Here is a 57,671-nt window from a genome sequence, read left to right on the forward strand (position 1 = left end):
ACTTAAACTTATAGTTATAGTTATAGTTAACGATACCTTTCTCTAATTCTTTAGCTCCGATATCTATAGCCGCATAGTTCATTTCCGAGATAACTATGAGAATTATACGCAGCGAAGAGTAATGGCAAACCATCATTGAAGATCAGCAAAACATTGGCTTAACAACATTTAATACCGTATAATCCGAAACCTTTAATAGGGAAGTGTCCTATTGTTATTCAAATAGTTAAGTATGGAAAATCTGCAAGTGCCAAATCAGAATCAATCGAGTCATAATAGTACTCAGCAATCCACTACACCGTTTTCTCCAGAAGTACTCTTGCTTTCTCAGCAACTTGCCGAAAATAATAACTCAGATGAAGATATTGACTTAGCAGAATTATGGCGTGCTATATGGTCAGGGAAATATATTATCATCGTTATTTCATTTATATTTGCTGTTTCATCTATAGCTTTTGCCTTATCAAAACCTGATATTTATAAAGCATCAATTTTATTAGCGCCAGCCTCATCAGATTCTGCCGGTGGAATGGGGGCTCTTGCTGGACAGTTTGGTGGCTTAGCTAGTCTTGCTGGAATTAGCTTAGGTGGCGGTGGTACTGATAAAACGGCTTTAGCTCTTGAAATTATAAAGTCACGTGCATTCCTTGAAACCTTTATTATTAAACACGAATTGTTAGTGCCATTAATGGCAAGTGAAAATTGGGATAGAGCAACAGATTCTCTCCTCATTAATAAAGAACTTTATGATAGTAAAAATAAAAAATGGTTAAGAGAAGCCTCATACCCCAAAAAGTCTGAACCGTCTTCTTGGGAAGCCTATCAAGAACTTTTAAAATTACTTTCCATTACACAAGATAAAGCAACTTCGCTAGTAACAATCGATGTTGCATTCTATTCACCTGAAGTAGCAAAACAATGGCTAATTTGGTTAGTTGAAGACGTTAATGACTTTATGCGTGAAAAAGATGAAAAAGAAGCTCAATCTTCTATTGATTATTTAACGAAACAACTTGAGAACACAGAAGTAAGTGCCATGGAAACTGTTTTTTATCAATTGATTGAAGAGCAAACAAAAAATATGATGCTAACTAAGGTTTCAGCAGAATATGTTTTAAAAACGATTGACCCTGCTCAAGTACCAGAAAAAAAGTCTGGCCCTAAGCGTGCATTAATTGTAGTACTAGGTACAATGCTGGGTGGTATATTGTCGGTACTTATCGTATTAATCAGACACTTTACTAAGAATAATAAATCGACTAAACCAAAGGACGAAAATTTAGCGTAAGCTAATATGAAATTATGATGGAAGTATTTATCTCTGCACTTACCGCTTTTTGCTTTGCCTTTATCGCAATTAAGTTCTTTAAACCGGTAGCAATAGAAGTTGGCTTAGTTGACAAACCAAGCGAACGAAAATTGCATGCCGGACATATTCCGCTTATTGGCGGAATTTCAATCTTTATAGCGGTACTTATGGCTAGTCTTTTATGGCTTCCTAATACTTTAGAACTTCGTATGTACCTCATTGCCTCAGCAATGATGGTTTTCATTGGTGCGGTAGACGACAAATTTGACTTGAAAGTACGTATTAGAATTATTGGCCAGCTTATTGTTGCTAGTCTAATGATTTATGGTGTAGGTGGTTATATTTCAAACTTAGGTAACTTGTTTGGTTTAGGTGATGTAACACTAGGCCCTGTAGGTATTATATTTACCTATGTAGGTATTATTGTTGTTATCAATGCTTTTAATATGGTTGACGGTATTGATGGGTTGATCGGTAGTTTAAGCATTAATACTTTTACTGCTATCGCTATTCTATTTATCATGAGTGGACAAAACGATTACGTGAGTTACCCGTTAATACTTGCTACGGCGACTATTCCCTATTTAATTTTTAATTTAGGTTTAGCGTCCAAAGCAAGAAAAATATTTATGGGTGACGCAGGAAGCATGTTCATTGGCTTGAGTGTTATTTGGTTGCTTACTATGGGGACTCAAAATGAAAACGCCTCATTTAGGCCTGTAACCGCACTGTGGATTTGCGCCGTACCATTAATGGATATGTTAGCAATAGTGGTTCGACGTTATAAAAATGGTAAATCACCTTTTAAGCCAGACAGAGATCACCTTCATCATATACTTCAACGTGTTGGTTATAGCTCTCGTCAAACTTTGCTTATTATCTCTATATTTGCAGTAGTAATGTCGATAATTGGTTTAGCGGGTGAATATTTTGCTACAACAGATGTAATTATGCTGACAGGGTTTATTTTTGTCTTTGCATGTTATGTATTCGTTATTCGAAAAATAACAAAATTTGAAAAAGTTAAATAGGCAAACCTATTGGTATGAAAGAAGGTTTTAATAATTAAGCCCTTATTGATAAGGGCTTTTTTAATAGGTTGATGTTGATTGAGACCATCAATATGTGTCTCAATGATGACCGTCTTGTCTCAGGGTGTTAAAATAACTGAGTTTTGATGTTGAAAATAATCAACATCATTAATTTATGAGTAGAGATTTATGTTTAAGATTTTAATTACAGGTGGTGCTGGTTTTATTGGCTCAGCCGTTATTCGAAACATCATTAATAATACCAATGATAGTGTGATCAATTTAGATAAACTAACCTATGCGGGTAATTTAGAATCATTGTCAGACATATCTGACTCTGCAAGATATGTCTTTGAACAAGTTGATATTTGTAATAGAGCTGAACTTGATAGAGTTTTTTCTGAACATCAGCCCGATGCAGTTATGCATTTAGCTGCAGAATCTCATGTCGATCGTTCTATTGATGGTCCTGCTGCATTTATTGAAACCAATATTGTAGGTACTTACACCTTATTAGAAGCAACACGACAGTATTGGTTAGGATTAGATGATGATTGCAAACCTAATTTCCGCTTTCACCACATCTCAACTGATGAAGTTTATGGTGATTTAGGCGGAACGGATGATTTATTCACTGAAGAAACATCATATGATCCAAGCTCACCATATTCTGCTTCTAAAGCCTCAAGTGATCACTTAGTTCGGGCGTGGCTCCGTACTTATGGTCTACCTACGATTATTACCAACTGTTCAAACAATTACGGCCCTTACCACTTCCCAGAAAAGCTAATTCCATTAGTCATTTTAAATGCCTTAGAAGGGAAGCCTTTACCTATTTACGGTAAAGGTGATCAAATTCGCGATTGGCTTTACGTTGAAGATCATGCGCGAGCATTAGTTAAAGTGGTTACTGAAGGAATTGTTGGTGAAACCTATAATATAGGTGGTCATAACGAAAAGAAAAATATTGAAGTCGTTGAAACTATTTGTGACATATTAAATGAACTGGTGCCACAAAAAAGTGACTATAAAGAACTAATTTCTTTTGTTAAAGATCGTCCAGGTCATGACATTCGTTATGCCATTGATGCAAGTAAAATAGAAAAGGAATTAAACTGGACACCAAAAGAAACATTTGAAACTGGTTTAAGAAAAACGGTTGAATGGTACTTAGCTAATGCTAAATGGTGTAAACGAGTTCAAGACGGCTCTTATCAACGAGAGCGCTTAGGAGCATAGATAAAATGAAAGGAATAGTTTTAGCTGGAGGGTCAGGTACACGCCTATATCCAATTACTCAAGGTGTATCAAAGCAGTTATTACCTATTTATGATAAGCCAATGATTTTTTATCCTATATCAGTATTAATGCTTGCGGGAATCAGGGATATATTAATTATATCAACTCCTGATGATATTGGTGGATATCAACGTTTATTAAAAGATGGTTCTCAGTTTGGTATTAATATTAGCTACGAAATACAGCCAAGCCCAGATGGTTTAGCACAAGCTTTTATTATTGGTGAAAAATTCATTGGTGATGATAATGTTTGCCTAGTATTGGGAGATAACATTTTCTATGGACAAGGGTTTTCTCCTAAGTTACTTAATGCAGCACAAAAGCAATTAGGCGCTACAGTATTTGGATATCAAGTAAAAGATCCTGAACGTTTTGGAGTAGTCGATTTTGACGATAATATGACTGTACTTTCAATTGAAGAAAAACCAAATAAGCCCAAGTCAAATTATGCCGTCACTGGCCTTTATTTTTATGACAATAATGTAATTGAAATTGCAAAATCTATCACACCTTCTGAGCGAGGGGAATTAGAAATCACGTGTATAAATAATGCTTACCTTGAAAGAAAAGAATTAAGTGTAGAAATATTGGGCCGTGGCTTTGCTTGGTTAGATACAGGGACTCATGAATCGCTGCTAGAAGCCGGGCAGTTTGTTCAAACGATTGAGCACAGGCAAGGTTTTAAAATCGCTTGTTTAGAAGAAATTGCTTTTAATAATAATTGGTTGTCAGGCGAAGAGTTAACAGAACTGGCTAAACCAATGATGAAAAATAGTTATGGTAAGTATTTAATGAGCTTAGTAAAATGACAATTAAATTAAATCAGCCGATTAAACCAAATTTAGAAAAGCTAACTAAATACTTAGAACAAGTTAATGATAGCGGATGGTATACTAATTTTGGTCCCCTACATCAACAACTAACTCAAAGATTAGAGGCTTACTTAGGGGTTGAAAATTTATTGCTAGTTTCTAATGGCACATTGGCATTGCAGGTTGCATATAAAGCCCTTAACGTCAAAAGTGCTTTAACAACCCCTTTTAGTTTTGTTGCTACCGCCAGTTCATTAATTTGGCAGGGTATAGAAACTTCCTTTAGTGACATTGATAAAAAATCTTATAACCTATGTCCTAAACAAGTACAGAAAGTATTAGATAATGATTCGAATGTCGACACGATTGTAGCAACCCATGTTTATGGTAACCCTTGTGATATTAATCGTTTTGATGATATTGGAAAAAAATATAATATAAATATCATTTATGATGCTTCTCATGCTTTTGCTGTCAATGTTGACGGTAAATCCGTGCTTAGTTTTGGTGATGCTAGTACGCTAAGCTTTCACGCGACTAAAGTATTTCATACCGTTGAAGGTGGAGCTATCGTCTTTAAACGTAAAGCTGATTTTGAACGAGCCAAACGCTTAATTAATTTTGGTATAGATGATAATGGCAATATCACTGAAGCAGGAATTAATGCAAAATTAAATGAGTATCAATGCGCCGTTGGTTTAAGCCTTTTGGACGAAATAGATAATATAGTTGAGCATAGAGCTGCACTTTTTGAGTATTATCGTGACGAATTAAAGCATTACGTAGACATGCCATTATGGTTTGACTCTTCAAGTTTTAATGGTGCTTATATGGCCATTTCTTTAAAGAATAAAGACATAAAAGAGTTACTGGTCAATGAACTCAAAATACACAATATACAAAGTCGTAGTTATTTCTCTCCATCTTTAGAAAGTATTTTTAACAAATCGAAAGATTATGGTGTTGAAAATAGCAGGCAGATAGTTGAAAGTGTACTTTGTTTACCATTGCATTTTTATATGACAATTTCTGATGTTGATGCAGTTGTTAAAGTAGTTAAAAAAGTGGTGGGGGAAATATGAAAGTATTAGTTGTTCCTTGTGGAACAGAAATTGGACTTGAAATTGCTAGATCGTTAAAAGGTGTTAAGAACATAGAGTTAATTGGATTAAACTCTCTTATCGATTACTCCTCTACTGTGTATAAAGAATTTTATTCAGATGCCCCTTTCATTGATGAACCTGAATTTTTAGATTACTTAAAATCATTTATCTCCAAGCATTCGGTGACTCATGTTTTTCCTGCGCATGATTCTGCAGCTTTGCTATTGTCTGAAAACGCGGAGTGCTTTGGGGAAAATGTAAAGGTTATTACATCTAGTGCTGAAACTAATCGTATTTGTCGTTCAAAAAAATTAACATATGATTGTTTAAATAATGTTGTAGCAACACCTTATATTTATAATAGTATTAAAGATGTTGAAAATGTGAATTTTCCATTGTTCCTAAAACCGGACGTAGGTCAAGGAAGTAAAGGAGCTCGTATAATTAAAGAAATTTCAGAGCTTTCTCATGCAGACTTTCAAGAAAATATTATTACGGAGTACTTACCTGGTAATGAATACACGGTTGATTGTTTTACAGATCACAAGGGTGAATTATTATATGCAGGACCTAGAATCAGAAGTAGGGTTTTAAATGGCATTTCTGTAAGTACTTCCACCATTAAGGATGTTGATGGGCTATTTTTAAATTTTGCTAAAAATATCAGTAAAAAATTATCCTTTAAAGGTATGTGGTTCTTTCAAGTTAAAGAAAATAATGCGGGTGTACTCGTTTTAATGGAAGCTGCAACCAGAATAGCGGGCTCTATGTCAACTAATAGGGTTAGAGGTGTTAACTTTGCGGAGCTATCACTATATGTTCATAATGCTACATCGGTTGAGTTAGCTATCAATACTTTTCAAGTTAAGCAAGAAAGAGCTTTATCTAATAAATATAAATTAAATATAGAATATAAGCATGTGTATGTTGATTTTGATGATTGCTTGATAATTGATGATAAGGTAAATGAAGAGCTAGTCGCTTTTTTATATAAGGCAATTAATAACAATTGTTCAATTTATTTAGTTACTCGTCATGAATATAATTTATCGGTATCACTGAAAAAATATCGATTGACTGGTTTATTTGATGAAATTTTTCATATCACTGATAAATCACCAAAATCTGCAATAATGACTCACACCGATGCTATTTTTATTGATGACTCTTTTAGAGAAAGAGAAGATGTTATATCTAAAGGGATCCCATCATTTTCAGTGGATTGTGTAGAAGCTCTTTTATAACCATGGTATTTGAAGTAGGACACAAATGAGAGTAGTCCTAACTTATGGAACATTTGATCTGTTTCATGTTGGCCATATTCGGTTGTTAAAGCTTCTATCTCTGCTTGGAAATAAATTCATTGTTGGTGTTTTATCACATGAATTCAATATTTTAAAAGGTGTGGAGTCCTTTTTTTCATACGAGGAAAGAGTCGAGAACCTCAAAAGTTGTAAGCATGTATCGAAGGTCTTCCCTGAGTATAATTAGGAACAAAAAGAGATGATTGGAAAGAGGGGGTGATGATCTCGCCGATAGTTGTGAAGTTGTGTATTTACCTCGCACAAAAGACGTCTCTACCACATATATTAAGAGTGCTTTAGCAAACATAGATCATAACGAATGAGACTGAATTGAAAATTCTCTACATGATGTTATTAGTATAGTAAAAAGTCTCTCGTTAAAATAAGTTAGCTAACATGAAAATTTGACTTGTTAAGGGAAATCTCCTTAGTTGAATGTTAGTTTAAATAAGAATGGATTAATATGAATAAAAAAAATCTTGAGCTACTAAATTCTTCAGATGTAAAAGAACGATTACTTAAGCTAACTACAATTATTATTGATGTCTTAGAAGCAAACAAAATCGACTATACCATCTTTTATGGAAGCTTATTAGGGGCAGTTAGGCATAAAGGTTTTATTCCATGGGACGATGATATTGATATCATCGTTGATGCTAAGGATATCAAAAAACTGAGAGCTGTGTTTAAATCAAAAAAGGCCAAATATTATGATTCATACCATAAATCTTATTTTGATTGGGTTGTTAGAATTGCAGATCCAACGACAATAGTAAAAATAAATGATGATTGTCTGCAGGCTAATCATGAAGATTTTGACGTTAATGAATTAGGTTTATGCCTTGATATATATCCTATATATCACCTACCTAAGTCTGAAAGTTTAAAGGAAATTGTTCTTTTTATACATAAAGTAAGCTCTAAGATCCGTGGCCGTTCTATTTCTAGACGAAGTATGTTTGGGAAATTTATAGTTAACTTTCTTGATATAAATCTTGCTCGAGTGAAAGGGGATACCGTTTTTACTAAGGCAGATTATAATACGTTTTATTCGTTCAAAGAAATTAGTGATAAAGTCCCTGCTAAATTTGAACACTTAGATGTTCAAATTCCAAAAGAGAGTAAACAAATTTTATCAACTAGATATGGTGATTGGGAAAGGATTCCATCAGAAGAAGAAAAAGAGTCATGGATACACTATGAAGAGACTTATGCTATTACAGAAAAGTTAAAAGACTAGGTAATGGCGAGTTTAAAAACAAACACCATTACTTCGTATCTCTCGCAAGGATACGCGGCAATAATTGGCATTGCGGTGATGCCCTTTTTATTTTCTACATTAGGCAGTGATGCTTTTGGACTCATAGGTTTTTTTACCGTAGCTCAAGTCATTATTAATTTGCTCGGTTCTGGTTTTAATCCTACTTTATCAAGAGAAATAGCGAAAGAAAAAATACAGTATCAAAATACTTACCTTATATCCGTAATCAAGTCCTTTGAGTTAATTTTTTTCTGTTTCCTCTTACTTATTCTTATTGTTGCATTATTTGCAAATAATTGGTTTGCAATTGAGTGGTTTGAATCTGACCTACCTGTTGAATTACTTTCGAGTATTGTATTACTTATTTTTATTGTTTGTGCTGTACGGTTTCAATCGGTGCTTTATCTCTCTGCACTTAGGGGCTCTGAAGACTTTTTATGGATAAACAGCGTAAGCATTATTATAAATACTTTACGCTTTCCCATCAGTTTGCTTCTCGTTATCTATTATCCAAGTTTAAAACTTTACTTCGGTTTTCACCTTATTATAGCAATGGTTGAACTACTTGTTATGCGATATCGAATAGGAAAGTTATTGGGGATTAATTTTTGGTTACCAGATCATTTTAGTTTTTATAATGTTAAGAAGTTAGGTCGTTTTGCCAAAGCGGTTGCGATTACTGCTGTTATTTCGGTTGTTATTGCACAAGCTGACAAAGTGTTAATGTCAAAATTATTAACCTTATCTGAATATGGGTATTTTACCGTATGTATTATGTTAGCGAACGGTATTTTACTATTAGGGTTTCCTATAGGCACAGTGTTAATTCCTAGGTTAACAGCGTTATACGCTGATGGTAAACTAGATGAATTTAGACAGATATATATAAAATTCACAAAATTCGTTTGTATTTTTATTGTTCCGGGTGCAATTGTATTAGCAGGCTTTTCGCAAAATATTATTTACTTATTCACAGGAAGTACAGAAGCAGCAAACTGGGGAAAGGATATTTTAAGTTATTACACGCTCGGTAATGCGTTTTTAATTGTGGCTGGTTTTCAATATTATCAGCAAGTTGCCAAAGGCGACTTAAAATATCATGTAAGGTATAGCATGGCCCTACTGCTCTGTTCATTACCATTAATCATGTTTTTTGGTAGCGAGTACGGAGTAATCGCCGTAGCTATTATATGGTTGTTTTTTCGAGTTTTTGCTTTTATATTTTGGGTTCCATATATACATGCTAAAATGAAAACGATAAAATATTCACACTGGTTGTTTCAAGCAGTACTTCCGTCCCTATTAGTGTCTATAATCGCTTATGCGTTACTAAAAGAATACGATGAAAATATTATCGAAAATAAAGTAACACTGCTAGTTCAACTTGTTGGATTTTATATGACAATATTGGTCATTACATTTTTCAGTTATAAGTTAGTATTGAATAAAAAATTTAAATTAGGTAATAGATAAGTTGCAATTAAGATCTGAACAAGAAATCATTAATAGCTGGAAATATATTGATAAAGTTTATATTTCCGTTGTATGTATGACATATAATCAAGAGCAATACATCAAAACGGCAATCAACTCATTTCTACAACAAGAATGTGATTATAAATTTGAAATAATAATCCATGATGATGCTTCAACAGATACAACGACAGAAATAATTAAAGAGTATGCAGAAAACTATCCATCGATAATTCGAGTAATTCAACAAGTAGATAATAAATACTCTCAAAAACCAACATTGCCTACCTTGATAGCACTTAACAATACAAAGGCCGAGTATATTGCTCTTTGCGAAGGCGACGATTACTGGATCAGCACAAATAAATTACAGTGCCAATATTTGGCAATGCAAGAACATAAATCCCTATGTATTAGTTTTCACTCATCACAAAATATTTATCCTAATGGAAGCTTTCAAGTCGGTGTATCATTAGGTGATTTAAATAAAATTTGTTTGTTATCTACTGTAATTCGTGGCGGTGGTGCTTACATGCCAACAGCGTCATTAATGTTTAAAAAAGAATTGTTGGAGAGTTTTAATCAGGTACTTGCTAATGCACCAGTAGGTGATTTTTACATGCAAGTATTAGGTTCAGCGGCTAATGGGGCACTATATATATCAGGGCTGGAATCTGCTTATAGAAAAGGTAATGAGGGATCTTGGAGCGAATCTATGAGCCATTCAACAGAGAAAAAAATCCTTAAGCTGCTTGGACAGCATAAATCTTCGATTAAAGAGCTAGCTGACTTTATACCAGCGGAACACAAGCGAGATTTGGAGTATGCTCTAATGCATGAGTATTATGTAGGAGCGCGTATAGCTCTTTTTTCGAAAAATTATGTATTATTTCAATCTTTAATTTCAAAGTGTAAAAACTCAGAAGAAAAATTTGGCATTGTATACAGTTTTTTTTGTAATTTTCGCAATTACCCTCGGTTATTGTTAAAAGCTTATCTACTATTTACTAGACGTTAGTACTTAGGTTTAATGTGAGGGATGTATTTTGCTTTTGCAAGTTGTTTTTTTTGCTATTGGTTTGGCAGTTTTTGCTCCACTATTTTTTTTCAAAAGCTTTCTATTAAGGCTACCTATACTAATATATGCTTATCCTATTTGGATAATGGCAGGGCTTTACCTAGGGCTCCCTGCAACGAGGATAATTGGTAATGTAGGAATGAGCTACTACTCTGACTATATACGAATTGGTTTTTATTCTAGCTTAGGCTCATATATTGCCTTCATTATTATGATTTGGAATATTCGTAACAATGAATTTACCTTCTTTCGGGTGCCTTTTTCTTTTCTCTTAAGAACGATTTGCCTTTTTCTATTTATTTTATCATTATTTGTAGCTTATCCAGGTGCATTTGGGTTCACTGAAGGTCGCTTTGGATCTGCTGGTAGTTTGGTAATAGTCTTATTTGCTTTGACCACACTTTCACGTAATTTTAAATATAAAGTCGATGCTATAAACATCATTATGTTTATTATCATTTTATTTATGTTATCGAAAGGGGAAAGAGTCGATTTTATCCTGGCATTATTAGCCTTATTTATGATTAATAAGAAACAGACAGTGTTCTCTATCACACGTTTAGTTTTTGTCGTCACTATCTTTATGTTTGTTGGGGTTTATGGCGGACTATCGCGTGCAGGTGGAGATATTACTTTTGAAAAACTGTTACTCTCGGTTTCTTTTGCAATCACAAATTTTGGAACTGCGGTGGATGTTGTGCATGTATACTTATCTTCTGTTTGGTTCTTTTACAATAAACCTTTAGACCTTATGCCACTGGTTAACCTTATTCTTTCATATATCCCTATGTCTCCCATGGGCGGCGCCAGCTCTGAGTTCAATTTTTCTTTGGTAACAAAGAAACATATCCACAATGTTGGAGGAGGACTGTTTTACTCGGTTGGTATGATGGTATCTGGTCCAATTGGAGTAATTACCTTAGGTTTTTTATATGGTTACCTATTTAAAAAACTCTTTTTGCTTAAATCTTATTTTTCAGTAGTATTTATTGCTTTTTTTGTACAACAATTTAGGATCCAATGGTATGGGGCTAATTACTTTGGCAACGTTCTTTTTGTTTTGTTTAGTATTGGTGTTTGCTTAGTTATATTTAAAAAATATAAAATAATAAAACCGCGAAAGTCATCGATTAAATTAAAGGGGGATTGATGGGAAGATTTATTTTTAAATATTTTAACTTTATATTACTGATATTAGCAAAGGTATTGTCTGTATTACCTAGCTCATTATTGAATACACTGTTTTCCATTGCATCATCAATGCCGACTTTAATCGGTGTGGGTATAAGGTATGTTTTATTAAAGTCAATATCCCCAAAAATAGGGGATAATGTTTATATTGCTCGTTGGGTAGTGATTAAAAGTCCTAGTAAACTTGAGATAGGCAATAATGTTAGTATTCATGAGTTTAGCTATATTGATGCCAAAGGTGGTATATCGATAGGAGATGATACCTCTTTAGCGCACAATTGTTCCCTGATCAGTTTTGAACACTCTTGGGGAGAAATTGATAAACCTATAAAGTATAATAAACTACTACTTTCTCCAATTCATATTGCACAAGACGTTTGGGTGGGTTGTGGTGCCCGTATTTTGTCTGGAGTATCAATCCCATCTCGAAGTATTATTGCAGCGGGTAGTGTTGTAACATCAAAAAGTGTAGAAAAGTCTCCAGGTATTATTTATGCAGGTGTACCTGCTAAGAAAATAAAAAAAATATGTTAAAAAATGTACTTTTTTGCCATGACCATCTACTTTCAGAATTTGAAGGTAAATATTACTCAGCGGGCAAGCTGGATTATTCTAAATTTAAATTTTATTTGGACATTTTCAAAAACCTAACTCTCGTTACTCGTGGGAAACCAGTCAGCAAGCTTGATCTAGGAGTATCCATTGTTAATGGACCTAGTTTAGATGTTGAAACGTTGCCTAATTTGGCTAGTGTTACCGGTTTAATTCACCGAGGGAAAATAAGAGAACGGCTTGCACAGTCAATCTTATTACATGATGCTGTAATTGTTCGTTTGCCCAGTGAAATTGGTCTTATGGCGTTAGATATAGCACAAAAAACCAATAAGCCGGTGTTGGTTGAGGTCGTTGCTAATGCTTATGATTGCTTAAAATATCGAGGCGATTTATTAGCAAAAATATATGCACCATTTTTAGAGTGGCGTATGCGTAAGGCTTGCCTCAATTCAGACGTTATTACATATGTAACTAGTAAATATTTACAGAAAAAATATCCTTCAAATGGAATGCAAGCGGCAATTTCTGACGCTGGTATTAATGAAGTCTTACCTGCTCGGAAATTTCCTACGTCTGATACATTTACAATAGGTGTTATTGGTAACCCTGATGTAAAACTTAAGGGAATAAAAATTGCTTTAGATGCTGTATCCCAAGCAAGAAAAATATCGGGTTTAAATATTCTTTTGAAAGTTTTGGGTGGAGAAGGAAAAAATTTCATACTGGACAATGGTAACTTACCGTCATGGTGCTCTTTTACTAATGTCTTAATCGGAGAAAGTAAAGTCAATGTTTGGTTAGATGATTTAGACATTTATGTTCAACCTAGCTTTACGGAAGGTCTTCCGCGTGCTTTGGTTGAGGCTATGAGCAGAGGGTTACCCTGTTTTGGGTCTGATGTTGGAGGAATTCCTGAATTATTATCGAAAAAATATGTATTTAAACCTGGTAATTCTGGATCACTTTCAAGTTCTTTATTAATGACAATACAGGATGAGAATAACTATCAGGTCCAATCAATCAGTTGTCTACAGAAGGCAAAGGAATACGATAAGAAATCGATACTAATTAAACGAATTTCTTTTTACAAACAATTTGCATTAAATCATGCTCCTTAATAGATCAATTTATAAGGTTTAATTTTTATGGCGACTATCGCTATCAGTGCTAACACCAGTTGGTATTTATATAACTTTAGAAAAAACACAATAACGGCTTTGTTACAACAGGGCTACCAAGTTATCGCAATAGCACCTGAAGATGAGTATTCAGCTAAATTATCTGCATTAGGTTGTAAGTTTATTGATATTAAAATCGATCAAGGTGGTACAAACCCTGTCCGTGATATCAAAACCTTTTTCGATTTTTATCATATTTATAAAACCACAAATATTGATGTTGTTTTAAACTTTACACCTAAAAATAATATTTACAGTACCTTAGCGGCTCATTTTAATAACACTAAAGCTATTAATAATATTGCTGGATTAGGTATTTTGTTTATCAATGAAAGTATTACTTCTAAAATAGCAAAGTTTTTGTATAAGATTAGCCAGTCTAAAGCCTCTAAATTATTTTTTCAGAATGAAGAGGACCGCCAGCTTTTTTTAGAAAACAAAATAACCACAATGGTGCCAACTGATAGGTTACCTGGTTCAGGTGTTGATTTGTCACGTTTCACACTCTCTCCTGCACCGGATGATAACAAAGTTAGATTCTTGCTTATTGCACGTATGTTATATGACAAAGGCATTCAACAATATGTTGATGCGGCGCGTAACTTAAAACAAAAACATGGCACAAATGTAGAGTTATGTTTATTAGGCTTTTTAGATGTCAATAATCCTTCGGCCGTATCTACTGTTGATATGAATTCCTGGGTCGAGGAGGGGATCATTAACTACCTTGGTGTATCTGATAATGTAGAACAAGAAATAGCAAAAGTTGATTGTATGGTGTTGCCTTCTTATTATCGTGAGGGCGTGCCAAAATCGTTACTCGAAGCGGGATCAATGGGCAAGCCTATTGTCACAACTGACAGTGTTGGGTGCCGTGAAACTGTAGATGACGGAATTAATGGCTATCTTTGTGAACCCCGCTCAAGTGAAAGTTTGACTGAAAAATTATCGTTGATCATTGAGATGTCTCATGAACAACGACTTGAAATGGGCCTAAAGAGCCGAGAAAAGATTCAAAAAGAATTTGATGAAAAAATAGTGATCAATAAGTATTTAGCTGCTGTTGATGTATGTATTCAAAATAAAATGGAAATGTTATGAAAATAGCTATTGCAGGAACAGGTTACGTAGGATTATCAAATGCTATGTTATTAGCACAACACAATGAAGTGGTTGCGGTTGATATTATTGAAGAAAAAATTAAGTTGTTAAACGATAAGAAGTCGCCAATTTCTGATGTTGAAATTGAAGATTTTTTATTAAACAAAGACTTAAACTTTACCGCGACTTTGGATAAAGAATTCGGATATAAAAATGCTGATTTTGTAATCATAGCAACACCAACAGATTATGACGTTGAAACTAATTATTTCAATACGTCATCAGTTGAAGCTGTTATTAAAGATGTTTTAGCCATTAACCCAAATGCAGTTATGATTATAAAATCGACTGTGCCGGTTGGTTATACACAAAGTGTAAGAGAAAAGTTTAATTGTCAAAATATAATATTCTCTCCTGAGTTTCTTCGCGAAGGTAAGGCGCTGTATGACAATTTGCACCCGTCAAGAATCATTGTTGGTGAGAATAGTGAACGCGCAAAAGTTTTTGCTAATTTACTCGCTCAAGGTGCTATAAAAGAAGATATTGATATTCTGTTCACGGATTCAACAGAAGCTGAAGCTGTTAAACTGTTTTCAAATACTTACCTAGCTATGCGTGTTGCCTATTTTAATGAGTTAGACAGCTACGCAGAAGCACATGGCTTAGATTCTAAACAAGTGATTGAAGGTGTTAGTTTAGACCCACGCATTGGTAACCATTATAATAACCCTTCTTTTGGTTACGGTGGTTATTGTTTGCCCAAAGATACCAAGCAACTACGTGCTAATTATAAAGATGTACCTAACTGTATTATCAGCGCTATTGTTGATTCTAACAGCACCCGCAAAGATTTTATTGCTGACTCTATTATTAAGCGTAACCCGAAGGTAGTGGGTGTATATCGCCTTATTATGAAGAGTGGTTCTGATAATTTTAGGTCGTCTTCTATTCAAGGTATTATGAAACGCATAAAAGCTAAAGGTATTGAAGTTGTTATTTTTGAACCTGAATTAACCGAAGCTGAATTCTTTCACTCAAAAGTTATTACTGATTTAAATGAGTTTGCTGCAATTTCTGATGTTATTGTTTCTAATAGAATGTGTACAGAATTAGACTTTGTTGCTGACAAAGTTTACACACGTGACCTTTTTGGTAATGATTAGTTTGCTTCGGATTAAGGGATAATTATGAAGTATTTAGTAACCGGTGCAGCTGGATTTATAGGCTTTCACCTAACAAAACGATTATGCGCGCAAGGGCATGATGTTGTTGGTATTGATAATTTAAATGATTATTACGATGTTAACCTTAAGCTCGCCCGTTTAGCGGAATTAGATAAGTTTACTGTTAAAAATACCACAAATGATAATGGTGTTTTTCGATTTATAAAGTTAGACCTCACCGAACGTGAAGGGATAGCGACATTATTTACCGATGAAAAGTTTGATCGTGTTGTTCACTTAGCGGCACAAGCGGGTGTTAGGTATTCAATCGAGAATCCTATGGCTTATGCTGACTCTAATTTAATTGGTCACTTAACCATTCTTGAAGGTTGTAGAAATAATAATATTAAACATTTGATCTATGCTTCTTCTAGTTCGGTTTATGGTTTGAACAATAAAACGCCATTTTCAACCAGCGACTCAGTTGACCACCCAGTATCGCTTTATGCAGCAACCAAAAAATCTAATGAATTGATGGCTCATAGTTATTCACATCTTTATGACGTGCCAACTACAGGGTTAAGATTTTTCACCGTTTACGGATCATGGGGACGACCTGATATGGCGCCCTATATATTCACTAAGAAAATTTTAGATGGCGATACGATTGATATTAACAATAATGGTGATATGTGGCGTGACTTTACCCATGTAGACGATATTGTTGAAGGTATTGTTCGCATTGCTGATGTTGTTCCAGTGCGTGATCCTACTTGGAAAGTGGAAAGTGGTTCTGCTGCTTCTAGTTCTGCACCTTATGCTATTTATAACATAGGCCATGGTTCACCTATTAATTTGATGGGTTTTGTTAAGGCCATTGAAGATGAACTGGGCATTGAAGCTACGAAAAACTTTCGTGAAATGCAAGCGGGTGATGTTTATCAAACCTATGCAGAAGTTGATGACTTATTTGACGCTGCAGGTTACAAATCGAAAGTAACTGTTGAGAAAGGTGTTGCTGAATTCGTTAAGTGGTATCGAGCATTTTACAATAAGTAGAAAATAGATTTTTAGAATATTATTTTCATGAAGAAACGATGTCATTTGGTGTTGAGTTGACTGATGATTTTCGAGCTCATTCGGCTGAATTGATCGGCTAGTGTAACTTTACCGTCATGCTGAATTTATTTCAGTATCAGGGTTTTGTGCTTTTATTAGCTTCATTAAGTCCTATTATCTATCACTACTTCTTTATCACAATCAACTTATAGAATTTTTTATGTTGTATACCTTCCTGTTTGATGAGCAAGTGGCCTATATCGTCAACAGCCCACTGGCAAGAAATATCCGTTGAGGTAAATGCTGACACTGCGTTATCAAAAGCGGCGAGATTATAACTGTAAGTTTGTGAAGTCTTGAACGGTGATGGGCTTATTAGCACAACTTCTGATTCTGGTGTACTGGCATTATTAAAGCTGCAGTTATATCGAGTAGTCACTTTAAAAGGAAGTATTTGAGTTGATGGCTTATGTGTAGATTCAAATACTATCATGCTGTGTTTTTTATCGTCACTGATAAATTGAGTGAGCATTTGCTTCACATTTTCAATTTCACAATCTTCATGATGGTTGGCGATGTTAAGCTGCGACACGATTGCAGAAATTTCTTTTTTTTGTGAAATCGTCTTGACTCTTAACAAAGCACTATCAATTTTAAAAAGTAGTTGGTTGTGGTCTCGCGCAATTGTTATCTGGTGTGCATCACCGCACAGTTTTAGTAGCGTTGAAGCGGTTTTAATACCAAGAGAGACAAGAAACTCTTCATCAACTCCCCCTTGTGATAAAGGTAACACTTCAACGCCTAAACAAACGCTACTTAGAGCGTAGAGACCAAGGTTGTTTTTTTGAGTCACGTGAAGATAAAATTCATGCGTACCTAATATTGTTTGTCCATTGGCTTGGTAGTTGTGTTTGGCTACAGTGAGTGTGTTATTAAATGCAGCCGTAAAATTGTTCACATCGATGTTTCTTAATCTGATTTTTTCTGAAAAGTTAAAGTCGTATAATGCTAGGTTGTTATCATCTACATCAATATAGTGAAGACTATGCTTAGGAAAAACAATCGAGTTTTTTTGCCTTTTTTCTTCATTTAGCTGGTCAGAAATAATATTGGCTTGGTCGGTGGTTTCTTTTTGCTTGATAGAAAAACTCATCCGTTTTTCATCGGCCATGATGTTGATAAAAATTAAGGCGTTGCTCTGTTGTGTCGCCATTAATTCACACTGTTTAATAAAACCAATAAATTTACTCGCGTCAACGAACAACTGTTTATTATCTGAGGAGGCTGGATTAATGCAGTTAATATGTAAGTCTACGGAGCCTTGAATGCCTGTTGATGAAAGGGTGCTTGTGGTAAGCCTTAATACTTTATTTTCGCAATCAATGGTTAATAGTATAAAGCCACTATTGATTTGATCAACCTGACGATTTTCAGCCGTGTTTGGCACGGCAATCGTTGAGAATTTTTGAAGCTGAGTAGGTAAGTTTGAAGGTAAGGTTATGAGCATTGTTTATTTCACCATTGAGCGTGTAAATACACTTTCTGTAAAAGTCAGGTAGGCTAAAATTAAGTCGATTATTTCCGGTAATATTAACCACAGAGCCCAATTGAGACGGTAAGGTCGTAGCGCTGCCGTTGCCGATTTTGATGTACCTTCAGTTATTCGACATGGACGGCCTGTTTTATCTATCACGTCTTTCCAAGAGTTGAGCTGAACACTGTCCTTTCCTGACATTGTTATTGGATAGTGTTTATCGATGTCTATGGCATTTAAGGCGTTTAAGTGTCGCTTTAACTCTCTGATATTATTAATTGGCATGTTTATTTTTAATTTGTGTTGTAATTGACGTAATGCGGTTACTTCAATGCTCGTAAAGTCATTTATCCGCCAGTCGAGATGCTGACTAAGTTTTAACCAAGGGATGTATTGATTCGTTAAAAGTGTTAACGGTGATGGAAGTTCCGATGTTTTTTCGATGAACACCATCATCCATGGCGCCAATTGCGTATCATTGAGACCTTGAGAAGCTAAGGATAGCTGCTGAGTAAAACGGCTAAAGCATAGATTATTGTCTGGCGTTAGCATGTTTGTTGATAGATGAGGTTTAACCTTTGCCTTATAAAAGTTTGGTACTTTATTGTATTTTGTTATGACCCATCGAAGTGTTTCGTTTTTTAACAGCCAAACACATTTTTTTGTTTGTTTTGATGGTGTGCTTAATTTTTTGGCAAGATTAAACCCGTACTTTAAGTTAGCGCTAACGCAGTGTAGTAATTCTGGTTTCGATACAGTGTATTCCGTTTTTGATTGTTGAAAAATAACATAATCTACTAAGTGTAAATAATTACCTAAGGTGGTTGCAGGGCCTGCATGCCCAACCAGTAAAGCAATTGCATCTAGCACCGGAAAAGTTAAATCAAAGGTAGTGCCTAGTGCACTAAAAAAGGCTTTAATATGTGTTAACTTTTCCTTGGAAAATAACGGATGTTCAAATGCGCCCGGCAAATAGCTTATCAGTCCCGTAAGTAGTGAAAAAGTGAGTAGGGCATTGTTCGCTCCACAATGACGAAGTAAATGTGTTACCCAGGTATCATCTAAGGTTTCTTTTCTTAAAAAAGTGATGAATTGTTGCTCGAGTGTGTGATACGGCCATTCGTCAAAAAGTAATGCCTCTTTTCCTGTGATATTTAATCTCTGTTGGTATAGCGTGATCAACTGTCTCAATACATCATCGCTCAACATGCATAATGGAAACTTCCGAACGCTTTGCAAAGACTTTCGTTTTTTATCTGGTGTGATGTTAATGAGCCCACACTCAAAATCAATATCCCCAACCTTTAAACTCAGTACATCATCTTCACGAAAGCACCCGTAATAGCAAAGCTGCATAAACAAGGTGATTTGCTGTTCAAAAATCCCTTTTCCTGTTTTAAATTTCTCACAAATTAGGTCGAATTGACGAGGACTTAAGTAGTTAGTGCGTACCCGACCATCGCGATGTGTTAAATTGATTTGTTCAATATCGATAGTCGGTAACTCATTAAATCGATTGATGAAGTGCAAAAAGCGTACGCAGGTTAATTGGCGTTTACTGCATGAGATCTGATCAATTGCTGCTTGGCTCTGTTTGTTAAGGTTATTTGTACTAAGCCTCCTAAAGTCATAGGTACCGAAGGCTGTTTGAATAAATTGATTAACGTCAGAAAAATATGTTAATAAAGACCTCGCGGCTAGCTTTTCTGTCCAAGGAGAGCCGTTTTCGAACAAATAGGCGATCCACGAAATCGCCATTAATAGTGCGAGGTTCATTGGGCATTGCTGACAGTTTTTTAATTGGCGAAGGCATTCTTGATAGCTTGCTGCACGATGATCATTTTTTACATTAACTGTCATATAATGTCTGAGCGTACCATTCACATGACGCTTTGCTTTTGTATTGTCTCCCTTAGCTGTCTGGTTATCTGATTCATAGGGAAGTCTTAACGTTGTGATGCTTCGTGAAGATGACGCTGTGATCTCTACGGGTGTATTGGTAAATAAGTGAACTAACTGTTCATCAGTGAGACTATGCTCGTTTGGCCAATACTGGTGCAAGCCTGCCGGTTGTTGCAGTAAACCAATATCACGTAAAATGGAGGTAAGTGGATATTTATTCAACGCTTCGCTCAAGTCAGCAAACGCAAACTCGAGATAAGTGTTGATTGCTTTTTGTGCTATATTTTTTCCTGCCATTTTCTTAGTTGAATCTAAGTGGGGAAGCTCAGAGCTGTTTAAGTGATGAAGCAGTAATGCGCCCATTGGTCTCAACCAAACTCTCTGGTGGCTATTGGGCAAAAATGCAGTAATAGCAGGAACCGCTTCAAAAAAATACCAAGCATCAAAAGGCAGTGCTGCTAGTTCATTTAATGCTGATAAACGATTGATATTGCATTCGAGTGCGCAGAGTAACAACCATCGACCAAATGTAAGTTGGTGTTGGTTATTCATTGAACGGTTCAAATCAATCTGGTTAGGGTGATAGAGACGTTCACAGAGTTGAGTAACTAAATTAATCGGCAATGTATCAGCGTGAAAAAGTGGTGTGTCAACGGGGGATGAAATCAGTTGAGCAGGGGCTTTAAGTTTTGGGGCTTGCTTTTGATGCAAACGAAAAAGCGCTTGTATGCATAAGTTAAAGCAGCTTAGCTCAGCATCTGTCGATATGTAGTCCCTTAAAAGACGCGGGAGCGTAGCTATCGAATTAGCAGCCCATTTATCAACAGATTTTATTAATAGTTTGTGAATTTCAGGGATGGCCAAAAACTCGGTGATCAACTCTCTTCTCTCGCGATCCTCATCAGCAAGCTCTGTGAGAAGATGATTGTGATAGTCGTTTATTTTGTGTTTCATTAAAGAGCCCTTCCATTGTCAATGAGTTTTTCAATGAGTAACAGGCATGCTTTGTCACTTTTATTAAATACGCTCATTAGGGACGACAACTTAACTGACTGTTGAACAGCAAGTTGAATAGGGCTGCATAAATTGTATTGCCCGAGTGGTGATTGTCCGATTTTAAAATGATTCATTTGTAAATTGAGGTGTTGTTGGTTGAACTTATCAGAGGTCGGTGCGTGTAAGTCGTTATCTATCCACAAAGTACATAAGCTTTGACGAAAGCTGTTTGGATCAAGTTGAATATTTAGTTTTGTAAATACATTTTGAAGTACTTCTTTATTCATTTCTATCGGTTGACCCTTCTTTAAATTCGCTAGGCTAGGTTGTTCCGAGATATTTAGGTAGGAAGAGCTGTAAAACCAGTCAGTCCACTGCTTCCAAATTTCGCTCAACGTGTTGTCGAGAAAGATCAAGCGATGTTCGCCATTTTTATGGGCGTCTTTATCTTGGGTTGTAAAAATGCTGTGCACTAGGCTAGTCGCTGAGAATGCAGGAAAAGGTTGTTTTACTGGCCGTAATCCACCGCTAAAACAGGCTCTTAAGGCAATATAACAGGTGATGAGTTGACTAACCTTTTCGATACCCTGCCTTAATTTCTTTTGGCGAAGTTGTGTGTATTTGATAAAGCTATTTTCAAAGTAATCAGCGAGTAATTTAAGGTGATCTTGTTTTACTGAAAGTGCCGCCCCAAAACTTTGCAGACTGTTTTTACCTTCAGGCTTGCTAAGTTCATCAGATCCTATCAGTGAACCCGCTTCGAGAGAGAACCCAATCTCTTTTATGAAGTTCAGCCATTGGTTATGGAGTGTATATTGCAAAGTTTGCTTATCCGCGTTGCTATAGTAATGTTGGATCATCGCGCTACCTTGCTGCCATCCCAAGTAAGAACTTGGAATGCGGCCCGAAATATAGTGATGAAAGCAGCTTCGAATTTGAGCAGCCTTGACATATTGGTGGCAATGACTGTTGTAAGCTTTTATCTTTTCTTTTAACCAGTTACGGTATTGTTGTTCATCAATCTTGGAGATATAAACTAAGGGGTTAGCGTGTCTTTTCGTAGCATTGACTAGCTTTAATGGGATATATAAAAGGTGCTGGAGAGGATAGGGAACGATCAGTGTCACAGGCCTATCATCACTACTGGTAGAGTACACATTCGATGTTGCTGATGGTGCTTGTTTTCCCTTGACCAATAACTGTGTTATCACTAAGTAAGCATGGCAGTGACCATCATTAGTCAAATGGTAGTGCAAACCAGGCTGTGTATCATGATCTATAATTTTCCTTGTACGCTGGTTAAATAACCTCAGTGATTTGATCTGAGAATATGGGAGAGCTAGCCACAACTCGAGAAAGATGATCACCCAATACCAGCACTCTTTTTGTGTAATGATATCTAATGTGTTATCCATCAATTGTGGAAAGCTATATGTGAGGAAGCCTTCCAGCTCTTTTGGTGTCAGTGCCTTCTGACTCAGTGGTAGCTTAAGGTTTTGCCTGCGTATTGCACTTTTTAGTCCCCCTAGCTTTTGACGGTAGTGTTGCTGTTGCGACTTTATACTTAAAGGCTTGCTCGGTTTCAGTGTTAAATACGACTGTTGAACTTCTCCACTTTCATCAACAAATTGATACTGTTGCAGTTGATCACCTTGGAAATCAAATGAGTGGTCAGTTAAACACTGAAGCCCGTTCTTTTTAATTTTATTTATACGTGGTTTACGTACGAGATACTGAGAAATCGTATCGAACGTTGGACTAATATCATTCAGCACAACAAGCTGAGCTTTTAGTTCAAAATTAGTCAGTATATAAAATTCAGCGATTGTCACATGCTTCGTGAGCGTTGAGATGTCTATATTCAACGCTCTTGCTTTGTCGAGTGCTAGTAATGGGGAATAGAGATCATCAGGTAACAATAAGTAAATACGAGCAGTGAGCAATGTCCACCAATGCAGATCAATTTCGTTTTTCTGGTGATTGCTAGCAATTAACACTAGCGTCGAAAAAAGTGGGTGATCGGTTAGGAAGTCATGTAAATCACGGCGAGTTATCTTTCTTTTGTTAGTGGCACCTGATGTCGCTATCACCTTATTCTTAAATAAAAGAGCAATAGCGCTTTTTAGCTCCTCTTGCTGCTTTCTTTGATATGCATTTTTTTCGGGTACAAGTTCACAGCACATTCGGTGGAAAAGTGGGAGTATCTCACTAAGACGATCAAATAAAGGAGATAAAGGCGGTAGCTTAAATGCTTGCCAAACTCTCTGAACATCATAGTTATAGACGTTGGCGTATATTCCTGTTGACGCTATTTTTTCAGAATTTACGATATAATTAGGATAGGGCATCAAATTATTCCTTTTTACCAATCAAACATTGAGTCAAAGTCATTCACAATATTTTGATTAAAAACATCGTGTTCAAGTTGTTTATGTCCAGTAGATTTATCAGTGTTTTCTGCACGCGTTTTAGCGGCGATACTTAACGAGGATTGATTTATTCCAAGGATTTTTGCGTACTGATGCTGACTAAACTTAAACCCCAGATCAACAATGTCATTTAAGTTTTTTTCAATCGATTTTAATTCACTCATTTTTATTGAAGAAAAAGTGGTTAAATAAGAATGTAAAACAAGTATTTGCTTCAGTTCTTCTAAGGTATTCACTTGACTGGATATATAGCTATTGATTTTTATGTCGGGGTATTGCTTTTTGGCAACATACCAAAATTCAGCATATTGAACCGGGTAATACTCACCATCCAATTCTATGAGTGCAATGCTGATTTTTTGTAATTGTTCAATCATCAACTTGAATGCCGTTAGATTGTTAAACGCAATATTTAAAAAGTACTCTTCAGCTTTATTTAACTCTCTTATGTCTTTTATGAAGCTAAATTTGCTTAGATTGATCACTTTTTTCTTGTTCCTCTTTTTTGTTTTATTGGTACTCGCGTTATTACTTGTTTTTTGTGGTTTTTTTAAAACGCTATTATTAGATTTACTTGAACTCATACGTTTACTCCGATATTTAACTTATATATTTAGGCTTTATGACAATATGTTTTCTTATTCGGTATTGTGTGAATTACTTCATCTAAATATGCATTAAATGTGAAATAACTGATTATTTATTAAAATAAACACGTATCAAGGTCAATTAGCACCTTAATTTGGTTATAAATAATCTCACAAGAAATTCGCCAATACCCTCATGTGTGAACTAATTCATCTAAATATAGGTAGATAAAAATATAAATATTAATCAAACGTGAAATAGCTGAGTATTTATTAAATTAAACACGTATCAAGGTGAACTAGAACCTCAATTTTTTTATAAATAATCTCACAGGAAAACAGACGTTGATCTACGTATTTGTCACTAAACAGTGAATAATCGAAGGGAATGGTCTTTATTTTTTATGTTAGGGGATATGTGTCTTCGCATTTTGTAAAGAACGAGAGTTCCAAAATGTAAGCTGCAAAGAAAAATCAACGGTGCAATAATATTACTTTATTCATATAAACGTCCTTTTTGATAAATACAGGGCATCCCTTGCTCTATCTTTTTCTTACCACTTACTTTATCTCAATATATATATTTATTACTTCTAAATTTAAATGTGGTTAACTTACTGATTATTAGTGCTTTATTTTGTTTTTAGGCAGGTTGTGTCCGGTTCGTATGTTCAAAAAATTAAATTTACATCAGGCTCTAAATTTTATTAGCACCGTCGAGAAAACTCGGTACTTTAGTACCGAGATGAATCGATAATTTCTTGACAATCTCTGCTTGTACAGTACGCTATACAGTATATGAAAAGGACGCTCAAATACAATTACCGGCTCAAGCCAACAGTAGACCAAGAAGTTAAACTCGTAGCGTTTGGCTCATATGCTCGTGGGCTGTGGAACTTGTTGCTGTCTGAAAATATACGTCGATATCGATACGATAAAACGTTTTTGTTTTACCCTGAAATGGCGGGGTTAATTCGTGACTTGAAAAAGTTCGACGAATTCTTTTGGCTCAAAGCCTTCGACGCTGCTGCGGCACAGCAAGTAGCTCGTGATTTGGAAGCGGCTTTAAAAAACGCATTCACAAAAGGTCGATTGCAGCAGTTTCCTACTTTCAAAGTGAGCTTTAAACAAAAAAAGCTTCACGATGACAGCTTTAGGTGCGTTAATAATTCCAACTGTATCCGCATCGAAAAAGGGGCTGTTAGCCTCCCTGAAATTGGTAAAGTGCCGATTGTTTTACATCGAAAACTAGTCAGTAAAATAAAATCAGCTACCGTTCAATTTAAACATGGTAAATGGTATATTTCACTCACTCAAGAAGTTGACTGCAAAAGCGCAAAGCAAGTATTATCAACGCTTGTAGGTTATGATATTAACAGCCAGTACACCGTCGTTGGTTCAAATGGGTGGTACGTTAAAAACCCGAAAACTTTCAAAAAATCTTCAACAAAATTAAAGCAAATTCAAGTCCAGTTGAGCCGTCGAAAGAAAGGCTCTACTCGCTGGCACAAAACAAAAACACGCTTAAATAAACTTCACGGAAAAATCTCTCGCCAACGCCTAGCGTTTGCGCACGAAGTATCATGTTCGATAGCCAAGACCAGTGATATTATCGTGTTTGAGGATTTAAACGTGAAAGGAATGCAGCAGTTTAATGGTAAAATGGTGAACGATAATGTGATGGGTATGGTCACAGCGTTAACTAAGTACAAGGCTGAATTAAATGGCGCTGTGTACCATGAAATAGGTCGATATGTGAAATCGTCAGGCATTTGTTGCGAATGCAAACATGAGCATAAATTCGATTTGAGAGTGAGAAATTTCGCGTGTGAGCGCTGCGGCACAGTGCAGTGTAGAGATTTGTCTGCCGCTAAGTCAGTGGCAGACACCGGCGAAAAAGAGTTAATAGCTAATGGGATATTAGTTAGGGCGTTGCCCAACACTCAGCAGAAATCACCTTCTAAAATGAAAGTCTTTGAGCAATCAAAGTTTGGTGTGGGAACTGAGAAAAAAGAAGTAGCCTAGCCGTTAAAAGCTAGATTGCAGAAGCTCGGTACTTTAGTGCCGAGTAGTTCACTAGCTGGTATAGAGAGTTCTACAAAAAATAAACAATATCAGGCTAAAATTTTTTCACGATAAAAATGACATCAATTGATGTCATTTTTTATTTGTTGGGGGGAAATGTTTATTTCACCGTGACAATTGCTAAAAGTCCCTTTAATATTAGTTATCGTAAAAATTTAGGGACGAAAATGACAAATAAAATAACAAAAGCGGTAATTCCAGTAGCGGGTCTTGGTACTCGTATGTTGCCAGCAACTAAAGCAATTCCCAAAGAAATGCTGCCAATTGTAGACAAGCCGATGATCCAATACATAGTTAATGAATGTGTTGCGGCAGGTATTAAAGAAATTGTGCTAGTTACCCATTCTTCAAAAAACGCCATTGAAAATCATTTTGATAAATCTTTTGAACTTGAAACGACTTTAGAAAATCGTGTTAAGCGTCAGTTGCTTGAAGAGATTCAAGCTATTTGCCCGAAAGACGTTACCATACTGCATGTTCGTCAAGGTGAAGCGAAAGGCTTGGGTCATGCTGTATTGAAGGCTCGTCCTATTATTGGTAACGAACCTTTTGTTGTGGTACTACCTGATGTTATTTTAGATGATGCTACGGCCGATTTGAAAACTGAAAATTTAGCGGCGATGTTAACGCGTTATGATGAAGTGGGTGGTTACAGCCAAATTATGGTTGAACCTGTACCAATGGATCAAGTCAGTAGTTATGGTGTGGTTGATTGTGGTGGTGTTGAGCTTGCCCCCGGTGAGTCAAAAACTATGACGGCTATTGTTGAAAAACCAGCAATGGAAGACGCGCCATCAAACTTAGCCGTTGTTGGTCGCTATGTCCTTTCTGAGAAAATTTGGGATTTATTAAAGTTAACCCCTCCAGGTGCTGGTGATGAAATTCAATTAACTGACGCTATTGCGATGTTAATGGAAAAAGAAACGGTTGAAGCTTTCCATATGACAGGTAAGTCACATGACTGTGGTTCTAAACTAGGCTATATGAAAGCGAATGTAGAATACGGTTTACGCCACCCAGAATTAGCTGATGATTTCAGAGCATATTTAACCGACTTGATGAAGTAACAACTGTTTTTGTGCTTTTGTGCTTTTGTGTTTTTGAACTTTGAACTTTGAACTTTGTACTTTTGTCGTCATGCTGAATTCATTTCAGTATCTGGTTTTTGTTGTCGCAAGTACAGATCCTGAAACAAGTTCAGGATGACTGTGTAGTGTTCAGGATGATGGCGTTGGTATCAGGATGATGGTTATCCCACAGGATTACGTTATTGGTATCAGGGAGTCGTTAATCGTTTAGTACTTCTGTCGTCATGCTGAATTTATTTCAGTATCTGGTTTTTGTTGTTGTAAGTACAGATCCTGAAACAAGTTCAGGATGACGGTGTAGTGTTCAGGATGATGGTGTTGGTATCAGAGAGTCGTTAATCGTTTAGTACTTCTGTCGTCATGCTGAATTTATTTCAGTATCTGGTCTTTGTCGTTGTAAGTACAGATCCTGAAACAAGTTCAGGATGACGGTGTTGGTATCAGGGAGTCGTTAATCGTTTAGCACTTTTGTCGTCATGCTAAATTTATTTCAGTATCTGGTCTTTGTTGTTATAAGTACGGATCCTGAAACAAGTTCAGGATGACGGAGTAGTGTTCAAGATGACGGTTATCGCACCGGATGATGTTTATCCATTCGGATGACGGTATCAGAGAGTCGGTGATCGTTTAGTACTTCTGTCGTCATGCTGAATTTATTTCAGTATCTGGTCTTTGTTGTTATAAGTACAGATCCTGAAACAAGTTCAGGATGATGGTTATTCCACAGGATGATGGTGTTGGTATCAGGTAATCGTTTAGCACTCTTGTCGTCATGCTGAATTCATTTCAGTATCTGGTCTTTGTTGTCGCAAGTGCAGATCCTGAAACAAGTTCAGGATGACGGAGTAGTGTTCAGGATGATGGTTATCGCACCGGATGACTTTTATTTCTTAGGATGCCGGTGTTGGTATCAGAGAGTCGGTGATCGTTCAGCACTCTTGTCGTCATGCTGAATTTATTTCAGTATCTGGTCTTTGTTGTTGTAAGTACAGATCCTGAAACAAGTTCAGGATGACGGTGTTGTGTTCAGGGTGACTGTTATCCCACAGGATGACGTTATCAGGATGACTGTTATCCCACAGAATAACGGTATCAGCATGACGAACCTTCACCTATTTTAAATTTACTATAAGAAAAGTATAAATATGGATATATCTTCTTTATCAGCGCTTTCTAAAGCGGCCAAGTCTCGGGCAATTATTTCATTGTTCTCTACTGACCAAAGCCGTGTTGATCAATACTCAACTAGCAATGCTGGTCTATACCTCGACTTCTCTAAACAAAACATTAACTCGACAGAACTTAATCAGCTTTTTGAATTAGCAGAAAAGTCTAGTTTAGCTGAAAATATCAACGCGCAGTTCTGTGGTGAGGTTATCAATAACACTGAAAAGCGTGCCGTGCTTCATACCGTTCTTCGTGCCCCTGACGAAAAAAAACAAGCGATATTAGGTGCACAAGCTGACGAAGTTATTGCCACTGAGCAGCACATGGCCGACATCGTTAATGATATTAGTTCGGGAACGTTACTTTCAGCTTCTGGTGAAAAGTTCACTGATATTATCGCTATTGGTATTGGTGGCTCTTATTACGGTATTAAAGTGGCGCTTTCTGCATTAAGTACTTTTCATACCACCGGCTTGAATGCCCATGTTATTGCCAATGTTGACGGCGCTGCAGTTGAAGAGAAACTCGCTAAGCTGAATGTTGCTACCACCTTGGTCGTTGTTATTTCTAAAACTTTTACCACCCAAGAAACATTATTAAATGCGCTTGCGGTTAAAAACTGGATGCTAAAGCATTCTTCTGATACTGATATTATTGAAAAACAGTGGTTTGCGGTTAGTACTAATATCGTTAAAGCGACTGAGTTTGGTGTTTTAGAAAAAAACATTCTTCCGATGTGGGATTGGGTAGGCGGACGATTTTCGCTTTGGTCTGCTGTTGGTTTACCGCTGGCTTTAGTGATTGGCAATGAAAATTTCAATAAGCTGAAGCAGGGCGCTTATCAAATGGACCAGCATTTTCAAAATGCTCCCTTTGAGCAGAATATGCCGGTGTTAATGGCACTGCTTGGTATTTGGAATCGTAATGCTTTGCAGTATTCAAGCCTTGCTATTTTACCGTACGACCATTCTTTGCGGGCTTTACCCGGTTATCTACAACAAACAGATATGGAAAGTAATGGTAAGTCAGTATCTAATACTGGCGAGAAGTTAGCGTGGCAAACCGCCCCCACTGTTTTTGGTCAAGAGGGGACAAATGGTCAGCATGCTTTTATGCAATTAATGCATCAAAGCGATGATATTATTCCTACCGACTTTATTGTCTGTTTAAAAGGCGCGAGCAATTTGCCTGAGCATCATCAAGTATTAGTGGCTAATTGTTTTGCGCAAAGTGAAGCGTTAATGCGCGGTAAAACCTTAAATGAAGTTGAAGGTGAACTTGACGCCGCTGGCTTAACACCTGACGAAATTTCTCCACTTGCGCCACATAAAACCATGAAAGGTAATACACCCAGTAACACCTTATTACTTGAAGAAATGACACCCGAAAATTTAGGGGCCTTGCTTGCACTTTATGAACATAAAATTTTTGTACAAGGTGTTATTTGGCAGTTAAATTCTTTTGACCAATGGGGTGTTGAACTGGGCAAACAATTAGGCAACAGTATTTTATCAGCAATCAATGGTGGCGAAATGTCAATGCTGTCAGCTTCAAGTCAAAATCTAATCAAACGTTTTAATAGTTATACTAATAAGTAGCATTCAAATATGAACAATAACTAGTCATAAAAGTGGCTAGTTATTGACTTTTTCACGGCAAATCTATAGTATTCCCGCGCTTTTACCTTGATATACCCTCAAATAAGTCAATTAACGCTTCTTGTTAAGTTTTCCTATTATTAGGACGTCGTCAGGTTACACCCCACTATCCATAAAATGAGAGTGCAATGTTCGAATTACATGCCAGTAAAGTTTCTAACCTGAAGAACGATGTTCTTTCAGGACTTACCGTCGCCTTAGCGCTAGTGCCCGAAGCTGTTGCTTTTGCATTTGTTGCTGGTGTCGACCCTCTTGTTGGTTTATATGCTGCTTTTATGGTGGGTTTAATTACCTCTGTTTTCGGTGGACGCCCTGGCATGATTTCTGGTGCAACCGGCGCTATGGCTGTTGTCATGGTGAGTCTAGTGGCTATTCATGGTGTTGAGTATTTATTCGCTACGGTGGTATTAACAGGCTTGCTGCAAATTCTTGCTGGTATTTTTAAACTGGGTAAGTTTATCCGCTTAGTACCCCATCCGGTTATGCTTGGCTTTGTTAATGGTTTAGCCATCGTTATATTTTTAGCTCAGCTTGGTCAATTCAAATTTACTAATGACGCGGGTGAATTAGAATGGATGCAAGGGGCACCTCTTTATACCATGGCAGGGTTAATTCTTTTAACCATGGCAATTATTCATTTTTTCCCTAAGTTAACTAAAGCGGTACCGTCGACATTGGTCGCGATAGTTGCTGTGTCATTCTTAGTTTTCGGCCTTAATCTAGATACTAAGTTAGTGGGTGATGTTGCCTCTATAGCCGGCGGATTACCAACATTTAGCATACCTAGCGTACCGTTTGATTTAGAAATGTTAAAAATCATCTTTCCATTCGCTATCGTATTAGCAGCGATTGGTTTAATTGAATCATTATTAACGTTAACCCTTATTGATGAGTTAACCGGTACTCGTGGCCGTGGTAACCAAGAATGTATTGCACAGGGTGCAGCAAATACTGTTACGGGTTTCTTTGGCGGTATGGGTGGTTGTGCAATGATTGGTCAATCAATGATCAATGTGAACTCGGGTGGTCGAGGTCGAGCATCAGGTATTACTGCGGCATTAGCATTACTTGGCTTTATTTTATTTGCCTCAGGTTTAATTGAACAAATCCCTCTAGCGGCCTTAGTCGGCGTTATGTTTATTGTTGTTATTGGTACCTTTGAATGGTCGAGTTTCCGCATTTTAGGCAAAGTGCCGAAGGCTGATGCCTTTGTGATAATTCTTGTCTCAGGTGTTACTGTTTATTCAGATCTTGCTATTGCTGTTGTTGTTGGTGTTATTGTCTCAGCGCTAGTTTTTGCTTGGGAACATGCAAAACACGTTACCGTTCATCGCTCTACTAACGAGCATGGCTCAACCGTTTATGATGTTAAGGGACCGTTATTTTTTGGTTCGGTTGCAAACTTTTTAGAGCAGTTTGATATGGATGAAGCAAGTAGCGACATTATTGTAGAATTTAAAAATTCACGCGTTGTTGACCATTCTGCTATTGAAGCGATTGATACCTTAGCTGACCGTTATTTGTCGCGCGGCAAAACCATGCACTTAAGACATTTAAGCAGTGAATGTACAAAGTTATTGACCAAAGCGGGTAGCCTAGTTGAAATCAACGTGATTGAAGACCCTGACTATCATATTGCTACTGATAAATTAGACTAATATGATACAAGCCTATACATTATGTATAGGCTTTTTAAGTTTGGCCGAAGGTTTTTATGCAATTAGAGTTTTTTGATGTTCCCAGCCCTTGTATGGGTGTGTGTCAGTCTGATGAAAAAGGCAATTGTCTTGGCTGCTACCGTACGCGTGAAGAACGCCAAACGTGGATAAACTTAACGTCTGATAACAAACAAAAAGTGGTTAAACGCTGCTTGCAACGCAAAAAACGTAAAAATGCCAAACCGAAAGTTAAAGTTATTCCAACCCAGATAGAAACGCAACAACCTTCGTTACTTGATCCCCAATCAAAAGCAAAACCAGATCCCTCAACAGATCTTGATTTTGGTGACTTTGAACTCTAAGACAATCATTCTGAAGAGACCCTTGAGCCTAGAAAATGTTCTGTCATCCTGAACGAGCACCGTCATCCTTCACAAATAACTCAGTCAGAAATGAACATCATCACCTTTCACGAATAATTCATCTAAAACGATCCGCATTGGAACTCGTTTCAGGATCTGTACTTGCTCTACAAAGACCAGATACTGAAATAAATTCAGCATGACGGCAATAGTGTAAAGCGAGCTCCGTTATCCTGATACAATCTCCGTCATCCTGAACTCGTTTCAGGATCTGTACTTGCAACCACAAAGACCAGATACTGAAATAAATTCAGTATGACGGCAAGAGTGTAAAGCGAGCTCCGTTATCCTGATACAATCTCCGTCATCCTGAACTCGTTTCAGGATCTGTACTTGCTCTACAAAAACCAGATACTGAAATAAATTCAGCATGACGGCATGGGAGTGAGCAAAATCCAAAAGGCAAATTATCTATGTGCTTTTAGTATCTGAAATACGCTTATTTATCGCTACCGTCGAGAATACTCGGTACTTCAGTGCCGAGATGAATCGATAATATCTTGACGATCTCCTGCTTATACAGTAGTCTATACAGTATATGAAAAGGACGCTAAGATACAATTATCGGCTCAAACCAACAGTAGACCATGAAGTTAAACTTGTAGAGTTTGGCTCATATGCGCGTGGGTTGTGGAACTTATTGCTATCTGAAAATATGCGTCGTTATCGCTACGATAAAACGTTCTTGTTTTACCATGAAATGGCGGGGTTAATTCGCGACTTGAAAAAGTTCGAAGAATTCTCGTGGCTTAAAGCCTTTGATTCTGCGGCATCACAACAGGTAGCCCGTGATCTAGAAACTGCTTTAAAGAACGCATTTACCAAAGGTCGACTTCAGCAATTTCCAACGTTTAGGGTGAGTTTTAAGCAAAAGAAACTGCACGATGATAGCTTTCGATGCGTCAATAACTCCAATTGTATCCGTATTGAAAATGGCTCAATCAGCATCCCTAAAATTGGTAAAGTACCGATTGTTTTACATCGAAAATTAGTGAGTAAAATAAAGACGGCTACGGTTCTATTTAAGCACGGAAAATGGTACGTCTCACTCACACAAGAAGTTGAGTGTAAGAGCGCAAAGCAAGTGCTATCAACGCTTGTCGGGTACGATATAAACAGTCAGCACACCGTTGTTGGCTCTAATGGGTTGTATGTTAAAAACCCTAAAGCTTTTAAAAAAGCATCAGTGAAATTAAAGCAAATTCAAGTCCAGTTGAGCCGTCGAAAAAAAGGCTCTAATCGCTGGCACAAAACAAAATCACGCTTAAACAAAATTCACGGAAAAATCTCTCGCCAACGCCTCGCGTTCGCTCACGAAACAAGCTGTTTGATAGCCAAGAGTAGCGATATTATCGTGTTTGAGGATTTAAACGTGAAAGGAATGCAGCAGTTTAATGGTCAAATGGTTAACGATAATGTGATGGGTATGATCACGGAATTAACCAAGTACAAGGCTGAGTTAAATGGTGCTGTGTACCATGAAATAGGTCGATTTGTGAAATCGTCGGGCATTTGTTGTGAATGTAAGCACGAACATAAATTCGATTTAAGTGTGAGAAGTTTCGCGTGTGAAAGCTGTGGCACAGTGCAATGCAGAGATTTGTCTGCGGCTATATCAGTGGCAGATACGGGCGAAAAAGATTTAATGGCTAATGGAATATTAGTTAGGGCGTTGCCCAAACCTCAGCAGAAATCACCTTCTAAAACGAAAGTCTTTGAACAATCAAAGTTTGGTTTGGGATCTGAGAAAAAAGAAGCAGCCTAATCTAGGTTTGCTGAAGCTCGGTACTTTAGTGCCGAGTAGTTCACTTGCTTCATTCTCCATTCATCGTGAATGTATAACCATTGGACGTAATTGGCTCAGGTTCACTTGCCGTATTGTTCAAATCATTTTATTGTTGACTATTAAACCCCAAAATAATAATCCGCACAGGAAGCATTAAATGCATATCAAGCAAAGCATCGCGCCTACGTTGTTGGCGCTTAGCGTATCACTCGCGTTATCTGGCTGTTTAGAGTCTGAGCAGCAAGACCCAAAAGTGTCTATTAATAAAAACCCTTATCCGAGTACTTATCAACCTCTACCTAAGCAAACGACATTAATCAAAAATACCACGGTATTAATTGGTAATGGTGAGCGTTTTGATAATGCTGATGTGTTGATGACTGATGGAAAAATATCTCAAGTGGGCAAAAATTTGTCCGCTGCGGGTGCTGTCGAAATTGATGGAACAGATAAATGGGTTACGCCTGGTGTTATCGATGTGCATTCGCATTTAGGGGTTTATCCAAGCCCTTCGGCTGAGTCACACTCAGACGGTAATGAAATGAGTTCGCCCAATACTTCTGAAGTTTGGTCTGAACATAGTATTTGGCCACAAGATCCTGGTTTTAATGCTGCCCGTGCTGGCGGTGTTACTACAATGCAAATTTTACCTGGCTCGGCTAATTTATTTGGTGGCCGTGGTGTAACGCTTCGTAATGTATCAAGCCATACGATGCAAGGCATGAAGTTTCCAGAAGCGCCTTATGGTTTAAAAATGGCTTGTGGTGAAAACCCTAAGCGTGTTTACGGTAGCCGTAAAATATTACCCTCAACTCGTATGGGTAACATGGCAGGTTACCGCATGGCTTGGGCAGAAGCGACTGAGTATAAACATGCCTGGGAAAAATACGACCGTGACTATGAAGCGGGGAAAAATCCTTTAGCGCCAGCACGAGATTTAGAGCTTGATACCCTTCGTGGCGTGCTTGACGGTGAAATTTTAATTCACAATCATTGTTACAAAGCTGAAGAAATGGCGATGATGATTGATCTGGGTAAAGAGTTTAATTACCAGTCAGGGACTTTTCATCATGCGATTGAAGGTTACAAAATTGCTGACTTATTAGCTGAAAATGGAAACTGTGCAGCCATGTGGCCTGATTGGTGGGGTTTCAAAATGGAAGCTTACGACATGATCCACGAAAACGTTGCGGTTGTTAACGCAGTGAAAAACTCTTGTGCGATTGTTCACTCAGACTCAAACAGTACTATTCAGCGTTTAAACCAAGAAGCAGGTAAAGTAATGTACCGTGCTAACGAAAATGGTTTTGCCTTGAAACCAGCAGAAGCGATTCGTTGGATCACCTTAAATGCAGCTAAATCTTTAGGAATTGATGATAAAACGGGTAGTTTAGAAGCGGGTAAAAATGCGGATGTAGTGCTTTGGAATCAAAGTCCTTTCAGCGTTTATGCACAAGCTGAACAAGTATTTGTTGATGGTGCAAAAGTGTATGACCGTTTTGATGATAAATACCAAGCAACAAGTGACTTTATGTTAGGGCAAGCTGAAGTTCCGGCTTTACCTAAAAAGGGAGGGCAGTAATCATGAAAAAAATTAAGTTATTTAAAGCCTCGTTAGTTGCACTTGCTTTAGCGGCAATAAGCCATGCTAACGCAGAAAGTTTAGCAATAACCAATGCCACTATTCATACGGTTACTGAACAGGGCGTTTTAACAAATGCCACGGTTGTTATTGATGACGGAAAAATTGTTGCGATTAACCCTGAAAAAATTGTTGCTGATGTAACCTTCGATGCGATGGGGAAAATACTGACACCGGGTTTAATTGGTTCAATGAATACATTAGGTTTGGTTGAAGTGAGTGCAGTATCACGAACGCGTGATGCTAGTGATAAAAAAGCGGACATCACTTTTGATGCATCAATCGCTTTTAACCCACGCTCGACGGTTGTGCCTTATACACGCAAAGGTGGTATCACCAGTAACGTTTCAGTGCCTAGCGGTGGTGATAGTATGTTCAAAGGGCAAACCTTTGTAACAGACCTCTCAGGCGAGTTTGACAGTGTTTACATTAAAGAAAATGCCGTCATCATAGATCTTGGTGCTAAAAGCAGTGGTTCACGCGCTCTAAACCTACAAAAACTGCGTTACACGCTTGAAGATGCCCAAAAGGCCTTAACCAAGGCTGCTGAAGACGCTAAAACAGCGAAAAAAGATAAAAAGGCTGACGAGAAGCAAAAAGAACCAAAAGAATTAAAGCGTGATGAAAAAATTATCAACGCCTTATTAGCCGGTGATAAACCGCTTGTAGCTTATGCCGACCGCGCCACAGACTTACTCGAATTACTAAAACTAAAAGCTGAATTTAATCTTGATTTAGTGATTGCTGGCGGTGCTGATGCGATATTAATTACCGAGCAATTAGCTGCAGCAAAAGTCCCTGTTATATTTGGTGCTTTAGATAACTTACCGAGTAGTTTTGATTCGCTACATTCTTCACTAGACAATACGGCGAAATTAACCCAAGCAGGTATCAATGTTGCTTTAGCGATAAGCGACGCACATAATTTGTATCAGCTGCGTTTTGAAGCGGGTAATGCAATTGCTAATGGTTTAACTAAAGACCAAGCACTTGCCGCTGTTACTGCCAATGTTGCCGATGCTTTTAATATTAATGCGGGTCGTATTGCCGTTGGTAAAAAAGCCGACTTGGTTTTATGGAGTGCTGACCCTTTCGAGCTTAGTACGAAAGTAGATAAAATGTGGATTAACGGCAAAGAGACCTCAACGCAGAGTCGTCAAGACAAACTGCGTAAACGCTATACCACTGAGAGCGATATGCCAAGAGGTTACACGAAGTAACCCTTTTTGGCAGTTTGCTATTAGATAGCGAAAGGCATTAAACGATAATTCGTTTAATGCCTTTTTTTTGCGCTTTGTTGTTTAGCACTTTTGCCGTGATGCTGAGTTTATTTCTCTTGTCGTGATGCTGAATTTATTTCAGTATCTGGTCTTTGTTGTTACAAGTACAGATCCTGAAACAAGTTCAGGATGACGGTGTTGGTATTAGGATGACGAAGTAGTGTTCAGGATGACGAAGTAGTATTCAAGATGACGGTTATTTATATTATCGTTATAATGATTTATTTATTACTTTCTAAATACCGCTTGAGGTTGTATGTCATCAATTATTGCTGAAAATGAATTTGGTCAAATTAAGCAAGTTTCGCTTACCGATCAGATAAATGCACTAGAAATTATCCATAATACTTGTACAGCAAAAATAAGTTTATATGGTGGTCATGTTCTCGCTTGGCAACCCGCTAACCAAAAACCAGTGTTTTGGCTAAGTGATGACGTTATTTTTGAACAGGGAACGCCTATTAGAGGTGGGATCCCTTTATGTTGGCCATGGTTTGGTCCATATCAAGCACCTAGCGGTGAAAAAGCGGGTAATCATGGTTTTGCTCGTCAACGAAATTGGCAACTTGATGATGTGATCGTTGCTAAAGACAGGGTTACGGTAACTTTATCTTTGTCTGGAGAAAATGAGCACCCATTATGGCCTCATCAATACCAATTGAAGCAGCAGTTAATTTTTTCTGATCAATTTGAACAAAAATTATTTATTAGTAACTTATCATCCAAGGCGTTTGAATATTCAGCGGCATTACACAGTTACTTCGCCGTTAGTGCACCAGAAAATATTACGGTAGCACCGTTAGCTGAGTTTCCCTTTGATGACAAAGTTACGGGTAAAGAACAGCAGCTTGCTGCTTTAGAAAATTGTCTGGGTGAAGTTGATCGTATTTATTACACTAACCAACAATGCTTAATCGAAGATAAACAATGGCAAAGAACGCTTAATGTATCGTCAACAAATTGTCAGCAGTGGGTTTTATGGAATCCCGGCGTTGAGGTTGCTCAGCGAATGAAAGATCTTCATGTTGGCGCTGAAAAAGAATTTGTTTGTTTAGAGGCAGCTAATACTGACAGGCAAGTTGTCCAAGTGAATGAGACCGTGATGATCGGGCAGAAAGTCACGCTAACATAAACACATCAAAAACAGCACTCAATTTAAGCCACTAGACTTTGTCGCTATTATCCTTTATCTTTTGATGATTAATTAACAGGTAATACCAGTTGGTATTATCTTTTATAATTTTGGTGGCTGTGTGAATACAAGTCGTAGAGAATTCTTTAAAGTTAGTCTGCTTGGCAGTGCCATCTTGTTGGTTGGCAGTAGCTTGTCTGCTATAGCACTAGCCAACCCAAGTACAAAAAACCTACAAAAATTTGATTTTCTTCAAGCATCTGATGCTGATTTTTTATTAGCGCTTGCCCCTGTTATGTTAAAGAGTAACTATCCTGGTGTATTAGCTGAAGACGCTGGAGTGCGCTTATTAATGGCTGTTGACCAACAAATAATTACTTTAGGTGAACACTCCCAAAAGCAATTACGGCAGCTGTTTGATTTAATGTCATCGACGACATTTCGTTATCTTGTTGGTGCACCGACCAGTGATTGGAACGCAACCCCAGCGAAAGAAATTGAAAGCTTTCTACAAGGTTGGAAAAATAGCCTATTTTCATTAAAACGTACTGGCTACGCTTCTTTAGGTAAGCTGATTATTATGAGTTGGTATGCTCAGTCAGAAAATTATTTACAAGCGGGATACCCAGGCCCTCCCAAAATATATCCATCGCAGGAATAAAACGTGAAAATAGTCTCTGAAATTCGTGGTATTAGCGATCCGTACTCAGCAAATAAAGCGATCACTAAGCAAACGGTCAATGCTAATCAGCTAGATACCAATATTATTAGTGCCGATGTCATTATTATTGGCACTGGGGCTGGTGGAGGCACAAGTGCTGAAATACTGGCGCAGGCAGGGCTAAAGGTGTTGATGATAGAAGAAGGGCCATTAAAGTCGACCCGTGACTTTAAAATGGATGAACGAACTGCCTATGCCGATTTGTATCAAGAAAATGCTGGGCGAGCCACAAAAGATGGTGGCATTGGTATCTTGCAAGGGCGCTGTGTTGGCGGAACTACCGTAATCAACTGGACCTCAAGCTTTAGAACACCGTCACCAACGCTAGATTATTGGCAAAAAACATTTCAGGTAAAAGGCTGTAGCAGCAGCGATATGGTCCCTTGGTTTGAACAAATGGAAAAGCGCCTAAATGTCACGCCATGGCAAGGTGGAGCGAATGAAAATAATGCGGTGCTAAAAGAGGGTTGTGAGCAACTCAATATTCCATGGAAAGTTATTCCGCGCAATGTCAAAGGCTGCTGGAACCTAGGTTACTGCGGTATGGGGTGTCCGACCAACGCAAAACAATCGATGCTAGTTACCACTATTCCAGATGCGCTTGAACATGGCGCCACATTACTTTATCAAGCTCGTGTCGAACGGTTAATTATTGAGAATAATAAAATAACAGCCGTAGAATGTTTTGCGCTCGATGATAATAAGAAAAAGACAGCGAAGAAAATCATCGCCAAAGCACCTTATATTATTTTAGCAGCTGGTGCGATTAACGGCCCAGCACTGATGTTACGCTCTAAAGCGCCAGATCCGAATAATCGTATTGGTAAAAGAACCTTTTTGCATCCAACTGTTTTCTCCTTTGCTCAATTTGATAAAGAAATATCGCCCTTTTATGGTGCGCCACAAACTATTTATAGTGATCATTATCAATGGCAAAATGGTGCTACTGGGCCGTTAAGTTATAAGTTAGAGGTACCGCCATTACACCCGGCTATGTCATCAATTATGTTAATGGGCCACGGCACTAAGCATGTTGAGGATATGGCAAAGCTGAATAATACCCATGCAATGTTAGCCTTATTACGTGATGGCTTTGACGCTGATAGTGAAGGCGCTGAAATAACGCTTTCTGATGACGGTAGCCCGATTGTTGATTATCCGATGAATGATTATTTATTTGATGGGGTTAAACGCGCTTATTTATCTATGGCTGAAGTACAGTTTGCTGCTGGTGCTAAAAGAGTTCGCCCCGCACATCAACACGGACAATGGTTTGAAAGCTTTGAGTCTTTTAAAGCCGGTTTTAATGAACTTGAGCATAAAGTCAGTAACAACTTAATTGGTAGCGCTCACGTTATGGGAGGCTTAGCGATGGGTGAAAACAAAGCACTATGCTTAGTTGATAGTGATTGTAAGTACCATTATTTAGATAATTTATGGGTATTTGATGGTTCTGTTTTTCCTACATCTATTGGTACTAACCCGCAACTTTCTATTTATAGTTTAGTTTGTAAACAAGCGACCAAACTTGCTAAAAAATTGAATGAATTATAAAGGTTTTATTTTTGGCGTTAGACAAGAAAACAACTAAACTTACGATGAAAAATAGACCGAATTATAATTATTAGCACAATTTTAATCATGCTGAATTGATTTCTCTTGTCGTCATGCTGAATTCATTTCAGTATCTGCTTTTTGTTCTAAGTACAGATCCTGAAACAAGTTCAGGATGACGGAGTTGTGTTCAGGGTAAGGCTTTGTGAGCAAGATGACGGTGCTTGCTTTACGCTCTTGTCGTCATGCTGAACTTGTTTCAGTATCTGCTTTTTGTTCTAAGTACAGATCCTGAAACAAGTTCAGGATGACGGAGATGTGTTCAATATGACGGTGTTGTGTTCAGAATGACGGAGATTATTCAGGATGACAGTGCTCGCTTAACACTCTTGTCGTCATGCTGAATTTATTTCAGTATCTGTGTTTTTGGTTCTAAGTACAGATCCTGAAACAAGTTCAGGATGACGGAGATGTGTTCAGGATGAAGGTGTTGTGTTCAGGGCAAGGCTTTGTGAGCAAGATGACGGTGTTCGCTTAACACTCTTGTCGTCATGCTGAATTCATTTCAGTATCTGTTTTTTTGGTTCTAAGTACAGATCCTGAAACAAGTTCAGGATGACGGTGTCGTGTGCAATATGACGGCTTTGTGTTTAGGATAACTGTGTTCGCTTTACGCTCTTGTCGTCATGCTGAATTCATTTCAGTATCTGTGTTTTTGGTTCTAAGTACAGATCCTGAAACGAGTTCAGGATGACGGTGTCGTGTTCAATATGATGGTGTTGTGTTTAGGACTACGGTGGTTGTTAAGGGTAACAGTGCTCGCTTAACACTCTTGTCGTCATGCTGAATTTATTTCAGTATCTGTTTTTTTGGTTCTAAGTACAGGTCCTGAAACAAGTTCAGGATGACGGATATGTGTTCAGGGTTATGGGTGGCATTCAGGGTTTTTGGCTGGGGTCTCTTATGTTTACTTTGTTCAAAATAGCTATTCAATACACATGCTAAAGCAGTTGATTATTTGTTAATTAAACCCCCTTTATATATTTATGCACATATTTAGAATAAACGAAAGCTATATGTATATTGTATATTATACTGGTTTTTATCTCGCTAGCTCAGCAATATAAGAATACTATATTGTATACAATATGGTAAATATACAGTTTTTTCTTAATAAAACGCTAAAAATACTGAATATTTACTCTAATCTAGATTGACACGAAATTATTTTTATGAAACTGCAATAATTAGTTTGCTTTTTAGGCATTGGAGTGATTATTCTAATAAAACTTTTTGTTTGAATGAGACTTTTCATGGAACACCTAAACCAATTATTTGTAGAAGCAGGCACGTTAATGTTTGCTGGCATGGTCTTCGTTTTTATCTTTTTGGGATTAATGATTGTTTTTATTAATGTCGTTTTAAAACGCCTCGCCATCAAATTTCCAGATGCCGTTATCCAAACAAGATCTACCCGCTCAAATCAAAAAACAAAACAAAATGTTGATGGTGTTTCACCTAAAGTGGTGGCAGCAATTACTTCTGCTGTATCGCAATACCGAAAACAACATAATCAACCCTTAAGCAACCATAAAACTAAATAGGAATAAACTCATGACAAAGCCATTAGGTATCACTGAAGTTGTTTTAAGAGATGGTCATCAATCATTGCTCGCCACTCGTTTACGCCTTGAGGATATGTTACCCATTGCGCCAAAACTTGATGAAATTGGTTTTTGGTCAATCGAGTCTTGGGGTGGTGCTACGTTTGACTCTTGTATTCGCTATTTAGGTGAAGATCCTTGGGAACGTTTGCGCGCATTAAAAAAAGCGATGCCAAAAACTAAACAACAAATGTTATTTCGCGGTCAGAATATTTTAGGTTACCGTCATTATGCTGATGATGTGGTCGAGAAGTTTGTTGAACGTGCTCATGTTAACGGTATTGACGTGTTTCGCATTTTTGATGCAATGAATGATGTACGTAATTTACAAACAGCGATTAAATCAGCAGTAAAAGTCGGCGCTCATGCGCAAGGCACATTAAGCTATACCGAGAGTCCAGTGCATACTCTTGAAGGTTGGCTGACGATGGCTAAGCAGATTGAAGATATGGGCGCGCATTCTTTATGTATCAAAGACATGTCTGGTCTATTAAAACCTTACGACGCTGAAGAATTGATTGGTCGTCTAAAAGAAACGGTCTCTTTACCTATTGCTTTACATTGTCATGCGACCACAGGTTTAAGTATTGCTACTCACATGAAGGCTATTGATGCCGATGTAGATGTTATCGATACGTCTATTTCTTCAATGAGTATGACTTATGGTCATTCACCGACAGAAACGATTGTTTCGATAGTTGAAGGTACCAAACGAGATACCGGTTTAGACATGGTTAAGCTTGCTGAAGTTGCCACTTACTTTCGTGAAGTTCGTAAAAAGTATGCCAAATTTGAAGGTAGCTTAAAAGGTATCGATGCGCGTATTTTACTTGCACAAGTTCCTGGCGGCATGTTAACAAATATGGAAATGCAGTTAAGAGAACAAGGCGCTGCAGACAAGCTTGATGAAGTATTAATTGAAATTCCAAAAGTAAGAAAAGATTTAGGTTATATCCCATTAGTGACACCAACCTCGCAAATTGTTGGTACGCAAGCGGTATTAAATGTATTGACGGGTGAGCGTTATAAGTCAATCACTAAAGAAACAGCCGGTGTTTTAAAGGGTGAATATGGCGCAACTGCCGATAAAGTTAATGCCGAATTGCAAGCGCGTGTTTTAGATGGCGCTGAAGCGATAACTTGTCGTCCTGCTGATTTAATTAAACCTGAACTTGATAATCTTACTGCAGAATTAGAAGAACTTGCTAAAGAGAAACAGATTGATTTAGCCGATGAAGTGATTGATGACGTTTTAACGTATGCATTGTTCCCGCAAATAGGACTGAAATTTCTAGAAAATAGAAATAACCCGGATGCATTTGAACCTGTGCCTACGATTGAAGATGCGGTAGCAGCCTCTGCACCCGCTAAAAGTTCAACTGCGCCAGAAAGTTATGCCGTTAGTGTTGATGGTCAGGTGTTTGACGTCGTTGTAGGCCCTGGAGGGGATATTAGCCAAATTACTCAGCCTAGTAGCAGTCAGTCATCAAAACCGTCCTCATCAACTTCTGAAGCGTTAAATGCACCACTTGCTGGCAATATATTTAAAGTGTTAGTTAATGAAGGTGATGAAGTTGCAGCCGGTGAAGTTGTTATCATTATGGAAGCAATGAAAATGGAAACTGAAATTCGTGCAGTTAACTCAGGTACCGTCACTTCAGTGGATATTAAAGAAGGCGATTCTGTAACTGTTGGTCAAGCTTTATTGAGTTTAGGATAGATAATAATGGATTCGTTAAATAAACTTTGGTTGTCTACTGGCTTAGCTAACTTCGAGTCAGGTCAGGTGATCATGATGATAGTTGGCTGTTTGCTACTTTATCTTGCAATAGCACGTAACTTTGAACCGTTATTGTTATTACCTATGGGCTTTGGTGCGATATTAACCAATATACCATTAGCTGGATTTTCAGAAGTTGGTGGTTTATTACATTTCATCTACTATGCGGGTATTGATACGGGGATATTCCCGTTGATTATCTTTATGGGGGTGGGTGCAATGACCGACTTTGGCGCATTAATCGCTAACCCTAAAACCTTATTGCTTGGTGCTGCTGCCCAATTCGGTATCTTTGCCACCTTATTTGGTGCTATTGCTTTAAACGCAATACCGGGTATTGAATTTACGCTTAAAGATGCATCAGCTATTGCTATTATTGGTGGTGCAGATGGTCCGACAGCGATATTTTTAGCATCAAAACTAGCGCCAGAATTATTAGGTGCTATTGCTGTTGCTGCTTATTCTTACATGGCTTTAGTGCCAATTATTCAGCCACCTATTATGCGCGCATTAACCACTGATGCTGAACGTAAAATTGAAATGGAGCAATTACGCCCAGTAACAAAAATTGAAAAAATAGTATTCCCGTTAGGTGTTCTCATGATGACTATTTTCTTTTTGCCATCAGCAACACCTTTAGTTGGCATGTTCTGTTTGGGTAATTTGATGCGTGAATGTGGTGTGGTTGAACGATTAAGCTCAACAGCGCAGAACGAGTTAATTAATATCACCACCATATTCTTAGGTTTAGGGGTTGGCTCTAAATTAAGTGCCGAAGCCTTTTTGAATATAGAAACCTTAGGTATTTTAGGTTTAGGTGCCGTGGCATTCTCAATTGGTACTGCTTCTGGGGTATTAATGGCTAAGTTAATGAATAAACTTTCATCAACACCTATTAATCCTCTCATTGGCGCTGCCGGTGTTTCAGCAGTACCTATGGCGGCACGTGTTGCTAATAAAGTGGGTCTGGAAGCTAATCCACACAACTTCTTATTAATGCATGCGATGGGGCCTAACGTTGCTGGTGTGCTTGGTTCAGCGGTTGCGGCAGGTATCTTACTGGCATTAGTGGGATAGGAATTGCGGTACGCTTAACGCGTTAACTAACAAAAACGGGAAGCTTTGCTTCCCGTTTTTTTTCATTTTAGCTGCGCTAATGCCCAGGTACGACAACAAATGACATCTTTGCTAGCTTAGCTATCTTTTACTCAATTATACCGTTATCAGGCAATTGGGCGTAAGGAGCTATTTTTTTAAAGTAGTGAGCGGTATCGTCAGACAGCAAGGCATCTAATTGTTTTTTTAGCTTTGCTCCTACTGCATCGTTTGCAACAGCAAGACTTGCTGCAATAACTTTAAACTTTTGATAATAAATTTTTTGTGGGCTTTCTGGGGAGTTGAATTCTGTTGGAACTTTGGTGGAGAGGTCGTCTTGTAATTCTTTAATCGTTGACATCATAGCAACCCGCTCGAAAAGTATCACTTTAAGTCTCCCGCGTGCCATCATCATAATTAATTGCGCTAAACTGCTTACTTCAACAAACTTTTCTCTGGGAACTTGCGCTAATTCAGCGAAAAAATCAGCATTACCAATTAGCGTACCAATGCTCCCTTCGGGCAAATTTTTGATGTCAAAGTTAGCGGGGGATGTTGAATAAAGATCAACGGTAGTGTCAAAGTGCCAAGATAACTCTTGTGCGTATTGGTAAAAGCTTTCTGTTTCACTATCTTTAGGCGTTAAACCTACCATGTCGATACGGTAACTTTTTAATTCCAGCTTCGCCCGAGCATAGGTCATTATTTGATAATTAAACGTTAGTGTCGAATTTTCTTGCAGGCCATTAAGCATATCAATAACAAAACCACTGCCGTCTTCGTTTACTAAAGGAGGAAATGGCTCCAACCCAACTAAAATATTAGTAGGGTTGGCTAATGATTTAACGCTAAATAAAGCACACAAAACAGCAACACCGACAACTTTATATAACACTGATATGTTGTTTGAAATAGACATCTTATAAATACTGTTTGAATGTTTAAATATAGCCATTAAGGATTCAATTTAAATTGATGCCATAGTACCTTTTTGTCATCTTGATTTTGCTCTGGTTCAAAGCAAATACGGTCATGTAAACGATTAGCTCGACCTTGCCAAAATTCAAGATAATGAGGTTTTATTCGCCAACCACCCCAAAATTCAGGTAAGGGAACTTCTTGGCCAGCAAACTTTTTAGTGTAATAAGCTTCGCTCTGCTTTAATGCTTCTTTACTCGCCAGTGGTGAGCTTTGCTTTGACGCCCATGCGCCAATTTGGCTACCGCGGTCTCTGCTATGAAAATACTGTTCTGATTGTTCAGGCGTTACTTTTTCTACTCTGCCTTCTATCCTGACTTGGCGTTGCAGTACATTCCAATGAAATAATAAGGCTATCTTATTATTCTCGTTTAAATCTTGGCTTTTTCGGCTGGCGTAATTAGTATAAAAAACGAAACCATCGTCATTAAACTCTTTTAACAACACCATACGTGAGCTAGGTTGACCGTTTTGATCGCAACTGCTGACAGACATAGCTTCAGGTAATAAAATGCCTGATTTTTTTGCGTCATCAAACCATTGGCCAAACAATTCGATGGGTGTTGTTTGTTCAGAAATATCGGGCAGTGGTAAGGCAACACCTTGACCAAATGTTAATAAGCAGCGTAATTTTTCAAATAATGTCATAACGGTAAATTTAAATGATGTAGGGAGAATAGGTTCGTTAGATAGTAGCATGAATGTTTTATCTGACAATAAGAGATTATCGGCTTAATGCAATCAAAAGTTAATGCAGTGATGACTATATTTCCCAATCATCACTGAAGTCTAATGCTTCACGAAGGCGTTTTTTTTCAAGCAAATCATCGATACGTTTACGCACCTTGCTATTTTTATCTGCTTTTTTACCGGTGGCGAGATCTTTGTCGTAGTTATCAGACTCGTCATTTGCTTTATATTCATCTGCCATTATCGTGTTTTTCTCACGGTTAAGTGTTTTTATTAATAAGGATTAATTTCAAGATAGGCAACAACTGAGAAAATTTCAATAAATTAGCTTAATCGCCTACTATTAATGCCATTATTTTTAGTAAATAACCGCAGATAAAAATAAACTATTTGAATTGCGGGAGCACATTGATAAACTGCTTTCACTTTAGTTTTACTGAATTTAGCGCCTGCTTATGTCTAACCGTAATTTCGTCGAATGGCTTGAAGAAATGCAATGTCAGGCTTTGACCAAATTTCAGCGACAACTGGTGTTACTGGTCGGTGATGCTTGCTGGGTCAAACAGTTACTGCAACTTAATGAACAAAACCAGAGTAAAGACGCTTGGCTGGTGTTTAGTCACCACCCCGAAATTTCTGCTACGATCAACAACAAACACTTTGCTCAGCAACTCGGTAGTGAGCATAGTCGAATATTATTTTCAGGTGTTGAAAATAGCGACTGTTCTGCGCTTAATAGTATCAATTTGGATGCTTTTGCGGCGCTCTCTGGCACGCTAGTCGCTGGCGGTGTTATGTGTTTATGGCTTGAAAAACCATTAATACAAGCGATTGAGCAAACAAAGAAAGCTTCACTTAAGTATTTTTATCGACAACTACTCGACAATAAAGCCTTAATTACGATTACACAAAGTGACGAGCAAACGTTTCCGTTGTTAGATGGTATAGCACCAGTAATATCGACCGTCTCTAGTGATTTTTTATATCAATGTAAAACCAAAGAACAACAAATAGCTGTTGAACATATTATTAAGGTCAGCCGAGGTCATCGAAACCGCCCATTAGTGTTAACCGCTGATCGTGGTCGTGGAAAATCATCAGCGCTTGCTATTGCTTGTGTTGAGCTCATTGCAAATAACACCGCTATGGGCCATGAAAAAATTAATATAGTTATTACCGCACCCCATGTTCGTTCTTTATCGGTTTTTTACCGCCAACTTGCTTGTTCATTAGCGGCACTTGGCGAAAAATTTGACTATGCTAATACCAGCAAAACCGCTTTGGTTCACCCCTTGGGTTCGATAACTTTTGTTGCGGTCGATCAACTTATTCGCCGCGATGATCCATTGAATATTTCGCTATTACTGGTTGACGAGGCAGCTGCCATTCCGGTGCCTTTATTAACAAGTTTAACGGCTCTTTTTTCTCGTGTTGTTTTTTCAAGTACGGTTCATGGTTATGAAGGAGCAGGGCGCGGCTTTACGGTAAAGTTTCAACAAGCGTTAACAAAGCAAGTGCCGCAGTGGCGAAGCTTTCATATGCATCAGCCTATTCGCTGGCGTCAAGACGATCCGTTAGAAGTCTTTGTTTTTGAAAGTTGTTTACTCAACGCCAAGTTAACAGAATTGCCGTTACTAACTCAGCCTGTAACCGAAATTTCTTTGAATAAAGCAACCTTAAGCCAATCATCAACAGTGCAGTTGGCTAAAGAATCGTTATCTTTTAGCCAAGTGTCATCAACGTCGTTGATTGAAGACACGGCCTTATTAAAGCAAGTTTTTGCTGTGCTGGTCACCGCTCATTACCAAACGTCACCGAACGATATTACGCTATTACTTGATAATAAAGCGCTACAATTATTTGTCGCCAAATTAGGTGATGATATTGTCGGTGTTGCCTTACTTCTTGAAGAAGGGTGTAATAAAACAGCCGATATTCAAGCGATAGCAACAAATCAACGTCGACTAAAAAATCAGTTTATTCCCCAATCTTTATTAACTCATTGTGGTTTTAGTGAAAGTTTTAGTTATCAATATTTGCGGGTTTTACGCATAGCTATTCATCCACAATATCAAGGGTATGGTTTTGGCCGTTGTTTTGTTAAAGCGCTAGAAAATTTTGCAAAAAAGCAGCAAGTTGATTTTATTGGCGCGAGTTTTGGTGCCAATGCGCAGTTACTTAAGTTTTGGCAAGATGCTGATTATCAAATTGCTCGAATAGGTTTTACTAAAGACCAAGCCAGTGGTGAGCATTCCGCGCTGGTGGTTTCTGCAATGAGCGACCGGGGGCAATTTTTTGAACGAAAAATTGCCAGTGAATTTTATAGTTCATTCGATTATTTACTCACCGATGAATACAAAGGTTTATCGCCTAAGTTAGTGTGGCAAATATTACATCATTGCCCTGATAAAAGTTTACCGCAGTTAAGCGCCCATCAGCTGAGCAGCATTAGCGATTTTATTCAACAAAAACGCCAGTTTAGTCATTGCGTAAAAGCGTTACATTATTGGTGTCTTTTACACTGTAAAGAAAATTATCAAGCAAGTATACTCGTGTTAATCGAGCGTATTTTACAGAAAAAGCCCGTTGATGAAGTATGTAAGAATCATCAGTTAACCGGTAAAAAAATGCTAAATCAGGCATTAATTGACTACATTGCGCAGGCTCAAGCGCAATAGCTATTCAATCTGTTGTTGCCAAAATTTAAGCATAGTAAAATAATGGCAAGGCTGACTGGCGAAAGCGGTGAAGTCGTCATGTTTGATAAGGCGAGTTAAATAATAGCTGATCACCTTTGCTAATTCATTACTGGGATGCTGCGCATAAGTTTTGGTTAATACGCTCAACCAATCTTCTATTTGATAAAGCTCACTTGAATATGCAATAGCGCAATGAATACTATCTTTGTGAGAACCCGCGGAATAAGTTAACGGCATCTTGATTGCTCTCCCTGTAAGCTGCTTAGTAAGAGTGATTGCCACAATGTTTTACGCGCAGCATCATCTAAGCACCTGCACTCATTACCGGGCAAAGCGCCAGACAAGATTAACTTTTCTAATAATATGATGGGTAATTCAACTTTTGCCTTTTCAGTGTGTATGTGGTGATAATTGTCTTGAATATTTTTTCTATTGATAGAATATTGTTGCGCACCCATGATGAAACTCCTTTGCTTTGTCGATAACGTTAGATTTAATTTAATGTAATAGTTGCCACAATGCAAATGATAATTATTATCATTTGCATTGTGGCGGTATTTTATTGTTTTTAGTGATGTGATCTTTACACAGATCCCATTACAATAATGAGCAAGCATTAGGTATTATTAGGAAAGTTATGACACAGAGTCAGCAACGGGTTGGTCAAACAAAAAACGATGTTATTGAAGTTAATCATTTAGTTAAAAGTTATAAAGGCGTGCAAGCGGTTGATGATATTAGTTTCACCATTACTAAAGGACACTGTTTTGGTCTGTTAGGACCAAATGGTGCAGGAAAAACGACGACCATTGAAATAATGGAAGGGATAATTCCAGCGACCAGTGGTGAAGTGCTTTACTCAGGAAAAAGCATAGGTAAGGATATAAGTCATCAAATTGGCATTCAATTTCAAAGTACTGCTTTGCAAGATTTTTTAACGGTACAAGAGACCTTAAATTTATTCACTGCATTTTATGACAACACCGTACCTCATCAGCAATTAATTGAGCTCTGTGGCTTAAAAGATTTTTTAGAGAGAGATAATCGTTTGTTGTCGGGTGGACAGCGCCAACGGTTATTATTAGCACTGGCGTTAATTAATGACCCCGATATTATTTTTCTTGATGAACCCACCACTGGGCTTGATCCACAGGCGAGACGTAATTTTTGGCAATTAATAAAAAATATTAAAGCCCAAAATAAGACGGTTATTTTAACCACTCATTACATGGACGAAGCGGAACAACTTTGTGATGAAGTAGTTATTATGGACAATGGTAAAATTATTGAAAGTGGCACACCTAATCGATTACTTGCCAAGCATTTTCAAGAGGTTTTTATTTATTTACCTCAAGAGCAAGTACCGCAGCCATTAATTGAAAAACATCAGTGGACTATCGAACACGAGCGGGTCGAAATAACGACGCAACATGTGGAAGAAACTATTAGCTTGTTAATTGCTGAGAAAATTCCATTAGAAGGTTTACAAGTAAAGTCTCCAAATCTTGATGACCTTTTTCTAAAATTAACCGGCCATTCGTTGAGAGAGTAAAATATATGAATTTCAAACGTTTTTTTGCGGTAGTCAAAGCCCGTAATATTGAATTTTTTCGCGATCGTTCATCGTTAGGGTGGAATTTATTTTTCCCTATTCTCATGTTAGCGGGTTTATCTTTTGTTTTTTCTGGTGACGGAAAAGCCGTTTATAAAGTGGGGGTTATCGACAGTAAAACCGTTCAATCGAGTTTTATGGAAACACGTTACGTTGACTTTATCGATTATCAAGATAAGGCGTTAGCAACCGTAAAATTAGAACAGCATGCTATTGATTTTTTAGTCGACTTTAGCCAAAAAAGCTATTGGGTTAACCAAGGTTCGCCAAACAGTTACCTGGTTGAAAAAATCTTTTTAGGACAACACAATAACTTTCAACGCTTAGAAACCTATGGGAAGAAAATTCGTTATGTCGACTGGGTTCTGCCTGGGATCCTTGGAATGAACATGATGTTTAGTTGCCTATTTGGTGTTGGCTACGTGATAGTACGTTATCGGAAAAATGCGGTATTAAAACGTTTAAAAGCGACACCGCTTTCAGCGTTTGAATTTGTATCAGCACAATTAGTGTCACGTATCTTTATTGTGATGTTTATGTCGAGTGTTGTTTATATTGGCTGTAATTTCTTTTTTGATTTTTACATGCTGGGCAGCTATTTTGATCTATTTATCATCGCAGTTTTAGGTGCTATTAGCTTAATATCTTTAGGTTTGCTGGTCGCGAGCAGAAGTAAGAGTGAAGAGCTTATTGGCGGTTTACTTAATTTGACCTCATGGCCAATGATGTTGTTATCAGGTGTTTGGTTTAGTTTAGAAGGTGCACCCAATGCGGTAAAAGTTTTTGCTGACTTTTTACCTTTAACTCATTTAGTGGCTGGAGCGAGAAAAGTGATCACCGAAGGTGCAACCCTAGCTGATATCAGTTATCACCTGAGCGCACTTTTGATTATGAGTACTATTTTTTTAGCGTTAGGCTCTTACTTATTTAGTTGGAATACCGAGCGATAATAGCGGTTGCTGTTTTATAGCGAGACCTATCAATAATTATACTAGGTCTCGTTGCGTGACAAAAACCATCGATAACCCCCCTCATCGTTAGGAGTGTTATCGATAATACCTCGCTGTTGAGCAAAGATAACCTTGTTATAAATCAGTGAAATTTAAAGTGCTTAAAAAATATTTTTTTATTAGATAAAATATATTATGCTTAATTCATAGCAGTTAAGGATAGTTATTAGTGATTTCCAATCGTGTGTTTATTAAGTTTATTTGCCTTTTAAGTGTGTTGTTTTACTGTAATACCAGTATTGCGACAGATATATTACGTGTCAGTATTCCTCAAATGCCAGTTCATGCGGTAAGTAAAGATGAAGGAGTTTTGGTCGATTTTGTTAAAGTGCTTGCCAAGAAACTAGACCAAAATATAGAAATTCAGATAGTGCCTTTTTCGCGTTCTATCTATTATGTTATTACTAATCAAGTTGATTTTCATTTACCCTTTATTAAGCCCAAAGCTGAGAATTCGCCTCAAGATAACTTTATTTATTCAGACGAAACTATTTTTCATGTCAACTTTGTACTTTATACCCATAAAGATAGGTTTGTTGATCTCACTAAACTGGTAAATTATAAGATTGAAACTGATGCTGCTCACCTGCCTTTTTTTAGTGAATTAAAGATGGGTTCTAGTTGTATCCTTTGTAGTTTAAAGAAAGTGCAGCATAAAATGACCGACGGTTATATTTTTGCTGATTCTTCCACCGATCCTCTTTTACGTGAAAATTTGCCGTTGTTAGCTGCTGTTAAACGTCAACTTTATAAAAAGTTTGAAGTTAAAACGGTTTTTCCTAAGACAGAGAAAGGACAAAGTCTTAATAAAGCACTTAGTGTAATTGTTAATGAAATGCGTTTGTCAGGAGAGCTACAGCAGTTATTATCCTCAGTTGACTTTATCTATAATGATTGGCAAATAGAATGAACGAACTGCTAGCACAGAAGCTCTTAAAACTTACTGGTTTGTTCTTTGTAGGTCTTGCTCTACTGGGTGTGGTATTGCCGATTCTTCCTACCACACCTTTTCTGTTAGTTGCGGCGAGTTGTTTTGCTAAGTCTTCGCCACGTATGAATAAAATATTACTTAGACATAAAGTTTTTGGCCCCTTGATTTACCATTGGCAAACATCAGGCAGTATTCCTAAAAGGGCTAAAACAATCGCTTTAAGTACTATTATCTTAGCCACCATGGGTTCTTGCTATCAATTAGACAATAACCTACTGCGAGTGTTGGTCATCGTTTTAGTTGCAGGGCCCTTTATTTTTCTATGGCGTTTACCTCTTTCAGCAGAGGAACAGCAAACTTAACTGTTAATTATTAATCAGCGAGTGCTTTACCCACTAAGGTCGCTAAATGGTTAGGTAGTGTTAATGAAAGTGCTATTTCGTGGCCACGCGCTGACATTTTTCCCCAAGTTTTCTTTACTATCCTTATGATTTTAGCTTCGTTGTCTGCTTCGGTATATTTAGCGGCAAAAGCGTCAAAGTAATATTGTAAAAAGACTAAGCAAGCGACATCCTCTAACGTTTGCGTGTTGGCATTTGTTTTGAGCTGTTCTTTTCTTAAAATACAAGCGGTCAATTCAGCCTCATGCGCAGAATAATCATTTTCTAACATTAATGACTTAGTGAGCTCAGCGTGGAACTTTCCTTGGGAAATCCGCCACTGATAATAGCCAGCTTTGCCTTCATCAAATTCGGTACGCTTTAAGTCCCAGCGTTTAATATGCTGTGCCCGCACAGCTATTTGTAATAATTCATTTGACTGAGGAAAATACTGCTCAAGACAAGAGGTCATGTATTGACCATAAAGTAATTCATTGGCTTGAGGATGCCCATTAACAAGTGTTTGATTGGGATCTTCACTATTTATTTTATCGATAGCACAAAGTACGGCGGTTAAACGAGATGAAGTCATAAAGGGTATCCAATGCCTAGGGTGAATTAAAACAATATGTTAGCTTTTTATCGATAAAATAAACACAGTGATTAAATATTTTTGTCAAAATAACAGAAATTGATCGGTAGATCATATTGTCGTGGTAGCTAGTTTTAAGTATAATGTTTTCCCGTCCTGCTAGGTTGGTGCGTTTTTCAAAATCATGACTAAACTTACCTCATTATTCGCTCATTAATTCGTGTAATAAGCCAGCAAAACAACTTAAGTAAAACACACAAAATTCCTGCTCACTCTGACTTTTGGTATCACATGACAACTAGATATATTTTTGTAACCGGCGGCGTTGTATCGTCTCTTGGTAAAGGTATTGCCGCGGCTTCTCTTGCTGCAATTCTTGAAGCACGCGGCTTAAAAGTCACAATGTTAAAACTTGACCCTTATATTAATGTTGACCCGGGTACGATGAGTCCTATTCAACATGGTGAAGTGTTTGTTACCGAAGACGGTGCGGAAACTGATTTGGATTTAGGGCATTATGAACGATTTATTCGTACCAAAATGACCAAGCTTAATAACTTCACCACCGGCAGAATATATCAAGATATTCTTGCACGTGAGCGCAAAGGTGAGTTTTTAGGTGCCACTATTCAAGTTATTCCTCATATTACTAACGACATTAAGCGTCGCGTTATTGAGGGTGCTGAAGGTTATGACGTTGCTATGGTTGAGATTGGCGGCACGGTTGGTGATATTGAATCACAACCTTTCTTAGAAGCTATCCGCCAGTTAGGTACCGAATTAGGACGTGAACGTGCGATGTATATGCATCTAACGTTAGTGCCTTATATTAAAACAGCCGGCGAAATTAAAACAAAACCAACTCAACATTCAGTGAAAGAGCTACGCTCAATCGGTATCGTCCCTGATATTTTAGTGTGTCGAAGTGAACGCACTGTGCCTGCTAATGAGCGAGCAAAAATATCTTTGTTTACCAATGTTGCTGAAAAAGCGGTTTTATCAATGCGTGACGTTGATAGCATTTATAAGATTCCGGCGTTACTTAAAGCCCAAGGTATAGATGAATTAGTGGTTAAACGTTTTGGTCTTGATGTACCTGCAGCCGATTTAAGTGAATGGGAAAAAGTACTCTATCAAGAAGCTAACCCTTTTGGTGAAGTTACCATAGGCATGGTAGGTAAATATATCGAATTACCAGACGCGTATAAATCTGTTAACGAAGCATTAAAACATGCCGGCTTGAAAAACCAAGTAACGGTAAACATTAAATACATTGACTCACAAGATCTTGAGAGCAAAGGAACTGATGTTTTAGGAACCGTTGATGCGATATTAGTGCCAGGTGGTTTTGGTATTCGTGGCGTTGAAGGAAAAATTTTAGCGGCGAAATATGCCCGTGAAAACAAAGTGCCTTATTTAGGTATTTGTTTAGGTATGCAAGTGGCGCTTATTGATTATGCCCGCAATGTTGCTGGTCTTACTGACGCTCATAGCACCGAATTTAACCCTGAAACCCCACATCCAGTGGTTGGTTTAATTAATGAATGGTTAGATGAAGAAGGCCAAGTTGAATACCGTCATGAAAATTCAGACTTAGGCGGCACGATGCGTTTAGGTTCACAATTGTGCCACCTTGTGAAAGGTACCAAGGCATATGACGTATATGGCAGTGAAACAATTTATGAGAGACACCGTCATCGTTATGAGGTAAATAATAACTACCGTGAGCAAATTAGCAAAGCTGGTTTGGTGTTCTCGGGGTTATCTACGGATAAAACATTAGTTGAGATGATTGAAATACCGGATCATCCTTGGTTTATTGCTGGGCAGTTTCATCCTGAGTTTAATTCAACTCCACGTGATGGACACCCATTGTTTGAAAGCTTTATTGCTGCTTCATTTGAGCATCAAAAACAGCAATCAAGTTAAACCTGAAAATTAATAAAACCGTAGCATAGTGCTGCGGTTTTGCTTTCTGGCATAATTATTTATGGCAAAATGTTTTATCAGTAAAATGTAAACTAAAAACTATTACCAACTTAATAGCGGTTCATTCGCTGTAGTGCACTCAATTTAAAGGAATTATAATGTCGAATATCAGTAAAATTATCGCCCGTGAAATTATGGACTCTCGTGGTAACCCAACCGTTGAAGCTGACGTTTTTTTAGCATCGGGTGCTTGGGGCCGTGCTGCTGCACCCTCTGGCGCATCAACCGGTTCACGTGAAGCGTTAGAGTTACGTGATGGTGATAAGTCTCGTTATTTAGGTAAAGGCGTATTAAAAGCGGTTGCGGCGATAAACAATGACATCCAGGCGGCATTGATCGGACAAAGTGCTTTAGAACAAGCCACTATTGATCAAATCATGATCGACTTAGACGGTACTGAAAATAAAGAAAAATTTGGTGCCAATGCTATTTTAGCGGTTTCATTAGCAAATGCAAAAGCAGCCGCAATGGAAAAGAAAGTACAATTGTTTGAACATATCGCTGATTTAAACGGAACACCGGGTCAATACTCATTACCTTTACCTATGATGAATATTATCAATGGCGGTGAACATGCAGACAATAATGTTGATATTCAAGAGTTCATGATCCAACCGGTGAGTGCTAAAAGCTTCAGTGAAGCATTACGTATGGGCGCTGAAATATTTCATGCCTTGAAAAAAGTATTATCAGCAAAAGGTTTAAATACTGCCGTTGGTGATGAAGGTGGTTTTGCACCTGATTTAGCCTCGAATGCTGACGCCTTAGCCGTTATTAAGGAAGCAGTTTCTGCTGCCGGTTATGAATTAGGTAAAGACATTACGTTAGCGATGGATTGTGCTGCTTCAGAATTTTATGATAGCGAGAAAGGCATTTACGACCTGAAAGGCGAAGGCAAGCAATTTACAGCTAACGAATTCTCTGATTTCTTAGCAACGTTATGTGAAGAATATCCTATCGTTTCTATTGAAGACGGCTTGGACGAGTCTGATTGGGATGGTTTTGCTTACCAAACAAAATTATTGGGCGATAAAATACAAATTGTTGGCGATGATTTATTTGTAACGAATACTAAAATCTTAGCACGTGGTATTGAACAAGGTATTGGCAACTCAATTTTAATTAAGTTTAACCAAATTGGTACCTTAACTGAAACATTAGCGGCGATTAAAATGGCGAAAGATGCTGGTTTTACTGCCGTTATTTCTCATCGTTCAGGCGAAACTGAAGATGCAACGATTGCTGATTTAGCGGTAGGTACAGCGGCAGGCCAAATTAAAACTGGTTCACTTTGTCGTTCAGACCGTGTTTCTAAGTACAACCAATTACTACGTATTGAAGAGTACCTTGGTGATAAAGCTATATTTAATGGCCTGTCAGAAGTTAAAGGCCAATAACGATTAAACTATGTTTATTTCTTCCTACCACGTTGTTAGAAGTACTCATTGACTATCGTCAACTCCGTGCGTCTGCCTAGTGGTAGTTTGAACTAACTCATATTTTAATGAGTTATTTTAGTTATAAATATAGTAGTTATAAATATAGTCATAAAAAACCACTCATTTGAGTGGTTTTTTATTTTTAGGGATAACTGATTTAGACAGTAGGCTAGTTTAATAACCTAGCTAAAGCATGTTTATTTCTTCCTACCACGTTGTTAGAAGCACTCATTGACTATCGTCAACTCCGTGCG

General features: G+C 37.6%; 47 protein-coding genes. 37 read left to right on the forward strand and 10 right to left on the reverse strand.

Annotated features, from left to right (window positions below; genetic code table 11):
- The first annotated feature begins 247 nt into the window (after window positions 1-247).
- The 16 genes from H4J62_RS14140 to H4J62_RS14215 all read left to right on the forward strand — a co-directional run bounded on the left by H4J62_RS14140 (window position 248) and on the right by H4J62_RS14215 (window position 16,917).
- Complete coding sequence (locus tag H4J62_RS14140; protein ID WP_310733979.1) at window positions 248-1,288, forward strand: Wzz/FepE/Etk N-terminal domain-containing protein; 1,041 nt, start codon at window positions 248-250, stop codon at window positions 1,286-1,288.
- 17 nt (window positions 1,289-1,305) lie between these two features.
- Window positions 1,306-2,340, forward strand: a complete 1,035-nt coding sequence (wecA, locus tag H4J62_RS14145) for a UDP-N-acetylglucosamine--undecaprenyl-phosphate N-acetylglucosaminephosphotransferase (RefSeq protein WP_182218615.1) — start codon at window positions 1,306-1,308, stop codon at window positions 2,338-2,340.
- Window positions 2,341-2,529: 189 nt separating this feature from the next.
- Window positions 2,530-3,579: a dTDP-glucose 4,6-dehydratase gene (rfbB, locus tag H4J62_RS14150; RefSeq protein ID WP_182218613.1), complete on the forward strand. Its 1,050-nt coding sequence runs from the start codon at window positions 2,530-2,532 to the stop codon at window positions 3,577-3,579.
- A gap of 5 nt (window positions 3,580-3,584) precedes the next feature.
- A complete protein-coding gene (gene rfbA, locus H4J62_RS14155) occupies window positions 3,585-4,448 on the forward strand; it encodes a glucose-1-phosphate thymidylyltransferase RfbA (protein ID WP_182218611.1) in 864 nt (287 codons plus the stop codon).
- Complete coding sequence (locus H4J62_RS14160; RefSeq protein WP_182218609.1) at window positions 4,445-5,533, forward strand: DegT/DnrJ/EryC1/StrS family aminotransferase; 1,089 nt, start codon at window positions 4,445-4,447, stop codon at window positions 5,531-5,533. Before rfbA ends, H4J62_RS14160 begins: the two co-directional genes overlap by 4 nt.
- Window positions 5,530-6,798: an ATP-grasp domain-containing protein gene (locus H4J62_RS14165; protein ID WP_182218608.1), complete on the forward strand. Its 1,269-nt coding sequence runs from the start codon at window positions 5,530-5,532 to the stop codon at window positions 6,796-6,798. The genes H4J62_RS14160 and H4J62_RS14165 overlap by 4 nt, the downstream gene beginning before the upstream one ends.
- A 25-nt stretch (window positions 6,799-6,823) precedes the next feature.
- A complete protein-coding gene (locus tag H4J62_RS20500) occupies window positions 6,824-7,045 on the forward strand; it encodes an adenylyltransferase/cytidyltransferase family protein (protein ID WP_259364986.1) in 222 nt (73 codons plus the stop codon).
- Window positions 7,046-7,321: 276 nt separating this feature from the next.
- A complete protein-coding gene (locus H4J62_RS14175) occupies window positions 7,322-8,098 on the forward strand; it encodes a LicD family protein (protein ID WP_182231341.1) in 777 nt (258 codons plus the stop codon).
- 3 nt (window positions 8,099-8,101) lie between these two features.
- Window positions 8,102-9,592, forward strand: a complete 1,491-nt coding sequence (locus H4J62_RS14180; RefSeq protein ID WP_182231342.1) for a lipopolysaccharide biosynthesis protein — start codon at window positions 8,102-8,104, stop codon at window positions 9,590-9,592.
- A 1-nt stretch (window position 9,593) separates the two neighbouring features.
- A complete protein-coding gene (locus H4J62_RS14185; RefSeq protein ID WP_182218710.1) occupies window positions 9,594-10,610 on the forward strand; it encodes a glycosyltransferase in 1,017 nt (338 codons plus the stop codon).
- Window positions 10,611-10,638: 28 nt separating this feature from the next.
- On the forward strand, window positions 10,639-11,820 hold the full coding sequence (locus H4J62_RS14190; protein ID WP_182218708.1) for a hypothetical protein: 1,182 nt from the start codon (window positions 10,639-10,641) through the stop codon (window positions 11,818-11,820).
- Window positions 11,820-12,395, forward strand: coding sequence for an acyltransferase (locus H4J62_RS14195; RefSeq protein ID WP_220470828.1), 576 nt, complete (start codon window positions 11,820-11,822; stop codon window positions 12,393-12,395). Before H4J62_RS14190 ends, H4J62_RS14195 begins: the two co-directional genes overlap by 1 nt.
- Window positions 12,389-13,534 carry a glycosyltransferase gene (locus H4J62_RS14200; RefSeq protein WP_182217314.1) on the forward strand — a complete coding sequence of 382 codons (1,146 nt, stop codon included), beginning with the start codon at window positions 12,389-12,391 and terminating at the stop codon, window positions 13,532-13,534. Before H4J62_RS14195 ends, H4J62_RS14200 begins: the two co-directional genes overlap by 7 nt.
- 27 nt (window positions 13,535-13,561) lie before the next feature.
- A complete protein-coding gene (locus tag H4J62_RS14205) occupies window positions 13,562-14,695 on the forward strand; it encodes a glycosyltransferase family 4 protein (RefSeq protein WP_182217315.1) in 1,134 nt (377 codons plus the stop codon).
- Entirely contained in the window at window positions 14,692-15,858 is a 1,167-nt protein-coding gene (locus tag H4J62_RS14210; RefSeq protein WP_182217317.1) for a nucleotide sugar dehydrogenase, read from the forward strand. The genes H4J62_RS14205 and H4J62_RS14210 overlap by 4 nt, the downstream gene beginning before the upstream one ends.
- Window positions 15,859-15,882: 24 nt before the next feature.
- On the forward strand, window positions 15,883-16,917 hold the full coding sequence (locus tag H4J62_RS14215) for an NAD-dependent epimerase (RefSeq protein WP_182217318.1): 1,035 nt from the start codon (window positions 15,883-15,885) through the stop codon (window positions 16,915-16,917).
- Between the two features lie 184 nt (window positions 16,918-17,101).
- Here the strand turns inward: H4J62_RS14215 and H4J62_RS14220 are convergent, their stop codons facing one another.
- The 4 genes from H4J62_RS14220 to H4J62_RS14235 are packed head-to-tail and all read right to left on the reverse strand — an operon-like array spanning window position 17,102 to window position 24,362.
- Window positions 17,102-18,424 (reverse strand): hypothetical protein, encoded by a 1,323-nt coding sequence (locus tag H4J62_RS14220; protein WP_182217320.1) that lies wholly within the window; start codon window positions 18,422-18,424, stop codon window positions 17,102-17,104.
- 3 nt (window positions 18,425-18,427) lie between these two features.
- Complete coding sequence (locus H4J62_RS14225) at window positions 18,428-21,307, reverse strand: site-specific integrase (RefSeq protein ID WP_182217322.1); 2,880 nt, start codon at window positions 21,305-21,307, stop codon at window positions 18,428-18,430.
- Window positions 21,307-23,697 carry a hypothetical protein gene (locus H4J62_RS14230; protein WP_182217324.1) on the reverse strand — a complete coding sequence of 797 codons (2,391 nt, stop codon included), beginning with the start codon at window positions 23,695-23,697 and terminating at the stop codon, window positions 21,307-21,309. The genes H4J62_RS14225 and H4J62_RS14230 overlap by 1 nt, the downstream gene beginning before the upstream one ends.
- 14 nt (window positions 23,698-23,711) lie before the next feature.
- Entirely contained in the window at window positions 23,712-24,362 is a 651-nt protein-coding gene (locus H4J62_RS14235) for a hypothetical protein (protein WP_182217326.1), read from the reverse strand.
- A gap of 801 nt (window positions 24,363-25,163) precedes the next feature.
- Here H4J62_RS14235 and H4J62_RS14240 point away from each other — a divergent pair.
- The 14 genes from H4J62_RS14240 (at window position 25,164) to H4J62_RS14305 (ending at window position 45,079) form a co-directional block, all read left to right on the forward strand.
- Window positions 25,164-26,390, forward strand: coding sequence for an RNA-guided endonuclease TnpB family protein (locus H4J62_RS14240; RefSeq protein WP_182217327.1), 1,227 nt, complete (start codon window positions 25,164-25,166; stop codon window positions 26,388-26,390).
- A gap of 227 nt (window positions 26,391-26,617) precedes the next feature.
- Window positions 26,618-27,517, forward strand: coding sequence for a UTP--glucose-1-phosphate uridylyltransferase GalU (gene galU / locus H4J62_RS14245; RefSeq protein WP_182217329.1), 900 nt, complete (start codon window positions 26,618-26,620; stop codon window positions 27,515-27,517).
- Between the two features lie 1,166 nt (window positions 27,518-28,683).
- Window positions 28,684-30,303, forward strand: coding sequence for a glucose-6-phosphate isomerase (gene pgi / locus H4J62_RS14250; protein ID WP_182217330.1), 1,620 nt, complete (start codon window positions 28,684-28,686; stop codon window positions 30,301-30,303).
- Between the two features lie 188 nt (window positions 30,304-30,491).
- Window positions 30,492-32,021 carry a SulP family inorganic anion transporter gene (locus H4J62_RS14255; RefSeq protein ID WP_182217332.1) on the forward strand — a complete coding sequence of 510 codons (1,530 nt, stop codon included), beginning with the start codon at window positions 30,492-30,494 and terminating at the stop codon, window positions 32,019-32,021.
- A 56-nt stretch (window positions 32,022-32,077) separates the two neighbouring features.
- Window positions 32,078-32,383 carry a DUF1289 domain-containing protein gene (locus H4J62_RS14260; protein WP_182217334.1) on the forward strand — a complete coding sequence of 102 codons (306 nt, stop codon included), beginning with the start codon at window positions 32,078-32,080 and terminating at the stop codon, window positions 32,381-32,383.
- A gap of 598 nt (window positions 32,384-32,981) precedes the next feature.
- Window positions 32,982-34,208 (forward strand): RNA-guided endonuclease TnpB family protein, encoded by a 1,227-nt coding sequence (locus H4J62_RS14265; protein WP_182217336.1) that lies wholly within the window; start codon window positions 32,982-32,984, stop codon window positions 34,206-34,208.
- A 178-nt stretch (window positions 34,209-34,386) separates the two neighbouring features.
- Window positions 34,387-35,811: an amidohydrolase gene (locus H4J62_RS14270; protein ID WP_182217337.1), complete on the forward strand. Its 1,425-nt coding sequence runs from the start codon at window positions 34,387-34,389 to the stop codon at window positions 35,809-35,811.
- A gap of 11 nt (window positions 35,812-35,822) precedes the next feature.
- Window positions 35,823-37,091, forward strand: a complete 1,269-nt coding sequence (locus H4J62_RS14275) for an amidohydrolase family protein (RefSeq protein ID WP_182217364.1) — start codon at window positions 35,823-35,825, stop codon at window positions 37,089-37,091.
- Between the two features lie 316 nt (window positions 37,092-37,407).
- The gene (locus H4J62_RS14280) at window positions 37,408-38,283 is read left to right on the forward strand and encodes a D-hexose-6-phosphate mutarotase (RefSeq protein ID WP_182217339.1); all 876 of its coding nucleotides are present in this window, start codon (window positions 37,408-37,410) and stop codon (window positions 38,281-38,283) included.
- Between the two features lie 121 nt (window positions 38,284-38,404).
- Window positions 38,405-38,944 (forward strand): hypothetical protein, encoded by a 540-nt coding sequence (locus H4J62_RS14285; protein WP_182217340.1) that lies wholly within the window; start codon window positions 38,405-38,407, stop codon window positions 38,942-38,944.
- Window positions 38,945-38,947: 3 nt separating this feature from the next.
- Window positions 38,948-40,558, forward strand: coding sequence for a GMC family oxidoreductase (locus H4J62_RS14290; RefSeq protein WP_182217342.1), 1,611 nt, complete (start codon window positions 38,948-38,950; stop codon window positions 40,556-40,558).
- Between the two features lie 1,313 nt (window positions 40,559-41,871).
- Window positions 41,872-42,162 (forward strand): OadG family transporter subunit, encoded by a 291-nt coding sequence (locus tag H4J62_RS14295; RefSeq protein WP_182217344.1) that lies wholly within the window; start codon window positions 41,872-41,874, stop codon window positions 42,160-42,162.
- A 10-nt stretch (window positions 42,163-42,172) separates the two neighbouring features.
- Window positions 42,173-43,942 carry a sodium-extruding oxaloacetate decarboxylase subunit alpha gene (gene oadA, locus H4J62_RS14300; protein ID WP_182217346.1) on the forward strand — a complete coding sequence of 590 codons (1,770 nt, stop codon included), beginning with the start codon at window positions 42,173-42,175 and terminating at the stop codon, window positions 43,940-43,942.
- Window positions 43,943-43,948: 6 nt separating this feature from the next.
- Complete coding sequence (locus H4J62_RS14305) at window positions 43,949-45,079, forward strand: sodium ion-translocating decarboxylase subunit beta (protein WP_182217347.1); 1,131 nt, start codon at window positions 43,949-43,951, stop codon at window positions 45,077-45,079.
- Window positions 45,080-45,206: 127 nt separating this feature from the next.
- Here the strand turns inward: H4J62_RS14305 and H4J62_RS14310 are convergent, their stop codons facing one another.
- The 3 genes from H4J62_RS14310 to H4J62_RS14320 form a co-directional block, all read right to left on the reverse strand.
- Window positions 45,207-46,052: a transporter substrate-binding domain-containing protein gene (locus H4J62_RS14310; protein WP_182217349.1), complete on the reverse strand. Its 846-nt coding sequence runs from the start codon at window positions 46,050-46,052 to the stop codon at window positions 45,207-45,209.
- Entirely contained in the window at window positions 46,052-46,723 is a 672-nt protein-coding gene (pdxH, locus tag H4J62_RS14315; protein ID WP_182217366.1) for a pyridoxamine 5'-phosphate oxidase, read from the reverse strand. Before pdxH ends, H4J62_RS14310 begins: the two co-directional genes overlap by 1 nt.
- A gap of 115 nt (window positions 46,724-46,838) precedes the next feature.
- On the reverse strand, window positions 46,839-47,006 hold the full coding sequence (locus H4J62_RS14320) for a PA3496 family putative envelope integrity protein (protein WP_157470838.1): 168 nt from the start codon (window positions 47,004-47,006) through the stop codon (window positions 46,839-46,841).
- 214 nt (window positions 47,007-47,220) lie between these two features.
- Between H4J62_RS14320 and H4J62_RS14325 the strand changes: the two genes are divergently transcribed.
- Window positions 47,221-49,443 carry a GNAT family N-acetyltransferase gene (locus H4J62_RS14325; RefSeq protein ID WP_182217350.1) on the forward strand — a complete coding sequence of 741 codons (2,223 nt, stop codon included), beginning with the start codon at window positions 47,221-47,223 and terminating at the stop codon, window positions 49,441-49,443.
- Here the strand turns inward: H4J62_RS14325 and H4J62_RS14330 are convergent, their stop codons facing one another.
- Window positions 49,444-49,701 (reverse strand): hypothetical protein, encoded by a 258-nt coding sequence (locus H4J62_RS14330; RefSeq protein ID WP_182217352.1) that lies wholly within the window; start codon window positions 49,699-49,701, stop codon window positions 49,444-49,446.
- On the reverse strand, window positions 49,692-49,922 hold the full coding sequence (locus H4J62_RS14335; protein ID WP_182217353.1) for a hypothetical protein: 231 nt from the start codon (window positions 49,920-49,922) through the stop codon (window positions 49,692-49,694). The genes H4J62_RS14330 and H4J62_RS14335 overlap by 10 nt, the downstream gene beginning before the upstream one ends.
- Before the next feature lie 179 nt (window positions 49,923-50,101).
- On the opposite strand from H4J62_RS14335, the gene H4J62_RS14340 reads away from it, so the two are divergent.
- The 4 genes from H4J62_RS14340 to H4J62_RS14355 all read left to right on the forward strand — a co-directional run bounded on the left by H4J62_RS14340 (window position 50,102) and on the right by H4J62_RS14355 (window position 53,379).
- Window positions 50,102-51,016 (forward strand): ABC transporter ATP-binding protein, encoded by a 915-nt coding sequence (locus H4J62_RS14340; RefSeq protein WP_182217355.1) that lies wholly within the window; start codon window positions 50,102-50,104, stop codon window positions 51,014-51,016.
- Window positions 51,017-51,021: 5 nt separating this feature from the next.
- A complete protein-coding gene (locus H4J62_RS14345; protein ID WP_182217357.1) occupies window positions 51,022-52,026 on the forward strand; it encodes an ABC transporter permease in 1,005 nt (334 codons plus the stop codon).
- A gap of 229 nt (window positions 52,027-52,255) precedes the next feature.
- Window positions 52,256-52,996 (forward strand): transporter substrate-binding domain-containing protein, encoded by a 741-nt coding sequence (locus H4J62_RS14350; protein WP_182217359.1) that lies wholly within the window; start codon window positions 52,256-52,258, stop codon window positions 52,994-52,996.
- Window positions 52,993-53,379 (forward strand): YbaN family protein, encoded by a 387-nt coding sequence (locus H4J62_RS14355; protein ID WP_182217360.1) that lies wholly within the window; start codon window positions 52,993-52,995, stop codon window positions 53,377-53,379. Before H4J62_RS14350 ends, H4J62_RS14355 begins: the two co-directional genes overlap by 4 nt.
- A gap of 10 nt (window positions 53,380-53,389) precedes the next feature.
- On the opposite strand, the gene H4J62_RS14360 is transcribed toward H4J62_RS14355, so the two are convergent.
- Window positions 53,390-53,989 carry a DUF4202 domain-containing protein gene (locus H4J62_RS14360; protein WP_182217362.1) on the reverse strand — a complete coding sequence of 200 codons (600 nt, stop codon included), beginning with the start codon at window positions 53,987-53,989 and terminating at the stop codon, window positions 53,390-53,392.
- 291 nt (window positions 53,990-54,280) lie between these two features.
- Between H4J62_RS14360 and H4J62_RS14365 the strand changes: the two genes are divergently transcribed.
- Window positions 54,281-55,918: a CTP synthase gene (locus H4J62_RS14365; RefSeq protein ID WP_070374523.1), complete on the forward strand. Its 1,638-nt coding sequence runs from the start codon at window positions 54,281-54,283 to the stop codon at window positions 55,916-55,918.
- Between the two features lie 158 nt (window positions 55,919-56,076).
- Entirely contained in the window at window positions 56,077-57,375 is a 1,299-nt protein-coding gene (gene eno / locus H4J62_RS14370) for a phosphopyruvate hydratase (RefSeq protein WP_182176046.1), read from the forward strand.
- Window positions 57,376-57,671 lie beyond the last annotated feature (296 nt).

Origin of the sequence: Colwellia sp. BRX8-5 (genome assembly GCF_014077325.1) — a bacterium.
Classification (GTDB): Bacteria; Pseudomonadota; Gammaproteobacteria; order Enterobacterales; family Alteromonadaceae; genus Colwellia_A.

Coding starts and splice junctions, on each gene's coding strand:
- oadA (WP_182217346.1), top strand. CDS start 42,173: ATGACAAAGCCATTAGGTATCACTGAAGTTGTTTTAAGAGATGGTCAT.
- H4J62_RS14240 (WP_182217327.1), top strand. CDS start 25,164: ATGAAAAGGACGCTCAAATACAATTACCGGCTCAAGCCAACAGTAGAC.
- H4J62_RS14165 (WP_182218608.1), top strand. CDS start 5,530: ATGAAAGTATTAGTTGTTCCTTGTGGAACAGAAATTGGACTTGAAATT.
- H4J62_RS14180 (WP_182231342.1), top strand. CDS start 8,102: ATGGCGAGTTTAAAAACAAACACCATTACTTCGTATCTCTCGCAAGGA.
- wecA (WP_182218615.1), top strand. CDS start 1,306: ATGGAAGTATTTATCTCTGCACTTACCGCTTTTTGCTTTGCCTTTATC.
- H4J62_RS14205 (WP_182217315.1), top strand. CDS start 13,562: ATGGCGACTATCGCTATCAGTGCTAACACCAGTTGGTATTTATATAAC.
- H4J62_RS14340 (WP_182217355.1), top strand. CDS start 50,102: ATGACACAGAGTCAGCAACGGGTTGGTCAAACAAAAAACGATGTTATT.
- H4J62_RS14230 (WP_182217324.1), bottom strand. CDS start 23,697: ATGCCCTATCCTAATTATATCGTAAATTCTGAAAAAATAGCGTCAACA.
- H4J62_RS14160 (WP_182218609.1), top strand. CDS start 4,445: ATGACAATTAAATTAAATCAGCCGATTAAACCAAATTTAGAAAAGCTA.
- H4J62_RS14365 (WP_070374523.1), top strand. CDS start 54,281: ATGACAACTAGATATATTTTTGTAACCGGCGGCGTTGTATCGTCTCTT.
- H4J62_RS14345 (WP_182217357.1), top strand. CDS start 51,022: ATGAATTTCAAACGTTTTTTTGCGGTAGTCAAAGCCCGTAATATTGAA.
- H4J62_RS14280 (WP_182217339.1), top strand. CDS start 37,408: ATGTCATCAATTATTGCTGAAAATGAATTTGGTCAAATTAAGCAAGTT.
- galU (WP_182217329.1), top strand. CDS start 26,618: ATGACAAATAAAATAACAAAAGCGGTAATTCCAGTAGCGGGTCTTGGT.
- H4J62_RS14310 (WP_182217349.1), bottom strand. CDS start 46,052: ATGGCTATATTTAAACATTCAAACAGTATTTATAAGATGTCTATTTCA.
- H4J62_RS14235 (WP_182217326.1), bottom strand. CDS start 24,362: ATGAGTTCAAGTAAATCTAATAATAGCGTTTTAAAAAAACCACAAAAA.
- H4J62_RS14305 (WP_182217347.1), top strand. CDS start 43,949: ATGGATTCGTTAAATAAACTTTGGTTGTCTACTGGCTTAGCTAACTTC.
- H4J62_RS14265 (WP_182217336.1), top strand. CDS start 32,982: ATGAAAAGGACGCTAAGATACAATTATCGGCTCAAACCAACAGTAGAC.
- pgi (WP_182217330.1), top strand. CDS start 28,684: ATGGATATATCTTCTTTATCAGCGCTTTCTAAAGCGGCCAAGTCTCGG.
- H4J62_RS14220 (WP_182217320.1), bottom strand. CDS start 18,424: ATGCTCATAACCTTACCTTCAAACTTACCTACTCAGCTTCAAAAATTC.
- H4J62_RS14325 (WP_182217350.1), top strand. CDS start 47,221: ATGTCTAACCGTAATTTCGTCGAATGGCTTGAAGAAATGCAATGTCAG.
- H4J62_RS14175 (WP_182231341.1), top strand. CDS start 7,322: ATGAATAAAAAAAATCTTGAGCTACTAAATTCTTCAGATGTAAAAGAA.
- H4J62_RS14335 (WP_182217353.1), bottom strand. CDS start 49,922: ATGGGTGCGCAACAATATTCTATCAATAGAAAAAATATTCAAGACAAT.
- H4J62_RS14270 (WP_182217337.1), top strand. CDS start 34,387: ATGCATATCAAGCAAAGCATCGCGCCTACGTTGTTGGCGCTTAGCGTA.
- H4J62_RS14355 (WP_182217360.1), top strand. CDS start 52,993: ATGAACGAACTGCTAGCACAGAAGCTCTTAAAACTTACTGGTTTGTTC.
- H4J62_RS20500 (WP_259364986.1), top strand. CDS start 6,824: ATGAGAGTAGTCCTAACTTATGGAACATTTGATCTGTTTCATGTTGGC.
- H4J62_RS14330 (WP_182217352.1), bottom strand. CDS start 49,701: ATGCCGTTAACTTATTCCGCGGGTTCTCACAAAGATAGTATTCATTGC.
- H4J62_RS14225 (WP_182217322.1), bottom strand. CDS start 21,307: ATGAAACACAAAATAAACGACTATCACAATCATCTTCTCACAGAGCTT.
- pdxH (WP_182217366.1), bottom strand. CDS start 46,723: ATGACATTATTTGAAAAATTACGCTGCTTATTAACATTTGGTCAAGGT.
- H4J62_RS14255 (WP_182217332.1), top strand. CDS start 30,492: ATGTTCGAATTACATGCCAGTAAAGTTTCTAACCTGAAGAACGATGTT.
- rfbA (WP_182218611.1), top strand. CDS start 3,585: ATGAAAGGAATAGTTTTAGCTGGAGGGTCAGGTACACGCCTATATCCA.
- H4J62_RS14360 (WP_182217362.1), bottom strand. CDS start 53,989: ATGACTTCATCTCGTTTAACCGCCGTACTTTGTGCTATCGATAAAATA.
- H4J62_RS14195 (WP_220470828.1), top strand. CDS start 11,820: ATGGGAAGATTTATTTTTAAATATTTTAACTTTATATTACTGATATTA.
- rfbB (WP_182218613.1), top strand. CDS start 2,530: ATGTTTAAGATTTTAATTACAGGTGGTGCTGGTTTTATTGGCTCAGCC.
- H4J62_RS14215 (WP_182217318.1), top strand. CDS start 15,883: ATGAAGTATTTAGTAACCGGTGCAGCTGGATTTATAGGCTTTCACCTA.
- H4J62_RS14210 (WP_182217317.1), top strand. CDS start 14,692: ATGAAAATAGCTATTGCAGGAACAGGTTACGTAGGATTATCAAATGCT.
- H4J62_RS14200 (WP_182217314.1), top strand. CDS start 12,389: ATGTTAAAAAATGTACTTTTTTGCCATGACCATCTACTTTCAGAATTT.
- H4J62_RS14295 (WP_182217344.1), top strand. CDS start 41,872: ATGGAACACCTAAACCAATTATTTGTAGAAGCAGGCACGTTAATGTTT.
- H4J62_RS14260 (WP_182217334.1), top strand. CDS start 32,078: ATGCAATTAGAGTTTTTTGATGTTCCCAGCCCTTGTATGGGTGTGTGT.
- H4J62_RS14320 (WP_157470838.1), bottom strand. CDS start 47,006: ATGGCAGATGAATATAAAGCAAATGACGAGTCTGATAACTACGACAAA.
- eno (WP_182176046.1), top strand. CDS start 56,077: ATGTCGAATATCAGTAAAATTATCGCCCGTGAAATTATGGACTCTCGT.